This window comes from Chryseobacterium sp. G0162 (assembly GCF_003815715.1).
Lineage (GTDB): Bacteria > Bacteroidota > Bacteroidia > Flavobacteriales > Weeksellaceae > Chryseobacterium.
Genome location: NZ_CP033922.1, coordinates 1,545,686 through 1,603,356, shown reverse-complemented (window position 1 = coordinate 1,603,356; position 57,671 = coordinate 1,545,686). Strand labels below are relative to the sequence as shown.

The following is a 57,671-nucleotide window of genomic DNA, read 5'->3' as shown; positions in this document are numbered from 1 at the left end:
AGTAAATTTACCTGGCTGGAAGGATTGTTTGGCGGAGGAGCTGATGGTAAACAGGAAAGCACCAGTACTAGAAATTTCCGCAGAATATTCTGGGCCGTTATTGTCATTGCAATTGTTTTAAAAATAGCTTTCCCATCCAATCAAGATAAGCCCCGGCAGGAAGGAGATCAGGAATCCTCAGGAACTATTGTAACAGATGCTGTAAAAGCTCCTTCAGATATGATTGCTTTTCATTCAGGAGTCTCTGAAATAGATATGAAGATAGACTCCATGTACTACAAACAAAGGAAAAGCTTGTCCAATGAACTCCTGAACGCTGGGCTGCAGGAAAGTAAAACAAAAAAAGAAAAAGAAGAATACAAAAAGAAAGGGGGAAGAGAGGTCAATGAAATAGGTCATGATATTCAAAAGCTTAGCAATAAAGAGCAGCAAAGCAGGGATTCGCTTAAAATTATTTATACCAAGAGAATAACAAAGCATATAAAAGAAAGAAGTGAAGTACTGAAACGTAAAATTTCAGATTCTTTAAAACAATATACCAAAGGAAAACCGGTAAACGGAGAGGTAGTAAAATACCTTTTAAAGAAAAAGCAGGTTCTGATGCAGGACTCTTTAGGAAAACTCTATGGAACTATTGATATGGCTGATATGCCACCTCCATCTACCATCAAAGATTCCAAAGTCAAAGGGGTAGAATCAGGGGGTAACTCGCTGAAGAAAGACACTCCCATTTCTGATATATTATACATGGTGATTCTGATGATTGCAGCAGTTGGATTGTATTCCTTTCTGTTTAAAAATAAATCATTAAATCTGGGTGGAGATAATGTTCCGGGCTGGGTTAAATTTCTTTTGGTGGCTATCCTGGTAGCGATGCTGGTATATCTTTTTTATCCATTAGTGAAAATGTTTGGCTATAATTGGTTTGTTTGGGTGCTTGCTATTGGGGTGATGCTATTGCTTTACCGTTTGTTCAGAGAGGATAAGACCATTTTAAAAAACGATGATGATGAATAAACAGAAATTTATAGACAAATTCATGGCTGCCTTTGTTCTGCTGGCCATGTTTAAGATCATCGGAATCGTAGCCCAGCTGTTCCATGAGAGTTTTTGGAGTGTAGTAGGAACTCTGGTAATCTTTTTAATTGTAGCATTTATTATCCTTATGGTGATTGCCACTTTAAAGGATAAAGAACAAAGTAAGCAGAATTCAAGAAGAGGAGGTGCAGGCGGAGGAAGTTTCTATCTGGAGAATTCTTTATTTGACAGGATTCGAAGTAAATATGAAGACCTTGCCCAAAAATATCTTGCCGAAAAAGATTACAAGAAAGCAGCAAAAGTATATATGAATCTCCTGCAGGATTATTACAGAGGGGCAAAGACCTTGGAAGATGGCGGATTTTATAACGAGGCAGCTGCAATATATCTTAAAAAACTAAAAAGTAAATCCGATGCTGCGAATTGTTACGAAAAGGCAAAACAATACAAAAAAGCAATTGATCTGTACAAAGAAATGGAGCAGAAAGAAAAAGTAGGGGATCTTTATAAAGAAATCAATGATCTGAAAAATGCCCATACTTATTATCAAATGGTAGCAGATGACTATACAGCCAATAATCAAATGGTAAAAGCGTCACTGGTATATCGGAAGAAAATGGAAAAGCCGGAAGATGCCCAAAAAGTATTATTAAAAGGATGGGAAGAAGATAAAGATGCCTTCAACTGTTTGAATAACTATTTTGCGAATATTTTTGATAGTACAAAACTGGAAACGGAAATACAGGCGATGTATGAAAAAACTCCGGCCTATAAAAAACTCACCTATCTGGAAGCAATGAAGCATGAGTTTAAGAAAGATCCCAAGTTACAGTATGTTACAAGAAAAATAGCTTATGAGATCGTTGCTGAAAAAGTAGAAAGCCGTTCAGAAATTGTTAACGAGTTGAAACATTTCAATCCTAAAGATGAAGTGATCCTTAAAGATATCTCAAGATTTAAGACCGGAAGAAATAAAATGTTTAGAAATTAAAGGGTAAAAATAAAATGGATAATATATTTAAATATATCCAATATAAATATGACAATAAAAAGTCCCTTTGAAATTGTACAGAGAATGATATCAAAAGGAAAATCTCTATGGTATGCCGTAAAAAAGATATTAAGGAAAAATTTCCTGCATTTTCATTAATGGAAGCTAAAGAAGTAGTTATTATTGCAACATCGGAACACAAAAGTCTTTATGATTATCAGGGTGAGCTATTCATGCAACTTGAAAACTCGATGAAGAAATAGAGTAAAACTCTGTGTTTCAAAAGCACATAATTCAGCCGTTAAAAGCAATCATAGAATCCTTTTTTTATTACTCTTCCATGTGAGAATTATAAAAAATAACAAAAAAGATTTATCTTTGCACCAGAAAATTATGACAATACAAAGAGCACATATCAATGCAGAACTATTCGAAAGTCCTTCTAATAAAGGATTATTAGGATATGATGAAGGGGTATGGAATGAGGCGAAATGTGCTGACTTTGGAAATTATTTACTATAAACTTGTAAAAAATTAATCAAAATACAACAGAAACGCCTCGATTTTTCGAGGCGTTTTTTGTTTTTTAGGTCAGAAATTATTTAGAATGAAAAAAAATAACCATAAACATGAAAATTTTTTAATTAACAATGCAACTTTAATACGATAAAATAGAGTGATAAGTAACCCAATGAGAGACAGTCATTTAGGTAATTAAGATATCTGCAAAAGATTGCGGACAGAAATCGCTTATTCTTAATTTTACATGTAATTAATTGATTATCAATAATTTAATTTTAAAATTTATTTGCAGATTCCAAAAAATCATATTTACTTTGCAACCGAAAATTGAAAGCAACAGGTTTTCAGGATTCAACAAAAAATAATTTAGAAACAAACAAAAATAAAATGAAACAATTTCATAACATACTCAATCAATATTCAAGACTATTCGGACAGGAGCCGACAGGGACAGTGTGTGCTTATGATTGTGAATTTGTGGATAAAAGGTGCTTATATACGTGGGTCAGCTAATGATCTTTCACGTTAAAAAATATGAAGCGCCTCCCGAAAAGAGGCGCTTTTTTTTATGGTTTCTTTAGCTTATTTGGTAAAGCGCCGGTCTGTGGAACCGGAGAACAGGGTTCGATCCCCGAAGATACCCAAAATATAAAATCTCATAGCTCAAATGGTTAGAGCACCGGTCTTTTAAACCGGGGGTTGAAAGTTCAAATCTTTCTGGGATTACCAAACGGTTCCGTAGCTCAACCGGATAGAGCATGGGTTTTCTAAACCCAGGGTTAGAGGTTCGAATCCTTTCGGAATCACAAAATGGTCTATTGAGGTAATGGTAACCTGCCCGACTGTCTCTTGGGCACTGCGAGTTCGATTCTCGCATAGACCGCAAAGATTCGTAGAAAGTTTTGCTCCGGCTGTCTCCCGGAAAAGAATTGAAGTGAATCTGTAAAACTGGAAAGATAACGGTGGTTGTTTACCCGTCTTGGACGCGGGAGGTCGCAAGTTCGAATCTTGCTTTCCAGACGAAATGATAAGTAATCAATAATGAGTAATAAGCAATAATGCATAGAAAGTAGTTTTCAATATTACTCATCACCAATTACTCATTATTCATAAAACCGCTGCGGGAATGGTGGAACGGTAGACACACTTGATTTAGGATCAAGGCGCTGAGGGTTCGAATCCCTCTTCCCGTACAAAAGATTTTGTAGCTCAATGGTAGAGCGCTGGTCTGTTAAACCAGAAGTTGGAAGTTCGAATCTTCCCGGAATCGCAGTAACTAAATGTTAATTGTTTCAGGAGAAAAATAAAGTTTGTCAAGAGCAGAAGATCTTTACATCAAAAAAACACAAGAAAATACAGACAAACTTTTTCTTTCTCAATAAAAAAGTTACAAGTGAAAGAAAAATATGATTAATACAATTTTAGGTAAAAATAAAGTCTGTCAAGCGCAGAAGTTCTTATATCAAGCAAAAATATAGACAGACTTTGTTTTTTTGAATAATAAGCATCAAAAATTATTCATTACCTCTTGCTTATTCCTCATGTTAAAATCTGATGGTTCGCCGAAGTGGAAGAGTCGGGGCGGTCTGCAAAACCGTTGCGTAAGCTGAGTGGGTTTGAATCCCATAACCATCTCAATGTAAAGCTGGAAATTGTAATGTTAGAAGATGATCCATCAACTATCATTCATTAATTATAGCTAAAAATATCCTTTATTAAGAAAAGAAAATGTCTGTCAAGCGCAGAAGATCTTTAAGCCAAAACACAAAATACAGACAGGCTTTTTCTTTTTATAAGTAATGGGCAATAAGCAATGAATGATAAATTAGCCATCATCAATTACTCATTACTCATAAAGAAATCCGGAAGTACGCCGAAGTTGGAGAGTCGGGGCAGACTGTAAATCTGTTGCTTCATTGCTGAGTAGGTTCGAATCCTACTACTTCCACCCAACCGCTGATAATGTAATGGCAGCATGCAGGAAATATACTCTTGTTGTTTAGGTTCGATTCCTAGTCAGTAGGTCAAGAAAATATTAAATGCTCAATATAATTTTCGAAAGAAAGGCTTGTCAAGCGTAGAAGATCTTTTTGTTAAGCAAATTTAAAGACAAGCTTATTCTTTTTATAATGGATAATGGGCAATAAGTAATTAATAATATAAAATAGTATCACTTACTCATTGCTTATAAAAACGCTCTATTCGTCTAACGGTAAGGACGCCTGCCTTTCGAGCAGAAAACAAGGGTTCGATTCCCTTATAGAGTACTGGATGTGAATGACTGGTCAATACATAATTGATATAATACCATGAAAGTTCAGATTTAAAAAAATATTGGCCAGTTGCCATTCACACAAAATGAAGAAAAGAGAAAAGGCTTGTCAAGCGTAGAAGATCTTTAGTCAATAAAAACAGACAACCTTTTACTTTTTATAATGAAAAATAAGTAATGAATCATAAGTAATGAATGATAGAAAATTAGTTTTCATCATTACTCATCACTAATTGCTTATTACTCATAAAATAGGGAAGAGTGGTGTACTTGGTGTGCACGTTAGTCTGAAAAACTAAAGGTACAGGTTCAATTCCTGTCTGTTCCGCAAGAACATGAACGATAAGTAATATAATGAGTGATCTTTGATACTTGATTGTTTTTAAACATTCCTCATTATCTATTACTTATTGCTCATGAATTAATCTGATTCATAGTGTAATTGGTCAGCACACAAGATTTTGATTCTTGGAGTTTAGGTTCGAGTCCTAATGAATTAACAACATTTACTCTGATATTGTAATGGTAGCATCTCAGTCTCCAAAACTGATGGTATTGGTTCGAGTCCAGTTCGGAGTGCAGAAAGTGAATAATCAATAATGATTTATGAATTATAAAAAGTATAGAACTTAAATATGTAAAAAAATGGAAACGCAACAACAAACATGGCAGAATATGAAAGGAAAATTTTTCCAACATTCTATCACACAGCTGGTAGAAGAAGCCATTATTCGCGAACAGGCAAACGGACATCGTCTGAAAGTATGTGTGGGATCAGACTCTCACGTATATGGAGAAGCTATTAATTATGCTACGGCAGTAGTATTTATTCGTGAAGGAAAAGGAGCGTTTACCTTTATCAGAAAAGAAAGAGAAATACAGACCATCAGTATTAAAGAGCGAATGCTGAATGAAGTCAACAAATCTGTTGAAATTGCTTACGCAATTTGTTCTGTATTGGATACTTATGGAGTAGAAATGGAGGTACACGCAGACATCAATACCGATCCTGATTTTAAATCCAATGCAGCATTAAAAGATGCAATGGGATACATTCTGGGAATGGGATATGTGTTTAAAGCAAAACCTTTTGCCTTCGCAAGTTCCAACTGTGCTGATATGATGGTGTAATGAGGCTGGAAGTTTTTAACGTTATGATACTAACTTCCGGCCTTTATTTATCGAAGTATTAAATACTAGCTTTTCAAAATATATCACGTGTTAAGAAAATAACACAAAAAAACTAAAAACATGACTCACAATAGAATAGCCGTTATCGGTTTACACGAACAGGAATATGAATATATACGACAACATTATGATGGTCTTATGATCTGGCATCAATCCATCCCAATGATAAAAGTAGTAGACGGAACATTATATGTGGAAAAAGCCCAGGGAGTAGGAATGCTTCCGGTAGATAAAGTTGTTTATCATGGGATTTTTGAAGAGGATCTTGATTTTATCTCAGGATTGGCACTTTGGAACGGCCCATGCTTTCCAAATGCTTATGGAATGCTCGAATGTAGATTGAAAATTCCTTGTCTTGCCAAAGCGATGAAGTATTCAAAATTTAATTCCCAAAGAGGATTTATCTCTGCAGGAGCTTATGTGAATACAGATACCGAGTTGGTGGCAAAGTGGGGAAACTGGCATTGTGGAGAAAACAAACATAAGTTTACAGGAAGTTGGGAAAGTACAGAAAACAGTGTGCTGGAACCTTATTTTGAAGGCGATGCCGTAAGAATTTTAAACATAGGTGAAAAATCCTGGCAGATTAAGCTTGAAGGAGAAACATGGTTAAAATCCATACATCCTGATGATGCCCAATTTATGGAAATGGATGCAGAACTTTTACAGGATACCCTGATGTTAAAAGATAAAATAGGAATGGATGTCATTGCGAATGATTATATCGTTCAGAAAAATGGGGATAAACATTTACTGGAGATTAATCATATTCCCAATATTACAAGGTTTGAAGAAGTAAGATTACATTTTTTGGAGACAGTAGTAAACTGGATTCATGAAGATTAAGTGTTGAATAATAAAGCAATGGAAATAATCAAAAGACTATTATTTCTGGATGATATACGATATCCGATTGAGGCATATCGTTATACCAAACAGGATATTTTTCTCAGAAGAGATTGGCATATCGTTCGAAATTACGATCAGTTTGTCAACAGAATCCTGGAAAAGGGACTTCCGGAAATGATTTCTTTTGACCATGACCTTGCAGATGAACATTATCTGAAAACAGATACCGGTGAATTTGTGGAAAAAACAGGCTACGATTGTGCAAAATGGCTGATAGAATATTGTATGGATCATTATTTAGACCTACCCAAATTCTACTGTCATTCCATGAATCCTGTAGGAAAGGAGAATATTGAAAGACTTTTAAAAAACTTTAAAAAATTGTAATGGACATTTTCAGATATATCCAGGAGATTAGAAATCATCTCAGCCTTAGTTTTAATGAGGTTGACGGATGGTTTGATAAAGATGGTACAACCCTGAACTATCAGCCATCAAATGGAGGCTGGTCAGTTCAACAGATTTTAGAGCATATCTATCTTACAAATTTTTATTTGCTGATCCTTATTGAAAAAGGCTCAAAAAAGGCAATGCGAAATTCTTTAAAACTCGACCTGGAATCTGAAATTAAAACTACAGTTTCAACAAAGAAAATTTTGAAAAAGTAGGGGAATATGGTGCTTTTGATTGGATCAGACCTGAACACATGGAGCCTAAAGGAGAACGAAGTTTAAGAGAGATCAGAAACCTGATTACTCAACAGTATTATCAATGTCAGAATTACCTGGATTTGATGAAAAATGGCGAAGGAGTTCTCTATAAAACGACCATGAGCGTGAATAATCTGGGGAAAATCAATGTCTATGAGTACATTTATTTTCTCTCACTTCATGCACAAAGACACATTACCCAAATGGGAAATAACCAATCAGAAATGATTAAAAACTAAAAAAATGATTTTCAAAACATATAACTCTATAGAAAATGCTTACCAAACCCGCATGATCGATCAGATCAGGTTGCAGGGCTTTGGGGATGAGGTTTTCATCGTGCAGGAAAAAGTTCACGGTGCTAATTTCTCTTTCTTTACCGACGGAAAGGAAATTAAGATCGCAAAACGAACAGCTTTTATTGAAAAAGAAGAAAAATTTTACAATGCACATCAGATTTTGGAACAATACAGAAAAAATGTAATTAATTTGTTTCAAAAAGTGAAAACAATATACCCGAATGTTGAGACAGTAGTCATCTACGGCGAATTATTCGGTGGCAGTTACAATCATAAAGAAGTAGAACCCGTAAAAAATGCGATAAAAGTGCAAAAAGGAATTGAATATGCACCGTATAACGATTTTTATGCATTTGACATTAAGTTGAATGGGGTCACTTATTTGGATACAGATATCATCAACTCAATTTTTGAGAAGACCGGATTTTTCTATGCTAAAACTTTGTTTGAAGGAACTTTAGAAGAAGCTTTAAGATTCCCGAATGTTTTCAATTCTAAAATCCCAACCTGGTTAAGATTACCGGAAATGAACAACATGTGTGAAGGAACCATTATTAAGACCTTAAAAACCAAATATTTCGGAAACGGAGCCAGAGTCATTCTAAAAAATAAAAATGAAAAATGGATTGAAAAATCTAAAATGGTAAAAAAAGAAAGAAAAGCTACTCAAAAACAGGTTGATTTTAGTGAAACTGCTCAAAATATCTGGGGGGAGATTCAACAATATGTAACAGCAAACAGATTGAATAATGTCGTGAGCAAAATTGGTGAATTTGAACCCAAAATCATGGGTAAAGTGATAGGACTTTTTGCACAGGATATTTTAGAAGATTTTGAAAAAGATTTTCCAGCTGTTTTCACAACCATAGAAAAAGATGAGCATAAAAGGATCAACAAAAAGTTGAACTCTTTAGTCATTGATTGTATAAAAGAAGAGTTAATGACTCTTAAAGTCTAGTTTCGGTAATGTATTACCGAAACTTTTTTATGTATAATATAACCACAAGCCCAGAGGAATACTTGGAATTTTCAATTTTTACAAAAATTTAAATTGAAGACATGAAAAATAAAGGCGACGAAAACTCAAAGAATTTTTGATGGACTGGTTTTAAAAAAAGAAAAGAAATGTTACAAGCAGAAATAAAAAGTCTTTTAAAAGAAGACATCAGTATATTAATAAAAATTCCTAATTCAGGAAAGCATTATGTATGTGATTGTGGAGAAGCAAGTTTACTCACAGTAAAGGAAGCGCAGGCGATATCAGCAATATTCATCAGTCATACTCATATCGATCATTTTTCCAACTTTGATGGTATTTTCAGACATCAGATTGGCAGTGGTGAAAAAGTTGTGATCTGTGGACCGAAAAATATCCATCAGCAAATTGAGGCAAGATTAAAATCCTACACCTGGAACTTAATAGATGAAAATGCCATTGAATACGAAATTCATGAAATTATTTCCAAAGAAGAAATCAACATCTATACGCTTCGTCCTCCTTACTGGAATGCTGAATATGTAAAGACACAGAATTTTCTATTTGAAGATAAATATGTAAATGTTGATTTTGCTATTCTGGATCACAAAACAGATTCTATTGCGTATCTGTTTAAAGAAAAAGATTCAGTGACTTTTCATGACAATGCCTCTGATTTTAGGAAAGGAAAATGGATCAGTGAATTGAAAACCGCTTTTGAAAATAATGATCTTGAAAAAGAAATTGAAATAGAAGAAACCTTGTATAAAGCATCGGATCTGTTCCATTTGTTGACAATAAATGAAGGTTACAAATTAGGCGTCATCATGGATCATGCTGTAGATGAAGATAATTATAAAAAGATAAAAGCCGTTTTCAATAATGCAGATAAAGTCTATATTGAAACCTTTTACAAGGATACGGATCAGGAGTTCGCCAAGATCAATTATCACAGTTTTGCCTCTGCATCAGGAAAAATTATGAATGAATGTAAGGTGAAAGAAGCCGTTCCGATCCATTTTTCAAGAAGATATACTGAAAACGACCAACTGGAAATTGAATCTGCTTTTTATAAAGCATTTCAAAATTAAAAGCCTTAGTACCCCTTTACAAAAATCTCAGTTGAAGACGTAAAAATTCCCCTTCTTTGGAGGGTTGGTAAGTGCGCAGATTTAACAGGGTGGTTTTAGGAACAACTAACAAAAAAAATAAAAAAATGAAACCCAATATATTTTTTACAGCAGACCATCACTTTGGTCACGAGAATATTATACGATTCTCAGAAAGACCATTTGAGTCTCTGGACCAGATGAATGAAGAATTAATTAAAAGATGGAATGAGAGAGTCAATCCTGGAGATACAGTGTATCATTTAGGAGATCTCAGTCTTGGAAAACCGGATTTTACAAAGGAAATCTTAGATCAACTGAACGGAAACATCCATTTAATCAAAGGTAATCATGAAGGCGCAGCTTTAACGTATCCTAAAAGATTTTCCTCCATCAGGGATTATCACGAACTGAGAATTGATGAACCGGATAATCAAAACGGGAAACAGAAAATTATTCTCTTCCATTATGCCATGCGTACCTGGAATGGATCACACCGTGGAGTCTGGCAATTATACGGGCACTCACACGGAACATTGCCGGATGATGAGATGGCGTTGAGTTTCGATGTAGGTGTAGATTGCCACGATTTTTACCCGATTTCCTACGAAGAAGTTAAGGAAATCATGAAAAATAAAAAATGGACACCACCGTTTGGGCCTCGAGAGTAGATGAGCAGGAGGGCTTTGGGGTAAAGAGAAAATTTCAGGAACCTCCTTGCCCTCATTAATACATTTTACACAACCATGAAAACAACGAATGAAATAATAATTGTCGATTTGGAAGCAACCTGTTGGGAAAACGACAGGATTCCAATCGGACAGAAAGTAGATATTATCGAAATGGGAATTTGTAAGTTGGATCTGATATCCAATACTATTTCTCAAAAACAAAGCATTTATATCATTCCCGAAAGATCAGAAATCAATAGATTTTGTTCAAAACTAACGGGGATTACACCACAACTGATAGAAGAAAAAGGAATCTATTTCGAAGAAGCCTGTGCGAAGATCAGAGATGAATATGATACTGAATCGCTCACCTGGGCCGGATATGGAAACTTCGATAGGGAACAGATCATCGAACAGAGTGACTGGCTTGGAATAGAAAATCCTTTTTCAGGGCAATACCTGAATGTAATGTACGAATTCAAAAGACATTTCAGACTGCATAAATCTCTAGGACTGAAAAGAGCCCTGGATTACCTAAACATGGATTTCGATGGCAATCATCATAGTGGCGCAGACGATGCTTACAATACAGCCAAAATACTGAATAAGATTTTGGAATAATAATTTGGATGGAAGAAGAAAATTCAAAGACATACGTTACTTCCATCTTTTAATCTTAAATAAAAAACAATGAAAACAACAGAAAATATACTTATTATAGACCTTGAGGCCACGTGTTGGGATAACCGTCCGCCAAGAGGTCAGGAAAGTGAGATCATCGAAATCGGCGTTTGTATTATGAATGCAAAAACCGGAAAGGTCTCCCAGAATGAAGGGATTTTAATAAAACCTCAATATTCAAAAGTGAGCCCGTTCTGTACGGAACTTACCACTCTTACCCAAAATATGCTGGATAATGAGGGAATTATGCTGGATGATGCATTTGACATTTTGAGAGCAGAATACGATTCAGAAGAATTAACCTGGGCAAGCTATGGAAACTATGATCTGAATATGCTTCAGGATCAGGCCAGAAGATTTTATGTGGATTATCCGTTAAGTGATGACCATATCAATGTCAAAACATTATTTGGAGAAATTCATCCTACGGTAAGAAAAAGCGTAGGAATGCAAAGAGCATTGAATGAACTTGGATTTAAATTAGATGGCACCCACCACAGAGGAGTGGATGATGCCAGAAATATCGCCAAGATCTTGCATTGGTGTTTGCAGAATAATTAAAATGCAATACAGATCACATCATTGATACTAAGAGATTGTTCCAGTGCGTTCAGTCTCTTTTTTTATATGTTACTTTATTTTTATAATTTATCTTTGATAAAAATTGTATCCCTTGGAGGAACTCGTCAAATTACTGGAACATACCAACAGAAGCGTATTCTTGACAGGAAAAGCAGGAACAGGAAAAACAACCTTCCTGAATAATTTTGTAAAGATAACCCGTAAAAAACATATTATTGTTGCTCCTACAGGAATTGCAGCAATCAATGCCGGCGGGGTAACCATACATTCGCTGTTTGCTATTCCGTCTCGAACATTTGTTCCTACTACTGAGCCTGTTGATCCTAATCTTGCGATGAATATTAATGAGTTGTTTCCTCACTTTAAGTATAGAAAAGAAAAGCTGGATCTTTTTCGGGAAATTGAACTGATTATCATTGATGAAGTATCTATGCTGAGAGCAGATTTATTAGATATGATGGATCATTCGTTAAGGCGGGTAAGGAGGAATCAATTGCCATTTGGAGGAGTCCAGTTATTGTTAGTTGGGGACCTGTATCAATTACCACCTGTGGTAAGAGATGATTCTGAACGGATTTTATCAAAATTCTATGAAACTCCATTTTTCTTTTCAGCCAAAGCGTTGCAGGATGTACGGTTAATCACAGTAGAACTCACCACAGTTTATCGCCAGCAGGATGAAGAATTTCTGGAAATATTGGATGCTGTCCGGCATGCAGACTTCCACGAATTAGATTTTGAAAAACTGAATTCCAGATACAATCCCAACTTTGAGCCTGAAAATGAAACCTATATTCATTTATGCTCTCATAATCGGATTGCAGATCATATTAATCAGAAAAAACTTGCAGAATTAGAAGAAGAATCACTGTTTTATAAGGCCTCAGTGATTGGTGAATTTAAAGAAACCCAATATCCGATGGATGAAACACTGGAGCTGAAAGTAGGAACTCAGATTATGTTTATCAGGAATGATTCATCACCCGAAAAAAACTTTTACAACGGTAAGTTGGCAGAAATTTCTTATCTCGATGGAGATACCATAAAAGTCGTATTGGATGAAAGTAAGAAAGAGATCATGGTAACCACTGAAGTATGGGAACACAAGCGTTATACTCTGGATGCAGATAAGAACATTAAAACAGAAGTACTGGGAAGTTTTGAACAATATCCCATACGTCTCGCATGGGCAGTTACCATTCATAAAAGTCAGGGTTTGACATTTGATCGTGTCATTATTGATGCCGGAAGATCCTTTGCCAGCGGACAGGTATATGTGGCATTAAGCCGTTGCCGCACTTTAAGCGGAATCGTTCTGAAATCTGAAATTTCTCAGAATGCCATATTCAAAGACCAAAGGATTGAAGACTTTCAAAACATAACCAATGCAAATGATTATTTACCTCAAATCATTGAGCATGAAAAATATGATTACACATTATATAAAGTTCAGATGACGGTAGACGCAGGTTGGTTAAAAGAAGCGGTCATGAGCTGGAAAGAGATAACCTTTACTGCAGGAGTTCCGGATTCAGAAAAGGTCAATACCCTGTCTGATGAGTTTGAAAGAGAAAGTGAGCATCTTTTTAAAGTAGCTGAAAAATTTAAAAAAGTGATCCGTTTGAAATTAGTTGATTTTATAGGAGGAGAAATTCAGTGGAGTGAAGTTGAAGAAAAATGTCAGGGTGCTGTCAACTTTTTCTATAAAAATGTCGCTGAGAAGTTCTTATTGCCTCTGAAAAACCTTTATTCAGATACCATAGGCATCAAAGGCTTAAAAAACTTCAACGAAGAAACGAAAACATTTCTACACGATCTCGAAGAATACCTCGAAAAGCTTAAGTCCTGTTATTTGTTGGATCATCCTTTATTCGATCAGGAAATTGAAATAGATACTTCCGTAAAAGTTGTTAAAAGACCGACTCACATGATTACCTTTGAGCTATTTGATGAAGGAATACCTCCCTTTGAAATCGCAGAAAAGAGAAATCTTACCCTTGCAACAGTATATAGACACCTTGCCAAAATGGGATTAACAGAAGTAGAGCGGACTTTTAAACAGTAATGCAGCCAAAAGCTAGGCACTTATTTTTGAGATCAATGTAGTAATTTGGTTACAGATAAGTTGATACAATTCTTTTGGAACAGAGTGTCCCATCCCTTCAATTAACATCAATTTTGCATTGGGAATAGAATCTGCAATATCTTTTCCACAATCAGAGTGGAAAATAAGATCCTGAGTTCCATGGATAACCAAAGTTGGGGCTTCAATTTTCTTCAGAACTTCCCGGTCATATTCATAGGTAGCCATAGCCAGCAGTTGCCTTATAATTCCATATTTTGTTTTTGAACGGTTGAGCTCTTCCTCAATCATTTTGACTTCTAAGCTCTCATCCCATTCATATAAATTTCCTGAAATTCTCTTAGCAAAAAGTAATTTTTCCTCAATATAATCCTCTTTATTCGAGGCTGGATCGGGAGAAGGTTTCATCATCATAGCCATCACTTCCGGATCAGAAGGAGGTAATGCGGGATTTAGAGATGTTGACATGAGAATAGTTAATGATAAAACTCTTTCAGGAAAGTAAGAACCTAATAATTGTGTAATAATTCCTCCCATGGATCTTCCGGTAAAATGAGCCTTATCAATTTGTAAATAATCCAGTAACCCCGTCACATCTTTTGCCATATCCATCAAAGAATAAGGGATATTTTCCGCTTTGATAGTAGAAAAAAATTCCTGATGATTTCCGTTAAAATTTAGCTCCTTTTCAGTTGGAAAAATTGACATCCCGGAATCTCTGTTGTCCAATCGAATGACTCGGAAGCTTTGTTTTACTAATAATTGGCAAAAAGAGTCGTCCCAGCGAATCATCTGACTTCCTAATCCTGAAATCAGTACAATAGTCTGTTGATGCTCTGCTCCTAAAATTTCATAGCATATATCAACGCCGTTTATTTTGATACGATGATTCATGATGTATAAATTTCGCCATTAATTTCTGACAGGGCAGTTTGCTCAGCCTTTAAGATTTCCTGACGATAATTGATATATTTATTTTCCTGATAGGGGATAGTGACAATAAATTCAAAACTGAAATTGTCACTTCCATATTCATTCCAATCCTTTTGGAGCTGAGTATTAGCGAATAATCCGCTTTTTAATACAAACTTCATTTTATTCACCAACGCTTCGAGATTTAGAGTTCCCTTGAGGTATTGCTTTCCGGTCATATTATTTTTTACGGAAAGTACACCCATTGTTGTGACATGGTTTTTGGCTTTTTCGCGAAGCAGTTGTTTTATAGCATTTTTCATGGTAATTATTTAATATCTCCACCTAATTCAGATAAAAGCCCGGAAGCGGTTTGTAAAGACTTATTCTTTTTTGAAGGAAGAATATCGTTTGAAGCATGTTCTGCAGTTATTTTAGCTTCTTCAAATATCTTTTTACCATTAGGGCTAATCACAACATAGCTTACTCTGGCATCTCTTTCATTTGTTTCCCTGGTTACCAGTCCTACTTTTTCCAGAGGATTCAGTAAACGAGTGATACCGGAAGCTGTAACTCCTATTTTTTCAGCCAGATCAATCCTGCGCATTTTACTTTCAGATGATTGACTGAGGATATAAAGAATTACAAAATCATTGAATCCCAATCCATGAGCGCTCAGAGAATCAAACTTTCTGGCAATAATTGATTGAACTTTATTGAGGTTCATTAAAAATAATAATTCAGGGCTTATCATTGAAAAGTATTTGAGTTGTCAAGTAATTGTGTTTTGCAAATATATAAATATTAATGAATTATAAAACCTTTTTATAAAATAAATGTTTTGAATTATACTTTTTGTTTTAACTAGGATAAAAACCGGGTAAGAAATTTAAAAAATAAAACAGGCAATGATGTAAATGTTAAGTCAGTTATCATTTGATGATTAAACTAACTTCTGTTTGTATTTAAAGTCCGTATCAAAAAAATAGATTGCCATTAAATTTAAATCTTTAAATAGGGAATGAACATATATCATAAAAGTGTTTAATATAAGTGCTTTATTAACTTAAAGTTTTGTTAAAAAATTCACTTTTTAGGGATAATTTACTGCCTGTCAGTCATTTTTTTTTATTTTAGCCGCCAAGAATGAATTTATGCTTATTGATCAGGAGTTTAAGGCGATATATTTGAACTATAAAATCAAGGAAATCATTCCTTTTCTAAAGAAGCTTACACCCAAAGATAAAAAAGAAGTTGCTGCCATTTTAAAGAAGCACATCAATAAAGAATGGGGGCATAATACAATATCTGTGTTGGCTGCTTTGGCATGCTGTAAAACGAAGGAGGAATATGAAAAGATGAGACCAGGTTTTTATTCCATTCCGGTAGAGTTGGTTGATGAACTTTTTGAAACCTATATTCCTGATTGGATTGGAGAAAGTCATTTATTTCTTGATGGATTCGATTATCTGAAAATATTGGAATGGAAGCGTAAAGGCTACCTTACCCTTCAGGATGAAATTTGGGCGTCATTGCTTTCCTCATCATCCAGAACAGAAGAAATATTGTTTACAGATCCGGTAACACTGGACTCCCATATCTGGCTTTTGTTTGAATATGAATGCAGTATTACCTCGGTTTATCGTGACAGAAGTTGGAAAGATGTATTTAAAATCCTTGTTCAGGAAAAGAAAATAGACCGCTTCAGAGTACTTAGAGCAAGCCTTTCTGCTATCAATTTCAATTTTTCAAAAGAACATAATGCTTGGTTCCTAGAGCTTTTTGCGTATCTGGAACCTACTCACAAAGAAACTCTGGAATTACAGGGCGAGCTGTATATGATCTTTCATTCCACACAACATTCGCTGTTTCCGGGAGTTTTAAAAATTATCAATCCCGTAATTGCAGAAAAAGATTTTAAAACAGAAGATTTTTTACAGGCTACAGCATCTTTAATGACGCTTCCAACCAAGAATATTGTCAATGCACTGCTTCAGGCTCTGGAAAAAATAGCGAAAGAGAATAATAAATACCATGAAGCAGTAGGTCTGTTTCTCATACCTGTTTTTCTGAATAAAGACAAAGCACTTCAAACCAAAGGAGCAAAGATCATTGTTAAGTATGGAGATCCGAAATCAGAAAAGATAAGAAGAGAACTGGCATTTTATACTGGATCTCTTCTTTCTGATGCTCAAACTTTACTGCAGAAATTTCTTGTAGAAAATAAAGTCATTGAAATTAAAGAAGAACAAAATTATGAAGCGGCTTCATGGCATGTATCACAGCCTATTCCTCCTATAGGGTCCATAGACGATTTTATTTTTCTGGCTTCTCAGATTTTCAATAATAATGAAACGTATCACATTGATCTGTTTTTGGATGCATTGATAAGATTCAATGGTGATTTTGAGGAAGAGCATTTTAACCAGCTTGAGCCTGCCTTTAATGCTGCCTTCAAAAGGAAAGATACGATAGGGTTTCAACATCTGCTGGCTACCTTTCTTATTAATTACGGCCTGCTGAAGCAAAAAAATAAATCAAAAATATTATCAGATGCTAATTTAGGATTTCCAACATTCGAAAACTGGAACGAAAAAAGAACACCTTTTATTTTTAAAGCCTATCATCAGCTTTTGTTAGGAATTTTTGAGTTTTTAAAAGAACATAAACAACTTCCATTACTTTCAGTTCCTGAGCTTACGCCTTGCTGGATTACTCTTAATACCCTTGTGGATAAATTAAAAATCTATCAGCAGCAAGGTGAAAAACCTATTGCTTTTGATCTGGAAATTGCCCTGCTCAGAGTAGAAAAGCAGAATCTGAAAAAAGGAGAACAGTACGCCAAAGAACAGCTTAATGAAGAATATTTTGATCTTCTTAAGCCGATTTTTGAGAAAAACTATTTTTCAGAACGTTATAAAAAAGAATTTCTTGATGGAAGTTTCGACTGGAAACTTGGATACAAAAAAATATATAAATGGAATACTACCGAAGAAGTTCCAGAGTCATTAATCGCTATTGATAATAACAAGGAATTGCCGGAAAATGCTTCATTCCTGGATTATCTTTTCAATTCTTATCATACGATCTACCAGGATGATCTGATTCGAACTTTATATACTGTACCTTATTTTTCAGGGTCTTTAGCTGCAAGAAAATATAATGGCGATTTATCCTGTTCTACTTATCAGTACGATATAAAAGGGAATATAGAATTTTTGGATTCGTGGATGAAACTGAATCTTCCTTTTCAGTCTGTGCATTATTTAATCCTGTCTGCAGGGTTATTTCATAAAGATAAAACATTCTCTGGTATAGCTTTTGAAGTGCTTATTAATAGGGCTGTTTCAGAAGATTTTAATATGCTGGAGCTGGGAATTGTAATCGGTAAAAAGATCAATTTTGAATGGGCTCCCGTAAAAAGATTTACAGATGGATTATCCGGATTTATTAATCTGAGTACCAGTCATAACCAAGCCTTTGAAAAACTGCTGATATCCATTCTTTCAGCAGTTGAAAAACCGGTTTTTAATCTTAAAAAGCTGTTAGAGCTTTATTATGAATTACTGAATCAAAACAGAACCAAGGTAGACGAAAAAGTTGCTGAAGTTCTTAAAGAATGGGAAAACGAGAATAACCTGAAAAAAATTATACATCAAATTAAAACACATGAAAGAAAGACTTTATGAGATCCTTAATGAGGAAAAAATACATGAGATTGTCCCCTTTTTGAAACAGCTTACTGTAGAAGAAAAGCAGACATTAGTACCTACGATAAAAAAAATGGATCGTGAGATCAATAAGATCATCATGACCAAAAATTCTTACCATACAGCAGGCTCTGTGAATCAGCATTCTATTATTGATATTGCATCATTTGTCTGTATGGATCAAAAGAGTTTTGGTAAAAATTACTGGAGTCTTTTCCGTAATATAGAACAGACAGAACAGATACTGGAATGGGGATGCCCCGACTGGTTTTCTGACTTTATCAACGATTCTATTGATGCGGAGTTTACTGCTTTTAATTATCAGCATCTTTTAGGATGGACAGAAAAGGGCTATATTCAGCCAAAACCGGAATTACTGGGACATCATCTGAGCAATTATCCTGCTAACCTTGACCAGCACCCTGAAACACTCAGTACCCATTTTTGGTACTTGTGCGAATATCCATCCAAATCATTACCCTTCCAGAAAGAATGGTTTCCATTAGTACAAAAGCTTGTCACAGAGCAAAAAATTGAAAGAAAAAGATTTTTAAGAGAATGCCTTCTGGCTGCCAACAGAAATTTTAATAAGAATGTGACAGGATGGTTTATGGATGCTTTTACTGCTTTAAAACCTACAGAAGAGGAGTTAATAGGACTTCAGGATGAATTATTGGCCGGGTTAACATCTGCACAGTCAAAAGCAGTAAATACCATTCTTATCCATTTGAAGAAAATGGTAGGAAGTCCCGCCTTTAAACATGAAGAATTTGCCCATTACCTTCCTAATCTGCTGAGCTTAGAAGTTAAAACAGTCGTGATCGGCAGTCTTGCTTTAACAGAAAAAATCTTTCAACATAAGAAAATTGATCCGGAAATATTAGGACTAGCTCTAACCTCTGCATTTGTAAGCAAAGATGATGGAATACAGTCAAAAGCAGCCAAAATTATCCTGAAATACATTCCGCCATCCAAAACGGTAAAGGAATCTATTTCCCATTATTCAGACAATATACTGACAAATGTACGTTCTCTTTTAGAAACTTATATAGAAGAGAAACCACAGGAATTGGAAGCTATCGTTTCGGAAAAAATATACCTCACTACCGAAGATAATAAAGTTAAAGTACTTGAAAGCTTTGAAGATTTGATGTTCTTTCTGCCTTTGGCTATAGAAGATCCATACAGTCATCACTGTGATACTGCTTTGTCCGGATTTGCCCGTTTTGCCAATGATGTAAATGAAGAATCTGTGAAACTGATAGAGCCGGTATTCCTGAAAGCCTGTAAAACCATTGCAAAATGGGAAGTTCCATATCTGAATGTCCTGTTGTGTAATCTCATTATTAATTATGGATTGAATTTATTGGAAAAGTATCCGGTACAGCTTAAAAATCTGGACAAGATATATGAAAAGACCAGTAATGAGGAAACTGCAAGGGAAACCTATTCAAACTATCAAAAAAAATTAGGTCCCATAACGAAAGTGGGAGCAGGAAGCCCTGTGATGAAAGCTTTTAAAGAGCTTGCAATATATACTTATGAAAAAATAAAAGCAGGAGATAGTGTTCCTTTACTTTTTGCTATTACTCATGCTCCTTGCTGGATTTCTCCCGTCACTTTAGTAGAAAGACTGGAAATATATCAGAAGAAAAATATTGAGCCCCATCACCTTGATATGCAGCTGGCTTTACAGAGATGCGCTCTGGATAACACATCGGAAGCATTACAATTGGCTGAAAAAAGACTAGAAGGTGAGTACAAAGATTTATTACTTTTCTTCTTTGGTAAAAATGCTGAGCCCAAAGGAAAAATTGAACATCCTGCATGGTGGATGACTGCAGGAATTACGCGCTCTCCGGAAACTGTTTTCAAAGAATTCAGTGGTTTTGGGTATGATACGATTCCAGCGGAATTCTTTTCAGGAGTTTATCAATGGAAAACTATTGACAGTAAGAAGAATTCATACTATCCGGCTGAGCTGAATATTATGATTCCAAAATATCATTTTGAAAAAAGAAAAGATCCGCTGCTCCTGGAATATTTTATTGCTGAACCAAGAGAACTTTCAGAAACCATCGGTATGATGTGGTGCTTTCCGAATACCTTGGGAAATGCTTTGGCAAAAGTGATTAAAAGCTGTCTTTTCTATTCCGGTATTGCTGAAGTTTATGAAAGAAGCATGGTTTTGAATACAGCACAGGCCCTTTACCAGGTTAAAAAACCTTTGGATGAAATGGGCTATCTGTTTTTGGGAACTATTTTCCTGGATGGGGATAAAACGATCCGTGGAACGGCTGCTGAAATCTGGCTGGAACAGGTTTCTCATAAGATGATAGATAATGCCCGATTAGGAAAAGTAATCGGTACCCATGAAAAACTGGAGTGGGCTCCTATAAAGAGATTTACAGATCTTATCCAACATCAGATGCTGAATGTGAGTAAAAATCATAATATTGCACTGGAAGAATTAATTTCCAGCATCCTGCTTCAGATGGATAAACCTGTTACCAATCTGAAGAAATTGTTGGAGGTGTATCATGAAGTATTGGCTTTAAACCAGTCGGAAGCCGATAAAAAAGTAATTGAAAAACTTAGCGACTGGAAAGAAAACTCGAGCCTGAAGAAAATCTGCAATCATCTTCTAAAAAAATAAATTATGGAAGATATGCTTACTTATAACTATTCAAGGTCATCCTCATTCGTAAAGAAAGATGCTCTTGAAGAACTGTTTCTTGCCCAATACAGCGAGATCCAGAAAAAGACTGATGTTCCCTGTTTCTTCTGGGGAAATGTAGGTCAGCCTTTTATATTAGCCCGTTGTCTGATTACACTTTCCAATATTGTAAAATCAAGTTTCAGTTTGTCACCATTTCAGATGGCACTTTTGAAAGACCCTATTGTGACTGCTGGAAATGAAAGGCTTCGTTTTGAGGGCTTTTCTCACTGTGCCGGAGTATATGCCCGTGTAGATGTTCTCCCTGATGGATTGGATGGAGAGTTTCTGGAAAACGGAACAACCAATGTAGACTTTAATCAACCTATGATAACTGCTTTGGGAAGTATTCGACCTAATGAAAAAGTCATGCTTTCCGTAGGGGAAAAAGAAGTAGGATTGTATAAGGAAGAGAAGAAAGTGGTAGAAAGAAAAGTCCCTTTACCGGTAAAATGGATCAAAGGTCTTGGGACCGTTCAGATTTACCTTTCCGAATCAGAAAAACAGCATACTTTTAATAAGATTCAGACCCAGCAATTGTTTAGGGGAATGCCGAAAGGAGTGGTAAAGTCGGATTACTACCTTATTGTAAGAGGAAATAAACCTATGTTTTCTCCTGTGAAATCTGCTGATACTGTTTGTGTTGGAGGACTTCACAGGCTTCGTTTACTGGAACCTTTGTTACCCTATATTGATTGTATGCAGGTCTTCTCACATCCCAATATGCAGTCTACAACCTGGCAGCTTAATATGGGGAATATAAGATTCAGTTTTTCCTTATCAAGAGAAAGCTGGCGTGGGTTTTCCGGAGAAGGAGCGGTATTGAACAGCCTGGCTGCTGAGGTTTCGGATGAATGGATTGATGCATTGGATAAATATGCTTATGCCAACCAGTCGTTCAACGCAACCGTTTTGGCGCTGGAACAGAATCTTAGCTTGAGTACAACCGAAAACCTGACAGGAAGATTGGCCGCAATGGGATTATTAGGATATGACCTGGATGAAAATGAGTTTTTCTACCGTAGATTACCTTTTAAACTGAACCGTATTTTAGGACTGAATCCCCGCATGAAAAATGCTGAAAAGCTGATTGAAGATGGAAAAGTAGAGATTTTAAATAACACTAAAGAAAGAACAGAAGCCAGGGTAGAAGGTACAGGAGTACATCATACCGTAATTCTTGAAGAAGATAAAGAACGTTGTACCTGTGAATGGTTCAGTAAATATCAGGGCGAAAGAGGCCCTTGTAAACATGTCCTGGCAGTGAAGAAACTTGTTAACAGCCACTAAGAAATAATATTGAACATACTATAATGCTGATATTTTTACCACGAATGCGCGAATGAATAAAATATTCGTGCATTCGTGGCTATATAGATGATCAACTTTGTGTTTGCTTTATCCACTCTTCATAAGAAAGAACCCCCAATTCAGGTTTTCCGTCACCTTCAAGAATAGAAATAAACTCCAGCTGATTACCGTCCGGATCATTAAAATAGATAGCCAACGCAGGCATCCATGCAAATACCATAGGTTCTATACTTCCGTTTTTTAGAAAATTGTAAGGTTTTAAACTCTTGTTTTCTAAGAACTTTACAGAATAATTTAAGATATCTTCTTTTGTACTTGTAAATGCGAAATGTCTGGTCTGAAGATTTTCTTTCTGCTCCCACAATCCAAGCATAAATTCCTTCTCTTCCCCAATCCATAAAAATGCGATAGGCCTTGTTTCATCTCTGTGAGCCAATCTCAAACCTAATACTTCGGTATAAAACTGAATGGCACTTTCCAAATCACTTACCTGAACATGGGTTTCATATAATCCTTTAATCATAGCTTTAATTTTAATACGGACAAAGCTAGGAAACACATGCTGAAAAGCCTGATAATAACGATTTCTTTCATGAAAACGAATGATAGAAGGAAGTTATTGATGAGTAAGTAAAACGTATTGCCATTAAACATTTATTATCCATACGGATATCAACATCAATAGAGTCGGGCTTTAGCCCGGCCAATAAAAAAAATAAATCCATGGGCTTTAGCCAAAACCTAAGCATCAACACAAACCTAAAAGATTTGCGTCATCCGCAAAATCTGTGAAAGCTTTAAAAATTTTTCTACCCATCAATTTGAAAAAAAACAAAAATTTTTCGAAAGAAATAATCTACGCAAAAAGACTGCGTAATACTGTTTTTACTTTGCATCAGAAATCAGAGAGGAAGCAATAGCCTTTCCAATGTTTACCAATAAAAACAGTAACTCATGAAATTTAACTTTCTAAAAAAAGAAAAAATAGTGGTAACCAACCACGAAGGTGCAAAAGCTTATGTGATGACACCTGCAGAAGAATTGTATAGTGCTGTGGTTACAACAGGACTGTCAGATATTACTTATGAAAAAGGAAATGACAGACTAGAGAGAATACAATCTCTGATTCAGAAAAATGATCCTGAATTTGTAGCGAAACTGGCTGTTTATGCAAGAAAAGATATGCATTTGCGTTCCATTCCTTTGGTTTTGGCTACAGAATTGGCGAAGGAGGCTACGGGTACCGATCTGGTGAGCAGAACCGTAGAGGGTATTGTTCAGAGAGCTGATGAGATCACGGAAATGTTAGCGTATTATCAGCTTGCTAATGAAAGAACGGAAACCAAGAAATTGAACAGGTTATCCAAACAGGTTCAGAAAGGTCTGGCGAAATCCTTCAATAAATTTGATGAATATCAATTCGCCAAATACAATAGAAAAGGAGCCGTAACCTTGAAAGATGCCCTCTTTCTGGTTCACCCAAAAGCAAAAGATGAGAACCAGCAGACCATTTTCAACAAGATTGTATATGACATTCTGGATACTCCTTATACATGGGAAGTTGAACTTTCAGTATTGGGACAGAAAAAATTTACAGATGAGGTAGAAAGAAAACAGGCTTTCAAAAATAAATGGGAAGAACTGATCTTCAGTAATAAACTGGGATATATGGCCACCTTACGAAACCTGAGAAATATCCTTGAAGCCGGCGTATCTCCTGAAGCCATGAGTAAAGTGTGCAGTTATCTGTCAGATGAAAGAGCAGTGGGCAACTCAAAACAATTGCCTTTCCGTTTCCTGGCAGCATACAGAGAATTGAAAAAGGTAGATTCTCCTTATCTGTCTTCTGTTTGGAGTGCACTGGAAGAAGCTTTAGTGGCAAGTGCCCAAAATATCAAAGGTTTCGGTTTCAATACCTCGGTAGTGATTGCAGCGGATGTTTCTGGTTCTATGCAGAAATCAGTTTCTCCTAAGAGTAAAATTTTACTGTATGATATCGGTTTATTGATGTCTATGATTTTGCAGTCGAAGTGTCAAAATGTGACTACAGGAATCTTCGGTGATCGATGGCTGCGCATTGCGATGCCAAAACAAGGTATTCTTAACAATGTAGAAGCCTTCTACAAACGAGAAGGTGAAGTAGGATATTCAACCAATGGTTATCTGGTTATCGAAGATCTGATCAAAAGAAAAGAAATCGTGGATAAAGTAATGCTGTTCACTGATACTCAAATGTGGGATAGCAGTGGAAGAGGAAACTCTTTTGAAGATACATGGAACAAGTATAAGACGATAGCTCCTGAGGCTAAACTTTATATTTTTGATTTGGCAGGATATGGAAGACCACCCATTGATGTCAAAAGAAATGATGTATACCTTATTGCAGGCTGGTCAGACAAGATTTTCGATGTATTGAATGCCTTGGAAGATCAAAAATCTGCTCTTGAAATGATTGAAAAAGTAGTGTTGTAAAAGGCACTGCTTTTCGTTGAAATGTAAGAAGGGAGTGCACTTTAGAAAAAATGAGTAATGATAAGTTTATTATTAACAGGAGGATGTTATAAATCATTAGTATATTTAGGAGCTTATTCCCGCTTTCCGCTATATCTTTTTCGCCTTTCTTAGGTCAATTCAGAAAAAGGATGCCGCTGCAATCGGGGCTAGTAAATGAAGAGATAGATTATGATAAAGCTTATTAACACCATAGAAATTAATCCGTTAAAATATTCCAAAGAAGATTTTGAATTACTCCAAATTGCTGATTATCCTGACTCAGAAGAATTGTTTTTGAAATGGACAGAAACAGCTTCCCGGCTTACCTTCAATTTTAATGAAATTCAAAAAGGTTCCAACCTGGTAGATATTAAAACTATTGATGATGAAAGTTTACACATCATTGTAGCTGCAAAACTAAGTGAAGTAGAATTTGATGACCCTGATGAAAACGGCTTTGTCTTATCTTTTGATGGCGGAATCGTATTAAAAAAAGATGATGAGATTCTTATTCATCCAAGTTGTTGTGGCGATATTGAGAATGTAGAAAATTGGCAGAAAGTGGTAGATAATAGATCTTTCGGATGGGCAGAAATGTGGATTGGTCATCCCTGGGTTCTGTATAAAAGAGAAAACGGAGTCATTAGTTTTTCAGACTATACAGAAATCAATATTAATGAGGTGAAAAATGTAAAAGTAAGATTTGAAGTGGAAGAATCAGAATTTCAAACCGAGTTGGGAAAAGTGATTCAACATCAAGTTCGTTTTAAAAATAGAATTTTAAATATTTTGAAAAAAATGAAAATTAACCATGCTGAGAAAATTTCAAAACATATGTCCGGTATTGAATAAAAAAATTACTGAGTAAAAAGAATGCGTACTTAGATGATAATTTTGCAATGTTAATATTACCGGTGTCGTAAAAAAGACTTACTTCGATTCCAAACTGACCGTGTCTTTTGTCAAATTACCCGGTAAAAACAAACCAATGCCGTTAGTAAGAGTTTCATCGCCAACTTCCAATTGAAACATTAATTACTCTTATGATTTGTTGCTTGGTTTTTATAAAAAAAATGGACTGCGTAAAAAGAATGCGCAGTAACCCTATAAATTTGTAACATAAACTAATAACCATGAATTGATAACTACCAGCAAGTGCCGTAAAACAGAATTACTTCGTGGGGTAACAGAGGTACAGGTGCAAGTCCTGTTCTGCGGAAGCAGATAGTGTAAAGAGAGTACGCTGTTAATATGAGTCTGTTTAACTGATTGCCTTGCTGTTTATCACTAGAAGAGTGCCGTAGAAAAGACTTACTTCGGTTTAATTTGGTTCGATTCCAGAACAGATTGTGAAAATGATCTGGAAGTCTTTTTATCTTTTTGCCTCTTTTTCAAAAAAACAAGTGTCGTAGAATAGTGCTACTTCATTCATCACGACGGTGTCACGGGTTCGAATCCCGTCTCTTCCACTCCAAAACATAGGAAGAGTAGCTCAGCTGGTAGAGCACGACATCACTATTTGCCTGTTGCCTTGTTTTATGATAAAAAAGAGAAGCCGATAAGTTATTTATCGGCTTTTTTCATGGCATGATTCAGCTCTTCTTCAAACATCAGTTTCCATTTTGAGAGAGTCGTTCTGCTGATCTTATATTTTTTAGACATATAACTGGTAGAATGCCCATGCTTCTTTTGATATTCAAGAAGTTTAAGCATTGTTTTTTTGTCATAAGTCTTAAGTTTCTGATTGTTTTTCTGGCTTTCCCTGGAAGGCTTGAAAAGCCTGTCATTGAATTTCAATACATCTTCACTCGTGTCCAGTTTTCCGAGAAGCTCTTTTATTTTGGGATCCTTTAGCTTTTCAGGATATTCCATCTTAAGCATGTCCTGGTATATCTTTTTATAATTGGGACGCATCTTTTATCAGTTTATCCATTAATATCACTTTTCTGAAGCCATCTGTGAAGTGTACTTTTTGGAATAGAATACTCCTTAATCACCTCACTCTGGGTCATATCTCCTGAAAGAATTCTTTTCATAATGAATTCCTTAATTTCCTGAGTATAAATATTTTTTCTGAAATAAGGAATCTTGTCAGATTTTTGTTGATTTTTATTGGCAGCTGCCGGAGGAGCGTATAAAATTAAGTGCGAACTGTACAGTCTGAAAAAATCATATTCCAATAATTTGCTCCATCTTAGGAGAAGATCCGCGTCTATTGATTTGCTATTGTACATCCCTTCTATAGCATCTTCATCTCTGTCCAGGAATTTACATATCCTCTCCATTGTTATTTCATTTTCATCAACCCTCTCTTTAATAAACTTTCCAATATGGATCTCTTTATATAACATTTTTATTTAATATTATCTATTTATTAAACTTATGCATTAGAAAACATAAAATAGGTTATATATATTATAATGTATTACATGATGTAATGCACTTCGTTTCGAAATCAGAGGATAACGGATATCATTCAAAAAACTTTGAATCTTTTATAAAATCTTTGGAAATAGATCAGGACAGCTTAATCTTAAAAGGTATTTTACTTTTAGGTATATGCATTATTTCCAATGGGTAACCGCTCATCTTATTTTTCAAACTTCTTTTTTCTACCATTTGCGTAAATAATATATGACCTATTAAAGTTGTTTCATGCAATTTTATTTACGTTAAGCTTGTGTGTTGAAAGGTTGTATGTGTTGACAACCAGTTTTTTATGTTTAGAATATCTTGTTTAGTACCAAATAATCTGCTTAATTGCTTTCAAATTTAAACAAAAATTGAAAGCGAAGACACTTATAAACATAAAAAAGTATGTTTATGAAGAAATTTTAATTAAAATTAACATATTATTTGAACATATGTGTGAATTATTTGAAGAATAAAAAAATGAGTAAAATTTGAATACAAAAATTGTATACCCTTAAGCAAGTATATACCTTTGCACTTCAATGAAGAATACTATCAGTTTATTCGATTTTTCGAAAAAAATAAATTATAAAAATGAATTGCTGGCTGGCTTTACCGTAGCCATGACCATGATTCCTGAATCACTTTCATTTGCTATTCTGGCAGGACTTTCACCACTTACAGGATTGTATGCGGCATGTCTTATGGGAATCGTAACAGCTGTTTTGGGAGGCCGTCCGGGAATGGTTTCAGGAGGAGCAGGAGCCACGATTGTTGTTTTAATTGCCCTCATAAAATCCCATGGAATAGAATATCTTTTTGCTACTGTAGCTCTTGCCGGAATTCTTCAGATGCTTGTCGGAATCTTTAAACTGGGAAAATTTGTCAGGCTTATTCCACAGCCCGTTATGTATGGATTTCTGAACGGGTTGGCCATTATTATTTTTATGGCCCAGATTGAACAGTTTAAAATTACAGATACCAATGGAGTGGTAAACTGGCTTCAGGGAACACCTTTATACATCATGGGAGGTTTAACGGCACTCACCATTGCCGTTGTCTATTTCTTTCCTAAGATTACAAAAGCTGTTCCTGCATCGTTGGTAGCCATTATTGTTGTATTTGCTATAGTTCTTGGATTTAATATCCCAACGAAAACAGTAGCAGATATTGCCCATATCAGCGGAAGTCTTCCAGGTTTCCATATTCCACAAATTCCATTTTCTTTGGAAACGTTACAGATCATTTTTCCTTATGCATTAATTATGGCTGGGGTTGGGCTTATTGAATCATTGCTGACTTTATCTATGGTGGATGAGATTACCAATTCCAAGGGAAATGCCAATAAAGAATCGGTAGCGCAGGGATTAGCTAATATTACCAACGGATTTTTCGGTGGAATGGGAGGCTGTGCTATGGTTGCCCAGACATTAGTGAATCTTAATGCAGGATCCAGAGCACGACTGTCAGGAATTATTGCTTCCATCATGATCTTATTGATTATTCTATTTGGAGCACCTATCATTGAAAAAATTCCAATGGCAGCGTTAGTAGGTGTAATGATGATGGTGGCTATCAGTACTTTTCAATGGGTTTCTATCCGGATTGTAAATAAAATGCCGAAGTCAGATATATTGGTAGGAATTACAGTGGCTTTCATTACTGTAGTATTGCATAATCTTGCATTGGCGGTTTTAGTAGGAGTGATTATTGCGGCTTTAGTATTTGCCTGGGACAATGCCAAAAGAATCCGTGCAAGAAAATATACCGACGAGAATGGGATCAGGCATTATGAAATATTTGGTCCGTTGTTTTTCGGTTCAGTGACTGCATTTGCCGATAAGTTTGATCCGATGAATGATCCCGATGAAGTGGTAGTAGACTTTAAAGAAAGCCGTATTGTAGATATGAGTGCAATAGATGCTGTAGATAAATTGTCAAAACGCTACAAACAACAAGGGAAAACAGTATTCCTTCGCCATCTTAGTGAAGATTGCCGCAAAATGCTGAAAAATGCTGAAGCTGTAGTAGAAGTTAATATTCAGGAAGATCCGACTTATAAGGTAATGCCGGAAAAATAATAGGGATGTCATTGTGAGTTTTGTTTCGCAAGTGAATAGTGAATCCTGAAATAGTTGACAATTCAAGAAAGTAAATAAATATTCATAACCAGACAAGGACTGTAAGAAAAATCTACAGTCCTTATTTTTTACCCTTTCTTCGTTAAAATCATAAAATATCTTAAAACAGAGAGGGAAAGTAATGCATTTCTGATAAAAATTTTATCTTTGGGAAGAATAGAAAATGAAACACTTTTTGATGATTAATAAATTTTAAATCTTTTTCAAGAAGCTAAATAAAACTTTTAACTTAAAACATATTGAAAACAGATATCGACATTCATAACCACTGTCATTTTTCCTTTGACCTGTGGCTCACCCTAATCAAATCTCATCCTGAATTTAAAACAAAAAGAGTTGAGTTGTTCTCCTCATTTTTTAATCTGGATGAACCGATTGAAGTGGTTGCAAGAACTGTAAAATATTACGATGATCTTTGCAATAACATTAATGAGGTTACAGGGGGGAATATAGACACTTTTGAGATCTATCTGATGATTTTGGGAGCTTTAAATAATGTAGATATAAAGCTTTTTGATAAGGAAAAGCTTAATGAGTTTTATCAAAAAAGTGAAGAATTGTTTTTAGAATATAAACCTGTTGTCATTTTTGAAAATATTCATGGTTTTTTTGATGAAATTAAAAATCAGGGAAAAACCATCAATATTCTGAGTAATACAGGATTTATCAAAGGAAAAACAATGAGAAAGTTTCTGATTCATGAAAATCTGGATCAGTATATTGATTTTCATATTTATTCTGATGAAATCAACTGTTCTAAACCGAACCCGCTTATTTTTCAGGAAGTAAAGAATAAGATTAAAAATCAGGATCTTCCATTAAGCCAGATTCTGCATATCGGAGACAATCCTGTTGCCGACTATAAAGGAGCAATTGACTTCGGGTTCAGCGCACATTTACTAAAACACTAACCATAAACATGAACACAAGATACAGCTTACACCACATTCATTCAGCGGATGAGTTCACTTTCTCACCCGCAGAATACAGCTATTTCAAGTATGGCGATAAGTCGTATGCTGAAAAATTTGCAAAAGAATTATTCGACGGATTTATTTCCGAAAATAAACACCTTTTAAATACAGATAAAGAAATTGTAGTGCTTCCAAGTCCTTATATGGCCATTCCTACAGCTTCCAATTTTTTATGCTTTTACTTTAAAAAACATTTGGACTATTATCTGTTTCAAAAGGAAAAAAAATCAAGTATTTTATCTAAAATCAACAGAAATCATACGTATATTACAGATTATGGGAACCTTAATTTCGAGGATCGTAAAAATCTGATAGCCAATGATACTTATTACATTGATAAAGATTTTTTAAGAGGAAAACTTTGTATTTTTATAGACGATATAAAAATTACAGGAAGTCACGAATATACTGTGAACAGAATCCTGAATGAATATGAGGTGGAGGCAGATTTCATGTTCCTGTATTATGCTGAACTAATGAATTTTGATCTCGATCCTAAAATTGAGAACTTTTTTAATTATTATGCAGTGAAAAATGTAAAACATGTTGCAGAAGTGATGAACAAGTCCAGTTTTCAGTTCAATACAAGGATTGTAAAATATATTTTAGGGTTAGATTCAAGTAATTTTGACTATCTTACGTCTAAAGTAAAAAAAGAGCAGATGGATCTCCTGGTAGAACTTGCTATCAGTAACAATTATCATTTAATAAAAGAATATAAAAATAACATCAATACTTTAACACAAACGGAATTATATTATGGCTATTAACTTACAAAAAGGACAAAGAGAAAATATTAACGCCCCTAAATTCACTGTAGGTTTAGGATGGGATCTCAATAATACTTCTACAGGAACAGCATTTGACCTTGACGCTTCTTTATTTTTGCTGGGAGATGATAAAAAACTAGTTTCAGATAATCACTTTATTTTCTATAACAACCTGGAATCTCCGGATAAAGCTGTAGTCCACACTGGAGATAATCTTACAGGAGAAGGTGCTGGTGATGATGAACAGATCAAGATTGATCTTACGAAAATTGATAATGCAGTAAAGGAAATTACGGTTGTAGTAACCATCCACGATGCAGATTCAAGAAGACAAAACTTTGGGCAGGTAAGAAATTCTTTCATCAGAATTTTCAATACAGATACGAATGAAGAAATCTTAAAATATGAATTGGACGAAGATTTCTCAATCGAAACAGCAGTAGAGTTCGGAAGAATCTACAACAGAAACGGAGAATGGAAATTTGAGGCAGTAGGAGCAGGACAGAGAGACGGCCTTGAAAAATTTGTATCAATTTATCAGAAGTAATTATGGACAATCAAGAAAATCAACCGATAGATCCACTAGGATCAATTGAACCTCTTAGAACATTTGAACCTACTCCAATGGTTCCTCCAACACCAGCTCAGCCTGTTCAAAATGCAGCGCCAGCAGTATTGGTAGACAGAGAAGGAAATGTAAATTTGACTCAGTTACAGTCAGAAGAACGCCAAAAATATGAAGTTTTAGCGAACTCTATTGATGAAGCTAATCCGGGATCTATTGTAAATTTCGGAGCTGAACTTCAAAAAACATTAACCAATCAGAGTGATAGTTTCTTAGGGAATGTAAGAAGATCTAACTCAGGAGAAGTTGGTGGATTGATCAATGACCTTTTGGTAGAGCTGAACTATGTAGATGTAGAGGAACTGAACGGAAATAAAGTAAAAAGTTTCCTGAGCAAATTGCCATTCATGAAGAAGGTAATCACTCAGGTAGAAAATTTGTTTACAAAATATGACAAGATCATCAATAATATTGAGCAGATCTCTTATAAAGTAAATGCAGGAATCATCACTTCTACAAAGGATAATGCAGTGCTTCAGACTATTTTTGAAAGCAATGTAAATTCTATCAAGCAAATTGAGGACCTTGTGATTGCAGGAAATATCAGAATGGAAAGAGCTGCTGTAGAATTAGCTCAGATGGAAACAAGCCCTGAGAGTTTCCAGGATTATCAGATTGCCGATAAGAGAGACTTTATTGCAAGATTAGACCGCAGAATGGCTGATCTTAAGGTGGTACGTGTAATTATGATGCAGTCACTTCCACAGATCAGACTGGTTCAGAATAACAACGTTTCTATTGCAGAAAAAGCGCAGACTATTCTTACCACTACACTTCCTGTATGGAAAAACCAGCTTTCACTTGCCGTTGCGATGTACAGACAGCAGCAGAATATTGAAATCCAGCAGAAAGTATCTTCTACTACAGAAGAGATTTTAAGAAAGAATGCAGAGCGTCTTGGTCAGAACTCAATTAACGTGGCAAGAGCCAATGAACAAACTATTGTCTCTGTAGAAACATTGAAAGAAACAACTTCAATGCTGATTAACACTTTAAATGAGGTGAAACAGATTCAGAAACAGGGAGCTGATAACAGAAGAAAACTGGATCAGGATCTTCAGACATTAGAGCACGAATTAAAAGCGAATGTCAGAGGTTAATTTATAGGGTACTACGGTGGGGGAAGATGCAGCAACCATATTGTCACAGAGCAAAAGAAGGTTAACAAGACTTAAACTTCTGGCTAATTTTTTTGAACATATTGATATAATATCCATTTACATCAAAACCGATATTATCCACAATCTGTTCCAGGAAAATATGGCCCTTGATTACAATAAACTTGAGCTTTTCCACTTACAGTATACCGACAGTCTCATTGAGCTTTTGACCAAAATAAAAAGACAGAAGGAAAATGATATGCTGGCGGTCCTTAATGAAATTGACATCAACAAAAAATATATTTCAGGTTTTGAAGAAAGACAGGCAGATAGTTTTCAGACCGATAGGAAAATGTACAGCGGTATATTTTCACAACATATGAAAGCTCTGTATAAAGACCTTACGGAAGATATCTTTACAGCCAATTGGGAGAATGTTCTCTACTTTCATAAAAAATATGCAAAGGAATTTTACAGGTTAGAGGCAGATGAATCTCTGCTGAAAGCCGAATCTTTTCCGGCCTATCAGTATAAAGATTATTCTATTGAAAGAAAACTGTTGGGAAGGTTGAACATACAAGGATTTAAAGTCCGTTTTGTCTGTGGCTATGTGATCGGAACTCATGAATATGAACTTTTCAAGATCTTTCAGTCTGATGATTATTTTATTTTCAGTGTAGATGATAAAAAGCTTTATCTTTTCGATAAGGATTTGGATAAGCTTGACACTTCTGAAAACCAGTCTAATCAGAGTACCATTATAGATCAGCTTAAGAATAAAAACGAACAGCTGGAAAATACAATGAATGAAAGAAAACGCAATTTACCTCCAGAGGTAGAAGGAGTTTTGAAAGATTATATCAAAAATTTAGAAAATATAGACATTATGAGCAAGATATTTGATTTCGATGAAGAAACAAATATTCTGCGGGCGATGCTTAATCTAAACCTGAATAATCAATAATACGAAATTTGAAACAAGCGGTTAAGCGTATTGGCTTTTCGCAAAAAATGTAAATAACAACTAAACATAAAAAGATGGCTATCAACTTACAAAAAGGTCAGAGAATCAACCTTAAAAAAGAAAACGGAGCTGAACTTTCCCAGGCTTGTGTAGGAATCAACTGGGGAGCAATTGAAAAAAAAGGATTTTTCGGAACTAAAAAAGAGGCAGTAGACTTAGACGGAAGCTGTATTTTATATGATTCCAATAAAAATGTAACGGAAGTGATCTATTTCGGAAACCTGAAATCTAAAAATGGATCTGTAAGACACAGTGGGGACGACCTTACTGGTGACGTAGATGGAGACGACGGTTTAGATAACGAAGTAATTACTGTTGATTTCAATAACCTTGATTCTAATGTAGATCACGTAGCAATGGTATTAAACAGCTACAGAGGCCAGGATTTTGGAACTATTCCTTTTGCTTCTATCCGTATTTATGAAGGAACTCCAACGAACGTAAAGGAGGTTTTTGCTAAATATGATATTGCGAATGATGCTTCTTTCAAAGGACATGTTGCTATGGTAATGGGTGTTTTCTACAGAAGAAATGGAGAGTGGAAATTCAATGCGATTGGAGATCCTACAGCAGATAGAAAACTGGAGCAGACGATCCAAACCGTACAGATGAATTATTTATAATCGTTTATACATAAAAGTGAAATAAAATAGCAATATTTGTACTCTGTACATCTATTGCTTTTATCATATAATAACATAACTCAAGTGGAACATCAAAGTATTTTAGATCTGCACCCTGGCTTGGTGTGGGGATTTGCGGTAACAGTCGTTATCATGTTACTCCTGGATTTAGGAGTTTTCAACAAAAAAAGCCATGAAGTTTCTTCCAAAGAAGCTACCATCTGGTCTATTGTATGGATCTCACTGTCTATGATATTCTCGGGCGTTGTGTATTGGGTTTTCAATACAGACGGTACCCCTGAAAGTCATGCCCTGGCAGTAGAAAAGTTTACCCAGTATCAGGCGGCTTATTGGATTGAAAAAGCCCTATCTGTAGATAACTTATTTGTATTTATCCTTGTTTTCGGCTTCTTTAAAGTTCCGAAATTCCTTCACCATAAAGTGCTTTTCTGGGGAATTATCGGAGCATTGATCTTCAGAGCGATATTTATCTTTGCGGGAGTTGGGCTGATTAACCTTACATATCTTCCTGAAATGAACATTTTCGGAGAAGCAGTAAAAATTAATGTTGTAATGACCTTATTCGGTTTATTCCTTGTATATGCGGGAATCAAATCATGGGGTGACGGAGGAGATGACGATGATGAAGACTACAGTAATACAGCAGGGGCAAGACTAATCAAAAGCTTTTGGAAAGTTTCTGATAATTATGATGGGGATAAGTTCTTCACGATTCAGAATGGGATTAAAATGGCTACACCACTATTAGTGGTTGTAGGTGTAATTGAATTTACGGACGTTCTTTTCGCAGTAGATTCCATTCCGGCGATCTTTGCCATTTCAAATGACCCATTTATCCTGTACACATCAAATATCTTTGCTATTTTAGGTCTTAGATCACTATATTTCCTATTGGCCAACTTTATCCACATGTTCAGCAAGCTTCCGTACGGATTGGCAATTATTCTTTCATTCATCGGAGTTAAGATGCTTATTGCACCATGGATTCATATCCCTTCCCCAATTTCATTAGGAATTGTAGGAGGAGTATTGGTGATCTCTGTTCTTCTATCTGTTATCTTCCCTGAAAAAGAGGAGGATAAAAAAGAAGAATTAGAAAAAAAATAACATGCAAAAAAATATATAAGAAACCTCTGGAATTAAATTCCGGAGGTTTTTTTATTGGAAAATACAAGATGTAAAGATATTCTTGATGATGTTTTTCAAAACATTTTTTATGATATTAAATTTTACCATAGATAAAGTCCTTGCGCCTTAAAGCATAATGTAAGCAGATAACTTTGTGTCTTTCGTGTTTCAACATTCTTTAAACATTTTTTTTTAAAATAAAATAGACAGATCTGTCTGTCTATTATTTTTTTTCATACATTTGTTCTATAAAAGTAAGCAATATGAAATCTCCAAGGGAAAGAATTATCGCAACAACATTCAATTTGTTTGCAAAGCAAGGATATAATTCAACAGGAATCAATCAGATTATTTCAGAATCTGAGGTGGCTAAAGCAAGCTTTTATCTTCATTTTAAATCAAAGGAAGACTTATGTGTAGAATTCCTCAATGTAAGACACGAATATTGGTTCCATGAGCTTCATACTTTTTCTGCCCAGTCAGAAAATCTTTATTCAAAGATTATGAATGCTTTTGATTTTCTGATCTATATGAACAAAAAAGAAAATTTCAGAGGTTGTAGCTTTCTGAACATTTTATCAGAAATCCCCGCAGATAATATTAAAATTCTAAACGTGATCCAGTCCCATAAAGCTGATCTTAGAAATTACTTTCTGGAATTATTGAAAGACGATGATCTTTCTGATCATATTTATATGCTTTTTGAAAGCAGCATTATAGAAAGCCAGCTTTATAAATCGAATGAGCTGATAGAGAAATCAAAAAAAATAGTCACCCAATTAATCCCTTAAACAATGGAACAAAAACATCCGCTTCCGCCTTTCACTCTTGAAACGGCAAAGCAAAAAATTCAAATGGCAGAAGATGCCTGGAACAGTCAGGATCCTGAAAAAGTTTCCAAAGCTTATACAATAGACAGCGAATGGAGAAACAGAGATGCATTTGTCAATGGAAGAGAAGAGATTGTTGTATTTCTTCAGAAGAAATGGGAAAAAGAACTCAATTATAAACTTAAGAAAGAATATTGGGCACACACTGAAAACCGTATTGCGGTTCGTTTTGAATATGAATATCAGACTAAGGAAGGAAATTGGTTTAGAGCTTATGGAAATGAGAACTGGGAGTTTGATGAGAATGGCTTGATGGCTAAAAGATATGCCAGCATCAATGATCTTGCTATAAAAGAAGAGGAACGTAAATTTAGATAAAAGAATAAAACCGAGAGTAAAGATTCAAAGGTTTTTCCTTGCCACGAATGCACAAATTATAAGTGTATTCGTGGCATTTTTAATTTAATAGGAGTAATACAGCTAAAAATAAATAGTCGTAGAACTACTACACTTTTAGATATTTATGAAAAAAACATCTTCTAATAAAATAATATTTCTAAATTTAGAGAGTTATTGATTTAAAAAACACACTTTATGAAAAAACACATCTTAAATTCAGAGCTGTTCAGGCTCCTCATTGCTTATGATACTATAGGAAGAAACAATAACCTCTAATTTCTATACCATGAGCAGAACGAGAATTGTAAAAGGGAGCTATACCAAGATTTCTCAGGAAGGACACAGCATGTATTCCAATGAAAACATTATCACTACTGCAGGGAATTCAATTACAGAAATAGGAGTAAAAAATGGGGTTAGTTACGGAATACCCAAATATGCACCAGCTATAGATTTAACTGCAAAATGTTTTGTACAGTTCAGGCCAAAAAACAATTGGAAAGGTGAGGATTACGGATTTGATTGGATGAGGCTTGGGGAAACTACTAATTTTGGGGATAAACATTATAAAGACTTGGTAGCCGACCAGTATAAGAAAAAGAAGAATAAAAAAGAAAAAGCTTTGACGATATTGGAAACTGATATTAATGAATATGAGGGGGATTTTAAAGTATCTTCCTCTATGTTTGCCAGGCTCAGGAATGAATATGGGGTATACAGTATCCCCTGGAGGAAAAAAGCAGATGGCAATGCAGAGGATTATTTCTGCTCATGGCTTTCATTGTATCCCACCCGTATCAAGGATGAATCTGGGAATCTTAAAGCTTCTGGTTTTAACAATACGAAAGCTTTGTTAAGTCTTATTGTGGAAGTGGACCAAGAGCCACAGATCTTAAGATTTAAGGGGAATCCCCACTTTAAGATATATCCAATGGAAATCGCTACAAAATCTATAGGAAAGCATGATCTGAAGGACTATGTAACCATAGAATGTCTGGAGGAATTCAACACTGACCAGAGTATAGAAGCGTATGCTGTTTCTAAGAATGAAGAAGGAAAAGAAGTAAAACAGCTGGCTGGGAAATTAAAAGTCTGGGCGAATGATGCATCGAAGAGGAAGAAAGCTAAAGTTTTATTAGTTGATGTTGATACTAATATTAATGGAAAACTGTCTGGAAGTTCCTCAGGTCAAAAACAATTATTTGAAAAATATCTTCGACATGCATTAATTGAAATGGAAGTAGAAACTTATTCGTTAGATTTATCCTCTGATTCAAATTTGCAACACGGAGGAAAATATGTAGATAGAAACAGAATATTGGCCTATTATGATGATGAAAGTCAAATTCCTCTTAGTCATGCTGATGGATATTTAAATCTGGTTTTCTATCTTAACGGAAAGTTAAAAGAAGATCTTAAAAGCAAAAAAGAAAATGAGTATAAATACAGTAAGTATTTTGTGGCTTTCTATCTGGGAGAAAGTGGTGGCTGTAAAGATAAGTCAAATATTTATAAAGGTCTGAATGGGTATGCGCATAATGATTTTGTTATTCTTTTTCCAAGAAAAAGCGATGAAACTGCGGTTCATGAATTTTTGCATACCAAAGGTGTCCCGCATAGTTTTACCAATAGTGTAGCAGATCCCAATGCAGAATACACCTATGTGTATGGTGAAACAGAAAATATCATGGATTATTCTCATATCAACAGCAATCCTAGATATAGCCTCTGGAAATGGCAGTGGGAAAAAACAAATTCTAAAATAAATAATTTATGAAAAAGTATATTTTTTTATTGATTTTAATGATGACTTCCTGTAAAGCACAAAATAACGCACTTATGATTCCAGAAATAGACAATAAATTTGAAAAATTTGATACCATTAAATATAATAGCTTAAAAAAAAATATATCAAATGCTGTTTTTACAACTTTAAAAAATGGTACATATATAGAAATGGTCAAGGTGAAAGCAGGTGCAGCATATTATGAGACTCCACATGACTCATACTTTAAAATATTCAAGGATTATTATCCATCCGGTAATATAAAATATAAAGGAATAGCTTTAAATGTTTGGGGTAATTTTAAAAAAGGTATCTGGTACGAGTTTGATGAAAATGGAAACTTGATTAAAGAAATAGATCATGATAGGCCATATAAATTCACATTTGAAGATATTCTGAAATTTTGTGAAATACAGGGAATAAAAATAGATAAAGGTCCCATATTACAAAGTACAGGCTGGCACAATGAGATTTCAAGAAAAATAGAGAATGATAAGCCGGTATGGGAAATTGAGCATTTAAAAAAATCAAATCTTGTTGAAATCATCAAATTAGATGGTATTACTGGAAAGGTTTTAGGAACGAGTACTTATAATTATATCAACAATTAAAAATAGCTATTAGAATATTTTGTGTGTGTTTTATCTGAATGAAGTTATTCTTCTTTATTGAAATTTATGGTTTATTTCCAAAAGAATGGACCATCAATTGAGAGAAGCAAAGCCCGGAAAGTAAAATGAAAGCATCTGGATTTTAAAGCATCTAAGTAATAGAAATAATAAAAAAAGACTGTAATGATAGTCTTTTTTTATTGATGAACATGTTGATAGTTTAAATAGTGATGTTAAAATATTTATATACATTTCTGAATAATTACAACTCACTTTTCTTCCCATGCAAAAGGGTATTGATCTTTCTTCTGGTCTGAACAGATACTTTATAAGCACCATCCCTTAATTTTTGAATTTTTCCTACGGGTTGAAAGATCATCTTACTTTCAAACGGATTAAATGAAAGAAGTTCATTACTACAATCTCGGGGATCCAATAAAGAATTCTTTTCTATTTTAACTTCACCAATCTTGATGTAGGGCGAATTTTTCCATTCTACATTCAATTTGTTGATGGGTTGGTCTTTCAGGTCATAGCACAGCTGAATCAAAACATCGGCGGTAAAATCATTCCTCTGAAAATAATTCTTTAAAGCCTTTTTCATGTTTTGTTTCTTGTCCATATTCTTATTAACAGACTTAGGACTGAGCTTTATTTTTATCATATAATCTCCCAGGCGGTAAGCCCCTACAGAATGATAATCAAAAGAGAGAATAAAATCATTTCTCTTGCTGAATAGTTTTAATGAATTTCTAATAAATGAACCTGTAAAAACAGATGGAATAACTTTAATGGCTTGTGTTATAATTGAAAATAAACTGCTCCACTTTTTGATATAAGAAAGATTGACGGCAGTAAATAGTTTTAGAAATGTTGAAACTGAATTAACTGGGAACAATGGAAAGTTTACCAATGGATAATTGGAAAGCAGATTATTATTCTCATCCCTGATTTGCACCGCAAAGCCATAGGCTGGAATATCCCTTTTAGAATTTGTAATTTTCAATTGTGCATTGGAAAGCCTTACAAACAAATTAAATTTCTCTTTATCAAAAAAAGGTTTGAGAAATTCAGGAATATTGGGATCCACCCAAAAAATTCCCTTAGCAACAGCATATGTTTTCGCATGGGCATTTCTGGTAGCATAATTGACGTCACTTATAGAAGAGGACTGCTCAACAAAATCAGCAATCGATTTTTTATTGATTTCAAGAAGTTTTTTTTCCTCTTCATTAAGCTCATCAAACTTCTTATTATATAATATCGGATTTGGCATTTAGTTTTTAAATCCAATTATAACGCCAAGTTTCGGAATTTGTGTTAAGGAATTATTACAATTATTTGAATTTTATGAATGAGAAAGGGCGAATGCTGGAGGAGGGCGGCAACGAAACTATATAATTTTATAGATATGCTTTTAAGTGACTGAATATCAATTGGTAAAATATTTTTTTGAATGCTTGCTTATTGAAGCTGATAAGACGAATTGATGCCTGTTCATATAATTAAAGTTTGAACTTCCATCTCTCAGCTTCCATCTTTCAACTCCAAAAAGCCTTATCTTTGTAAAAAATTATAATATGGGAGTAGCAGATTTGTTATTTAAACGTAAAAAAGAATTAGCCGAAAAGAATCTTAATGACGGTAAAGAATATATGGAAGAGTATGGTAAGAGAGAGAGCGTTGTTCAATTACCAAGCGGCTTACAATACGAAATTATTACAGAAGGAGATGGGGCAAAACCAGGACCAAAATCTACTGTAAAATGCCACTATCATGGAACTACCATTTCCGGTAAAGTTTTCGATAGTTCTGTAAAAAGAGGAACTCCAGCATCTTTTCCTTTGAATAGAGTGATTTCCGGATGGACAGAAGCGCTTCAGCTAATGCCGGTAGGAAGTAAGTGGAGGCTGATTATTCCACCACATTTAGCGTACGGAGATCAGGAGATCAGTAAAGAAATCGGACCAAACAGTACCCTTGTTTTTGAAGTGGAATTATTGGGGATTAAATAATCCGGCTTAAAAATAAATTAAAAGATTACCTGATTTCAGGTAATTTTTTTTATTTGTACTATATTCGTATTGATGAATTATATTGAAACTGATTGATGATTTCTCACAATGATTCAGCTATTGCACAAAAATTGGTTTGAATGAAAAAGCTACTTTCGCTCTTTATCGTTTTCGGTCTGCTGACTTCTTGTGTTTCCAGGAAGAATCAGACTATTCAACAGAATATACTTACTCTGAAGGATAGTTATTGTAAAGCTCCTTTTAAATACAACTATAGTAATAAAGTCCCTTCCCACAATTCGGATTCTATTTTAGAAGCCAATAAAGAGCTGAAAGAAATGTTTTCTGACCAGAGTATTTTAATTTTAAATGCTTTGGATAATCTGCATGAAGTTCATCAGATTATGGATCTTAAAAAAGATTCCTCTTTGGCTTCTCAGGTTAAAGTTTTACAGTTAAAGACAAAAATCAATAGTAAAATCACCATTGCCCTTACTGAATTGGATGCGGTAGCTGCAGAATTCGATTGCGAAGGCGAAAGAGTAGCACAGATAGGCAATTATGTGGATAATCTTAATTCTTCCAGAAATAATAAATTGATTCTATATTCTATCATTACAGGTGCAGCTGCCTCTATTGCCGGAGGAATTGTTGGAGATCAAGGCTGGAGCAATGCTATTGATATTGGAGGAGGGGTGCTGGGAGCAGGTTTTGGTTTAGCAACGCTTAATCCGAAAGGGAAAAAGGTAGAATTTATTCATCAGAGAAATCTTTTGAGAGATATTTGGAAAGGTAAATTGGAATCCCCAAACTTTCCACCATTTATCTGGTATATGTATACCGAAAAGAAATTTTCCAATAGAGAAGAACGTTCCATTATCGGAAACATGAAAGAAAGATGGCTTCATTATCAGTTCGATGATAATAAAGCGGCCGCAGATCAATCCGTTATTTTCAGTGATGGTGGATACTATAGAGCAGATGACCTTCATAACCGGGCTGCGATGCTGAATCAGATGCAATCGGCTACCCGAACAATCAATCAAAACATTAATTATTTACTGCTGGATCTGGATAAATTAATCCTTTAAGAAAAATTTAACTGTAATATATTTTGTTACAATTAAAATTTGTCTATCTTTGCAATGTAATTACAATGAACAATACAAGATTTGCTACGGCAATACATATAATGACCTTATTGGCGAAAAGTCCTCAGGAGTGGCTCACTTCTGATTGGATTGCGGGTAGTATCAATGTAAACCCGGTTATTGTACGTAAAGAAATCAGCGTTTTGAGAGAAGCAGGTTTAATTATCAGCAGACAAGGAAAAGAAGGAGGAAGCCATTTGGCTAAAGATGCTGAAAATATTACGATTTCTGAGATTTACAGATCAGTAAAGAATACAGAAGTACTAGGAAAGAAAAATCAGAACCCTAATCCTGCCTGTAGTGTTGGAAAAGAAATTAACAGTCATTTAAATACACTGTTTGAAGAAACAGATCAGTTGGTAAGTCAATTTTTAGGAGATAAATCTTTGCAGGAGTTCGCAAATCAGTTCGAATAAAAATTTTTTACCTATAAATGTAACAAAATTTATTACAATTTAATTAAAAATAAAACATTATGAAAAAAGTAGCAGTAATTGGTGCAACCGGATTTGTAGGAGCACACATCGTAACAGAATTATCAGACAGAGGATATGCAGTAGAAGCTTTAGTAAGAGATGCATCTAAAGTAAAAACACAGGAAAATGTAACGGCAAAAAGTGTTGATGTAAACAATGTATCAGAATTAGCAGAAGCTTTAAAAGGAAGTGATGCTGTAATCAGTGCTTTTAATGCAGGATGGACCAACCCAAATCTTTACAATGACTTTTTGAATGGTTCTGAAAATATTGAAAAAGCAGTAGAAGAATCAGGAGTAAAAAGACTGATTGTAGTAGGTGGAGCAGGAAGCCTTTACACACCGGATAATGTTCAGATCGTAGATACACCGGATTTTCCGGATGCTTACAAACCGGGAGCAACTGCTGCAAGAGATTATTTAAACAAGATCAAAGGAAATAATACCTTAGATTGGACATTCTTCAGTCCTGCAGTGGAAATGAATCAGGCTAATGTAGGATCAAGAACGGGGCAATACAGAACATCTTTGGAAACACCTGTTTTTGATGCAGAAGGAAGAAGCCGTCTTTCTGTAGAAGATGTAGCCGTAGCTTTAGTGGATGAACTGGAACAGAACAACCACATCCGTGAACGCTTCACAGCAGCCTATTAATCTAAAAAGAACAAAATGTTAAAAAGAAAGCTATTATCATTAGTGACTATTTTAGGTTTCATCAGCATATTTGCAGGGAATCTGAAAGTTAAAGTCTATAATCCCGGAACCAAGGCAATATTTCCAATTACTTCTACCATTATTTATGGTGATAAAGATGCTATGCTTATTGACGCTCAGTTTCAAAAGCAATATGCAGAACAGTTAGTAAAAGAAATAAAAGCAACGGGAAAAAACCTGAAAACCGTTTTTATTTCTCATAGTGACCCGGATTTTTATTTTGGATTAGATGTCATTAAAAAAGCTTTTCCCAACGCAAGAATTATTTCTACAGCACAGACGGCTTATCTTATTTCCGCTTCAAAGGAGGATAAACTAGCAGTTTGGAAACCGCAATTAAAAGCAGATGCTCCCTCAGAAATTATTGTTCCGGAAGCAGTGACTTCCATTCCAGATCTTGAAGGAAATACAATTGAAATCAGACAGAATCCTGAAGATCCGGCTCACAGCTTTCTTTGGATTCCATCTATTAAAACTGTTGCAGGAGGAATTTCGGTTTCTGTAGATTCACATCTTTGGATGGCAGATACTCAGAATGTAAAAGCTATTGACCAGTGGATTGAGCAGATTGATGCTATGAAATCTTTGAAACCTGAGCAGGTAATTCCATCACATTTTGCCAAACAGTCTCTATCGCCTGTATCTTTGGATTTCGTTAAAACTTACCTTGAAAATTATAAGAAAGCGGTTACGGAAAATAAAACTACAGCGGCTATCGTAGACTTTATGGTAAAGAAATATCCAAATCTTCCAGGAAAAGATGAATTGGAAATGGGGGTGAAAGTTTTCTTAGGTCAAATGGATTGGGATTTAAAATCACCTTATCCGGCTATCGGTAAGAAAGTAGAAGTTGATTTTGGAGCTGTAAAATTCCTTCTGGATTTTAAAGACAACAAAACAATGACATTCACCGGAACTGCCGGAAGCTCAAAAAACAGTACAGATACTGTAGAGTATACAGCAGTAGAAGTAGCAAAGAATATTTTTATGGTATACTGGCATGAGCCTCATTTGGGATTCAATGTAACGCATATTCAGGATTACAATAAAAATATAGTGTATTCCAATATTGCAGGACCAGATGGTACCTTTACTCATCCAAAAGGAACGCTTAAGATTCTAAAATAGAAAACAGCTGCTATGGGCAGCTGTTTTTGTTTATAGTGTAACCTTAAAACCTTGCGATAAAATAAATTCTCGCAGATTTCACAGATTTATAAGGGAAAAACTAATGTAATCCTTGAAAAACCTGTGAAGCCTGCAAGATCAGCAATACTACTACACATTATCTATCTTTTAGAGCCAAAAAAAGCTGCCTCATTAGAGACAGCTTTCTTTTATAGATTCATAAACAACTTTGGATTTACCGGAGTATTGTTTTTATGTACTTCATAATGAAGATGAGGTCCTGTAGAACGCCCGGAGTTCCCTGATTTAGCAATCACCTGACCTACTTTTACTTTATCATTCACTCTAGAAACAAGCTGTGATAAATGTCCATAAAGAGTAGCCAGTCCGTTTCCATGAGAAACAATGACACAATTCCCATAACCACCTTTCTGCCCGGAGAAAATAACGGTTCCCGCGGCGGCGGCTCTTACATCAGAACCGAATGCAACGGCAATATCCAGTCCTTTATGGAATTGCATCTGGTCCGCTTCAGCTGGAGGATTATTTCTTTCCATAGGAGCCGCTTTAGAAGTAGTTGTTCCTGCAACAGCTTTTGTAGCAGGAGCTGAAGCTGCCGGTGCAGAAGCTACAGGAGCTGCTTTTGGAGTGACCATCACTTTAACTTCTCTTTTATTTCCATAACTGTCTGTTAATTCAACGATTTTTTCTACAGGTTCGGCTTTAGCTTCCGGCTTTGGTGCCGCTGCTGCAACAGGTTTAGCTTCTGTAGTAGCACTCGATTTTACCGAAGCAAAAACAGTTCTAAATGGAATAGGATTTTTTCTGATCCCGAAATTAGATGAAATATATCCATCTGTAGGCATTCCTAATGGAACCTCCATCAGTTTTTTCTGTAGGTTCATCAGGTATTGGCTGTATCGGTTGGCTTGTTTGGAAAGATAAATAGAATTGGCAATACTGTCCTGATTAAGCATCATTAGCTTTTCATTTGAAATGTCTTTAGACTTCAGGAAAGAGTTCAGTTGGGCAACGGTCTGATCTACCAGCGTAAGATCAGTTTTCATTTTCAGATAATCTACACTGTCTTTTTCAGTGTTTATTTTTACAAGATTCACTGCGTAGGTTTTGTCATCCTTCTCTGAGAAAAGTTTGGCAATGAAGATACCTTGTGCAAAAACTACTAGTAAAAGTCCTCCCAGGAGAATGTTTACGTTCTTCTTGCTGTTTAGAAATTTTTTCATATTTCCTCTCTTAGAATATTTAAAACGGTTTTCAGCTGCAAATTTAATTAAAAATAAGTTTTGTTGGTTATTGTTAATTAAAATTCAGTTTTTTCTGTATCTAACGCTTAATTGTATATTTAATTGTGTTGAAGCATTATTTTTTTCAGAAAATGGTTTTTTATCATGCCTTAAAGTATTCTGTTAAATCTTTGTTTAATATATTTGCAGTTCACATTCCAATTATGGCTAAAAAGAAAATTATTTCAGAATCTTCGAATCCAAAAAAGACTAAAAAGGATGTTTCTGTAGGAGTAGTAGGAAGCGGAAGTTTTGCAACTGCTATCGTAAAAATGCTTGTTGAAAATTGTAAAGTTGTGCACTGGTGTGTAAGAAGTGAGTTTGTAAAAGGAGCTATTGAGCTTCGAGGACATAACCCGACTTATCTTACGGCGGCTCATTTTAATCTGAAGAGTTTAAAACTGACCACAGATATTAATGAACTGGTTTCTGCGTGTGATGTCGTTGTATTGGCAACACCTTCCATTTACCTGTCAGATACTTTGGATAAGATGACCTGTGATTATTCAGATAAAATCTTTGTTTCTGCAATCAAGGGAATTATTCCTAAAGTAAATGATGTGGTAGCCCATTACCTGCGTGATGAATTTAAGATCGGTTTCAGAAACCAGGCGGTCATTGCAGGGCCTTGTCATGCAGAAGAGGTTGCGATGGAAAGACTTTCTTACCTCACCATTGCTACCGTAGAAGATGAAACAGCAGAAAAGCTGGAAGGAATTTTCAGTTCAGATTTTATTAAGGTACAAACCAGTAAAGATATTCTGGGAAATGAGTACAGTGCCATTCTTAAAAACATTTTTGCTATCGGAGCAGGAATTGCAAGCGGATTAGGATATGGAGATAACTTTACTGCCGTTTTTGTATCTAATGCGATCCGTGAAATGGAAATCTTCCTGGAAGCTATCTATGAAGCACCGAGAGATGTAAATGAAAGTGCTTACCTTGGAGACCTTTTGGTAACCGCTTATTCACTTTTTTCAAGAAACAGAAACCTTGGAAACCTTATCGGAAAAGGATATACTGTAAAATCAGCAATCCAGTCCATGAACATGGTCGCGGAAGGGTATTATGCCGCACAATCCATTTACAAGACTTCAAAACAGAAAAACCTGAAATTGCCTATTATTGATACGGTATATGGCATTCTTTATGAAGGTAAAAATGCTGAAAAACAGTTTAAAAAACTGACCGCAAAACTAAATTAAAAAACAAGGTTCCACATTCCAGAACCTTGTTTTAATACCTATATTGAAGACTTAAGTAGTAGTTTACTTAAGTCTTTTTTATTGACTCATTTTAGTAATAACAAGTGCCAGTGACGAACGAACATTCAGATTGCTGGCCGTAAATCCGTTGCCTGTATCAAATTCAAATTTTTGACGGATAGTGGTAGGGGCAGCTAAAGTCAAAAAATAACTTCCCTGAAAAAAAGTAAAAGAGCTTGATAACTGACACATTCTGTTAATTTCCGTAATATTAGTACCAGTTACTGCATTGATAATATATGATCGTGTGCAGGTGAAGTTTTGAGACAGGTATTGTGTATTGGCTGTTCCATTATTGTTATTTGCATTGCTGGAATCTACAGAATACCGAAGGATGTATGTTCCAGCCGGTAAAGTAATAGTAGAAGTATCAGATCCTAGTGAGGCAGCTGTAATTTTATTGGCAGCTACGGTGAAGTTGGTAAGTGTATTATTTGTACTTCCGGTAGGAATTAAAATACCTGAATTGATAATTAAGGACATAGACTGAGGTTCCGTTCCGGCAAGTATAAAACGTTGCCATTGATCTCTGATCCATACATAATATCCTTTAGGAAAAACAGAGGTTCCTCCTTTATTATAAATCATCAGACCATCGGCAGGATTAGCAATGGGGGTTGATGTACTATTCAGTACCGTAAGATCATATTGAGGAAAAAGCACTCCTTTATCGGATGAATTAATGTCTAGGACACTGCTTGCGTTAGGATTTGTTGTATTAATACCAACTTGTGCGTTAACGCGCGTGCTCAACAGTATTATAGTTATACAAGCAAGATAAATATAGTTTTTCATTGTAATAGTAATTATTGATTAAGGGCTGATCTTTGAATATCAATTTTAGCATTGGTAATAATAATTTCTCCGTTATTGGGAGTTGTTCCTCCTGCTCCCTGTTGATAAGTACCTCCTGCATCATGTGCAATGGAAGGAACTAATGTAATAGGGGTAACTGATGTGGAAACAAAAGAAAAGCTCATATTTAAAGTATGTGTTTTATTAGTCGCTATCGATTGTGCATTGATGCTTATTGTTTTTCCATATTGAGTTCCTGAAACAGGATCAATAAGTTTTACAAGATATTGATGCAATTGTATAGGAGTACCTCCAATTCCGGCAGTAGTACTTTCCAATGCCGTTCTTATATTCAGGCATACATTGACCAGGTAACCACTATTTCCGGGAAGTGTAATGACTCCTGACGTGGTGTTGTAAGATGCTCCAATATCATTTGAAACAACCGTAAAAGAAGCATCATTAAAATTTTTAAAAGTACCGTTGGCGAGGTTTCCCAATATTGTATAATCTGTAGTACGTTGAAGCATCATATAGCTTACGAGATTGTAAGTATCAGCGAGCTGAGTCCATCGGTTGTTTTTCCATATATAAAGACCGGGGCTGATAGAATTTCCTTTATTGTATACAATAAGCCCTTCTGCAGGATTAGGAACAGGGGTGATATTGTTCAATATGTCTACGATATCTACTCTGGGAAGAAGAACACCTTTATTTGTAGATTCGGATACTTCCAATACAGCTGAGCTATTAACAGTAGATTTCCCAATTCCTACTTGCGCGTATATTGTTTGTGCTATAATAAATAATAGGAGAATATAACCTTTTTTCATGTGTTTTTGTTTTTAAAGTTGTGATATTTTAATGTAAGACCCAGTTGGTATCACGTTGACAAGATCATAAAACGTACTGTTCTGCATTCTTCCCAATCGTAATCTTAGTCCTCCAATGATGTTGGCATTGGCATTAGTAGGAACACTGTAATAGTAGGACCAAGTTGCTAAATGATTGGTATTTACTTTAGAGACAATGGGAACTTCCTTTCTTGTATTAGCTCCTGATACAAACGTATTACTGGTGTTATTGTATTGATCGTTGGTAAAATCTATAAAATATCCCATCAGATAATAAGTACTTCCTGAAAGAGGAGCGGTTCCCCCTTGTCCTGAAGGACTTTCCTGAGGCGAATTTAAATTAAGATTCACTTCTACCAGATAATTTCCTTGAGGAAGAACCAGAGAATATCCTCCAGAACTTGGATTCTGAACTACTTTGAAACCATTAATGTTGGATACACCGGAGACCGCCGGAGGGTTCACTAACAATTGAGTGTTAGCTCCGGCAACAGCATTATCCAATGCAGAGAGATTTCCTGTGAAATCGAGATAAGCAACCTTGGGAGTATTTTCGGCATCAATAGTACTTTGCCATTGTTTGGTAGTTCCGTTAAAAACATGTATGGCTTTATTATTAGTATTATTTCCTCCATTAAAACCAATAAGAGCATTAGCCGGTGAAGAGACAGGAGTAGTTATGCTGCTGAGATTGGTAATGTTCAGGTTAGGGAATAGCAATCCTTTACTTCCTCCTGAAATGACTAATGTGGGAGCACTCGTATAACCGCTTCCTCCGTTATTAATAGTGATACTGGTTATGGTTCCATTAGAGATATTAGCCGTAGCCCGTGCTTTAGTACCCCCGTTTACAATGGGGCCGCCGCCATAAAAATTAATGGTAGGTGCTGTAATATACCCACTTCCACCGTTGGTTATGGTAATTCCGTTTACAGCCCCACCTGATACCGTGGCTGTAGCTGTTGCAGAAACTCCATTGAAATTTTCGATATGCAAAATTGCACTGGGGTCCGGTTTGGACGTGTTGATTCCTACACTTCCGCTTTGGGCTAATGCCATTGTAGCGAAAAATGTACTTAAGAAGTTAACAATTTTCATCTTTTATATGTTTACGAAATAATTTTAACTAAATACACATGGAATATGGTATTAAATCAATTGAAAGGTACGTATAAAAAATGATTAATTTGTGATTTTTTTACATGATTAATGCTTTTAAATTATTATTTTATCAATTAAAAGTGAGTTTTATTTGTTTATTTTTAATTTGTATTCACTTATTTTTGAAAAATTATATGTACATAAACTATTATGATTAAGGTATTTTGTATTGCAAACTTTAATGAACTTAAATTAATATAAAATAGATAAGAGACTGAAATGTGATAATTACTTACTTTTTGGTGAATTATATGAGTCAAAATTTAATGTTAATTTAATAAAAAACATGATTTATAATTCATCATTTCAATGTTACTTTATTGATACTTTCCATCATATCGCCTTGCATAATTCAGAAGTGCTTTCAGAACAAAAAATAACGTGTTAAAATCGTTAAACGCGTTTCTCTTTTTAAAAGTTTTCCCGAAATTTGAACTAAAATTTAAAATTATGTCACAATCGCTTACAAGCAGAACACCGAAACCTAAATACGACGTTGTACTGATAGGGGGCGGAATCATGAGCGCCACTTTAGCAACACTGCTTCATGAATTTGATCCAACACTTGAAATTGCCATCTTCGAGAGATTAGGAAGGTTTGCCAAAGAAAGTACAGCAGCTTGGAACAACGCCGGAACAGGGCACTCCGCATTTTGTGAGCTAAATTATACACCGGAAAATCCGGATGGTAGTATTGATATCAAGAAAGCTGAAAGTATCGCAGAACAATTTGAAATTTCAAAACAGTTCTGGGCTTATTTATTAGCGAAAGGATATATTCAGGACCCGAAAGACTTCATCAATTCATGTCCACATATGAGTCTGGTATTTGGAGAAAAAGATGCTGAATATCTTAAAAAGCGTCATGATAAAATGTCCGAATCAGTTCTTTTCTCAGGGATGGAATTTTCTACAGATCATGATAAACTGAGAGAATGGATCCCATTGGTAATGAGCAAAAGAAACAAATCTGAAATAATGGCTGCCACCAAAATGGATATGGGTACTGACGTTAACTTTGGAACATTAACCAGAAAAATGGGCAGACACCTGTTGGAAGATTCTAATGTAGAAGTATTTTTATACCATGAGGTAAAAGATATCAGCCCTAAGGAAGATGGAAAGTGGGAAATGAAGGTGAAAGACAGAATTCATAACCATAAACAGGAGGTGAATGCTGATTTTGTATTCATTGGTGCCGGAGGATACGCCCTTCCGCTTTTGGATAGCTCAGATATTAAAGAAAGCGAAGGCTATGGAGGATTTCCGGTTTCCGGACAATGGTTGGTAACTCATAATCAGGAATTGGTAGAGAAACACCAGGCTAAAGTATATACACAGGCAACCGTAGATGCACCGCCAATGTCTGTTCCTCACCTTGATCTTAGAATTATTGATGGCCAAAAAGCCCTTCTTTTCGGACCTTTCGCAGGATTTTCAACAAAATTTCTGAAAGAAGGAAGCTATCTTGATTTACCGGAAAGTGTTAATACTAAAAACTTAAGATCTTTATTTGGTGCATGGTGGCATAATCTTCCTCTTACCAAATACCTTATTCAGCAGGTAGCGATGACCAAGTCTCAAAGAATGCAGCACTTAAGAGAATTTATCAAGGACGCTAAAGAAGAGGATTGGGAATTGAAAGTAGCAGGCCAAAGAGTTCAGATCATCAAAAAAGATGATAAGTTAGGAGGTAAATTAGAGTTCGGAACAGAGGTAGTAGTAAATAAAAACGGTACAATTGCTTCTTTATTGGGGGCTTCACCGGGCGCATCTACAGCAGTACAGGCAATGCTTAATGTTCTTGAGAAATGTTTCCCAGAGAAACTTCATGGAGAATGGAGAGACAAATTGCTTGAAATGGTTCCATCATACGGACAAAAGCTGGCAGAGCATCCTGAACTTACTGAAAAAGTAAGGAAGTATACCAAAGAAAAGCTTGAATTAGAATACTAAATATTAATAATGAGCAATGAATAATAAGCATTACCAACAGCATTATTCATTGCTCATCCCTTATTACTCATAAAAAGGTGGAAGAAATCGTTATAAAACCGGTTATTGCAAAAGAGCTCCTGGAATCTCTTCAGACAAAGATAGAAGAAGAGAAACAGGTGATTGTACACTGTTGCTTTCCCGCATCACCATTTTTAGGGAATCTAATCAGGATCTGGCATTCGACTTATCTTTTTGATAACCAATCTGAGCATAGAAGCAAGATGATTCATGCGGAGAATATTTCAATTTCTCCTTATTGGACACCTGTTCCCTTTATGCAGGACTTTTGGTTTACTTTAATCTTTTCAGGGTTACCAAAAGACTGTAAAAGTTTTGATCTTAAAGAAGTTATTCCTGAAGAAGGTGGCTTCTTTGTAGAATCTATTAAAAGGAATTCTTCCGATGTCTATCGGGTAAAAATATCCGAATCTTATTAGCATGAAGATAAGGGACGAAAAGCTGGAGCAAATCATTCACTGGGCAGAAAATAATCAGGATATCCGTGCTGTCCTGTTAACCAGTTCATTGGTCAATCCCTATGCTCCGGTAGATGATTTTAGTGATCTTGATGTGGAGCTGGTTTTTCAAAGCAGAAAAGCTTATGAAGACAATAATGAATGGATCAGCCTTTTCGGAGAGCCAATTTCCATGATTGAAGAAGATGATACAGTCTTTGATGGAAAACATGCTATGAAGATGGTTTTGTATAAAGACCATGTGAAAGTAGATTTTAAACTATACCAGGTATCAGAATTTTCCGAAGAAGTGAAGGAAGAAAAACTTCCTGATGATTGGGATGTAGGATATAAGGTTTTGATTGATAAAGATGGTCTTACAAAGGATCTGAAGGCTCCAACCCATCAATCCATAATGATTCATCAGCCCACGGAAAAGAAATTTAAGCAGCTACTGAATGATTTCTGGTGGGATACCACTTATGTGGCGAAATGCCTTAAGCGTGGTGATATTTTCTATGCTAAATTCATGTCTGAAGATGTATTGAGAACAGACTATCTGGTTCCTTTAATCGAATGGTATATTGCAAGTTCCCATGAATGGAATAATATAACTACGAATAAACACGGAAGGCTCTTTAAAAAACACCTTTCTGCAGAGCTATGGAGTAGAGTAGAAGCTACTTTTTCAGGATATGATATTGAAGAAAACTGGACAGCATTGTTTGCTTTTGCTGATCTTGTTCATGAGTTGGGAACTGCCTTAGCAGAAAAACTGAATTTTGAATATCCTTTCCAGCATGAAACAGATATTCGTCATTATCTCAGAGAAGTAAAAGAGCTGCTTTAAGCAAACTCATTCTGTCGGATCAGATTTTCAATACAATATTCTGCAATAGCAGTAATCGTTACAAACGGATTAACTCCAATAGTTCCGGGAATTAAAGATCCATCCAATACATAAAGGTTTTCATGGTCCTTTAATTTTCCAAATTCATTGGTTGCTTCTCCTAATACACATCCGCCAAGGGGATGATAACAAATATCTGCTCCAAAACCATTATTGAAAAGGAAATGACTTCTGGTTCCTCCATTCGCTTTATTCATTTTCCGGATAAAATACTTGGCATTTTCTTTCATTTTGGATGTATGGCTTTCATCCCAGTTCAATCTGATTTTTTGAGTGATTTTATCATAACCAACTTCTCCTTTTTTATCCACTCTGTTGATGAGCAGATACAATGCCGTGGCAACATCCATTCCCATTGGTAAGGGGGCAATTTCTGTAAAGAAAGGATGTTCTTTATCTTCCCAGTTATCAATGCCACCCACCGGAATTGTTGATTGTTTTGATCCTGTTCCGCCTGATAATGGTTTTACCCAGTTTCTTCCGGTCATAAAATTCCCGTTATTTCCCCAATTCTTACCGATTTGTTCATGAATAGGAAGGTTATTAACTGCATTAGAATGCAGCAGCAGTTGTAAAGTTCCCATAGTTCCAGCCGAAAGGATCAGTTTTTTACAATTAAAAACCTTGTCTGCAACTATATTTCCGGAGGTATCAATTTGCTGTACAGTGAGTGTATAACTTTTATCATCATTGAGGTTAATATGATCCACACAATGAAGATCCAGAATTTCAAGATTTCCGGTTTCCATTGCTTTTTTCAGATAGGTTTTATCTAAACTGTTTTTACCATGGTTATTTCCATAGATCACTTCGGTATTGAGTGCTGAGCGGGGAACTTCATTCCTGAATTCCTTTTCCATATATTTAAAGTCATATACATTGGGAACCCGCATCGTTTTGAAGCCGGCTTTATGAGCTTCTTCTTCACCTACCCTCGTAAATTTATAATAGGGACATTCTTTTAGAAACTGTTCATCAATAACATTTACTTTAAGTTCTTCCTGTACCAACGGAAAGTAATGACTGTAAAATTTTTCAGCATCCAGATTGGGAAAAACTTCTCTGAAATAGCTTTCTTTGGGAGTCACGGCCATTCCGCCATTAACAAGTGAGCCTCCGCCTACCCCTCTTCCTACCCAAATATTAAGGTGTTCAAAATCCAGGCGGTCCAATGTTCCGGTAAAAGGAGTCAGAGAGAATAAATTCATAAAGGGAGCAATACTTTTCTTTTTCAGCCATGCGGCACTTTTCCCTGGTTTCAGAAGATTAGAGAATGGAATCCCTGATTTTTCCCAATTAAGACCCATCTCCAGCAGAACAACTTTCTTGCCGGCTTCACACAGTCGTAAAGCAGAAACAGCGCCCCCATATCCACTCCCAATGATAATAACAGGAGCATCTACAGTTTCTTTTATCCTATTGGCCCTTCGTTCAGCTGCCTGAAAAAGATCCGATTGTAGAAAATAAAAACCTGAGATAGCTAGTACGCTCGTTTTGATGAATTTCTTTCTGTCCATGGGCTTTTATAGTCAAAAAGTATGCTAGAACAACGATAACTTATTTTGTTTAAAACAGATTATGCTTTTTTAGTACAGTTTTAACTTTTCATACGGCGAAAAAATTCATAGTTTTACTTATAATTTTAAGTTCATGAGAAGATATATACTCCTATTTTTGCTTTTACCTTTGTTATTTTTTTCTCAAAAAAAAGTTTCTAAAGAGGTAATAGAGATTAAAAAATTTCAAAAAGATCTTGATAAAGAATATCTGGATCCAAAGGAGACTCCCTTACGTGGGGACAATTTTAAGAATTTTAAAAAGCATCCGTTTTTCCCGATAGATATGAAATACCGGGTAACGGCAAAATTTGTTACCACTAAAGATGCACAGCCTTTTGAGCTGCCAACATCTTCAGGCAAAACAAAGTCTTATAAAGAATATGGAAAGGCAACATTTGAACTGGACGGAAAGCCCTATACACTAACGCTATATCAGAGTCTGGATCTGATTAAACAGGACAAGTACAAAGACTACCTTTTCCTGCCATTTCGTGATGCTACCAATGAAAAAGAAACGTATGGTGGCGGAAAATATATGGATCTGAAAATTCCTAAGGGAAATACCATCATTCTGGATTTTAACCAGTCTTATCATCCGTTTTGTGCTTATAATGCCTATGATTATAACTGTCCTATTGTTCCTGAAGAAAATAAACTTCCGGTGGAAATACGGGCGGGGGTAATGTATGAAGATATTTATCATCATTAAAGTATGGTAAAACTAGAATTTTTTAAATCAGAAGAGCATCTTTCAGGAGTTAGCTATAGTTTAGACGAAAGTCAGTTACGTTTCACCGCTTCAGCCGATCAGGCTTTACAAAGAATTAGAGAAAGAGACGATAATCATGCGTTTCCCATTATCATCCTGGAAGATAATATTCCGGCAGGATTTTTTGTCCTTGATTTTGGAAATGATAAATTCGAACTTACAGATAATGAGAATGCTGTATTGGTAAGATCCCTATCTGTAAATCCTGTAATGCAGGGTAAGGGAATCGGGAAAATTGCCATGATGCAGGTAGACGATTTTATAAGGGAAAACTTTAAACAGTGTGATGAAATTGTTTTGGCTGTTAACCAGGAAAATGATTCTGCATATCACATTTATCTTAAAGCCGGATATATTTATGATGGTAAAACCAGAATGGGAAGAAACGGTCCGCAATATCTGATGTATAAAAAACTTTAATAAAATTTTAAAATCATAATTTTTTTCTTGCTGATTTCTTTCCATAACTTTGAGTAACATCAATTTACAAATATGGAAATATCACTTCATAATCAGGTAGCAGTGGTTACCGGAGCCTCCAGTGGAATAGGATCCGGAATTGCAAAATCATTGGCTTCCGCAGGAGCAATTGTTATTGTCAATCATTCTTCACCAAGGTCTCAGGACGAGGCAAAATCAGTATTAAAAGAGATTACGGATGCTGGAGGAAAAGGAATTACCTATCAATGTGATGTCTCACAGGAAGATCAGGTAATTCGGATGTTTCAGGATGTTGTTTCAGAATTTGGAACGGTAGATATTCTAGTAAATAATGCCGGAATACAGAAAGATGCCAAGTTTACGGAAATGACTTTAGATCAATGGAATGCAGTAATAGGGGTAAACCTCACTGGTCAGTTTCTTTGTGCAAGGGAAGCCATTAAGGAGTTTCTTCGCCGGGGAATAGATCCTTCCCGTTCCATAGCTTGTGGAAAGATTATCCATATCAGTTCTGTACATGAGATTATTCCCTGGGCAGGACATGCTAATTATGCGGCCAGTAAAGGAGCTATCAGAATGCTGATGCAGACATTAGCTCAGGAATATGGTGCGGATAAGATCCGTGTCAATTCTATTTGTCCGGGCGCCATTCAGACACCTATTAACCAAAATGCATGGAATACCCCGGAGGCTCTCAGTTCACTCCTCACCCTTATTCCTTATAACAGAATCGGACAACCGCAGGATATAGGAAATTTGGCTGTATTTCTTGCCAGTGATCTCGCTGACTATATTACCGGAACCAGTATTTTCGTTGATGGCGGAATGACTACGTTCGAGAGTTTCTCTACAGGCGGGTAGAGTTTCTCATTCAAGATTTAAAGTTAGGAATTGTTATCATGAGTACGTGATAGTTTTACCATTATATTATGTATTACTCTTAATTAACGCTTATGTCAGAAAAACAGAGAGTTTCAGATATCTCATGGAAAAAATGGGGACCCTATGTAAGTAACCGTGAATGGGGACTTGTTCGTGAAGATTACAGTGAAAATGGAGATGCCTGGAATTATACTAATCATGACACGGCAGAAGCCAAGACCTACCGATGGGGTGA

At 35.4% G+C, this 57,671-nt stretch carries 57 protein-coding genes and 13 tRNA genes (2 of these 70 running past the window's edge); 58 read left to right on the top strand and 12 right to left on the bottom strand.

Features of this window, described 5'->3' with window-relative positions; all coding sequences use genetic code 11:
• From EG344_RS07440 to EG344_RS07330, 28 genes are all read left to right on the top strand, one after another.
• Positions 1-1,017, top strand: the 3' portion of a protein-coding gene (locus EG344_RS07440; protein ID WP_123908927.1) for an APC family permease. It extends 684 nt beyond the left edge of the window; the window shows 1,017 of its 1,701 coding nt (coding positions 685-1,701); its start codon lies off the left edge, out of view; its stop codon occupies positions 1,015-1,017.
• Positions 1,010-2,029, top strand: coding sequence for a tetratricopeptide repeat protein (locus tag EG344_RS07435; RefSeq protein ID WP_123908926.1), 1,020 nt, complete (start codon positions 1,010-1,012; stop codon positions 2,027-2,029). Before EG344_RS07440 ends, EG344_RS07435 begins: the two co-directional genes overlap by 8 nt.
• Before the next feature lie 107 nt (positions 2,030-2,136).
• The gene (locus EG344_RS23830) at positions 2,137-2,292 is read left to right on the top strand and encodes a hypothetical protein (protein WP_164464400.1); all 156 of its coding nucleotides are present in this window, start codon (positions 2,137-2,139) and stop codon (positions 2,290-2,292) included.
• 130 nt (positions 2,293-2,422) lie between these two features.
• On the top strand, positions 2,423-2,551 hold the full coding sequence (locus tag EG344_RS07430; RefSeq protein ID WP_164464399.1) for a penicillin-binding protein: 129 nt from the start codon (positions 2,423-2,425) through the stop codon (positions 2,549-2,551).
• Positions 2,552-3,121: 570 nt separating this feature from the next.
• A tRNA-His gene (locus EG344_RS07425) sits at positions 3,122-3,194 on the top strand.
• Positions 3,195-3,203: 9 nt separating this feature from the next.
• A tRNA-Lys gene (locus tag EG344_RS07420) sits at positions 3,204-3,280 on the top strand.
• Positions 3,281-3,283: 3 nt separating this feature from the next.
• Positions 3,284-3,357 (top strand) — tRNA-Arg (locus EG344_RS07415).
• Positions 3,358-3,363: 6 nt separating this feature from the next.
• Positions 3,364-3,434 (top strand) — tRNA-Asp (locus EG344_RS23825).
• Between the two features lie 65 nt (positions 3,435-3,499).
• Positions 3,500-3,571, top strand: a tRNA-Pro gene (locus tag EG344_RS23820).
• Between the two features lie 100 nt (positions 3,572-3,671).
• Positions 3,672-3,744 (top strand) — tRNA-Leu (locus EG344_RS07410).
• A gap of 5 nt (positions 3,745-3,749) precedes the next feature.
• Positions 3,750-3,821, top strand: a tRNA-Asn gene (locus tag EG344_RS07405).
• 283 nt (positions 3,822-4,104) lie between these two features.
• A tRNA-Cys gene (locus tag EG344_RS23815) sits at positions 4,105-4,186 on the top strand.
• A 229-nt stretch (positions 4,187-4,415) separates the two neighbouring features.
• A tRNA-Tyr gene (locus tag EG344_RS23810) sits at positions 4,416-4,499 on the top strand.
• A 247-nt stretch (positions 4,500-4,746) separates the two neighbouring features.
• Positions 4,747-4,818: transfer RNA gene (locus EG344_RS07400), tRNA-Glu, on the top strand.
• Positions 4,819-5,078: 260 nt separating this feature from the next.
• Positions 5,079-5,151: transfer RNA gene (locus EG344_RS07395), tRNA-Phe, on the top strand.
• A gap of 99 nt (positions 5,152-5,250) precedes the next feature.
• Positions 5,251-5,323: transfer RNA gene (locus tag EG344_RS07390), tRNA-Gln, on the top strand.
• Between the two features lie 8 nt (positions 5,324-5,331).
• Positions 5,332-5,402 (top strand) — tRNA-Trp (locus EG344_RS07385).
• Positions 5,403-5,468: 66 nt separating this feature from the next.
• Entirely contained in the window at positions 5,469-5,954 is a 486-nt protein-coding gene (locus EG344_RS07380) for a ribonuclease H-like YkuK family protein (RefSeq protein WP_123859100.1), read from the top strand.
• Positions 5,955-6,074: 120 nt separating this feature from the next.
• Positions 6,075-6,860 carry a hypothetical protein gene (locus EG344_RS07375; RefSeq protein ID WP_123908925.1) on the top strand — a complete coding sequence of 262 codons (786 nt, stop codon included), beginning with the start codon at positions 6,075-6,077 and terminating at the stop codon, positions 6,858-6,860.
• An 18-nt stretch (positions 6,861-6,878) separates the two neighbouring features.
• Positions 6,879-7,250 (top strand): cyclic-phosphate processing receiver domain-containing protein, encoded by a 372-nt coding sequence (locus EG344_RS07370; protein WP_123908924.1) that lies wholly within the window; start codon positions 6,879-6,881, stop codon positions 7,248-7,250.
• Positions 7,250-7,531, top strand: a complete 282-nt coding sequence (locus EG344_RS24380) for a DinB family protein (protein ID WP_123908923.1) — start codon at positions 7,250-7,252, stop codon at positions 7,529-7,531. Before EG344_RS07370 ends, EG344_RS24380 begins: the two co-directional genes overlap by 1 nt.
• A 38-nt stretch (positions 7,532-7,569) precedes the next feature.
• Positions 7,570-7,812 (top strand): DinB family protein, encoded by a 243-nt coding sequence (locus tag EG344_RS24375; protein ID WP_123908922.1) that lies wholly within the window; start codon positions 7,570-7,572, stop codon positions 7,810-7,812.
• Between the two features lie 4 nt (positions 7,813-7,816).
• A complete protein-coding gene (locus tag EG344_RS07355) occupies positions 7,817-8,830 on the top strand; it encodes an RNA ligase, Rnl2 family (RefSeq protein ID WP_123908921.1) in 1,014 nt (337 codons plus the stop codon).
• Between the two features lie 167 nt (positions 8,831-8,997).
• Positions 8,998-9,939 (top strand): peptidase, encoded by a 942-nt coding sequence (locus EG344_RS07350; protein WP_123908920.1) that lies wholly within the window; start codon positions 8,998-9,000, stop codon positions 9,937-9,939.
• A gap of 125 nt (positions 9,940-10,064) precedes the next feature.
• Complete coding sequence (locus EG344_RS07345; RefSeq protein WP_123908919.1) at positions 10,065-10,628, top strand: metallophosphoesterase; 564 nt, start codon at positions 10,065-10,067, stop codon at positions 10,626-10,628.
• A 75-nt stretch (positions 10,629-10,703) separates the two neighbouring features.
• Complete coding sequence (locus EG344_RS07340; protein WP_123908918.1) at positions 10,704-11,249, top strand: 3'-5' exonuclease; 546 nt, start codon at positions 10,704-10,706, stop codon at positions 11,247-11,249.
• Between the two features lie 69 nt (positions 11,250-11,318).
• On the top strand, positions 11,319-11,870 hold the full coding sequence (locus EG344_RS07335) for a 3'-5' exonuclease (protein WP_123908917.1): 552 nt from the start codon (positions 11,319-11,321) through the stop codon (positions 11,868-11,870).
• A gap of 112 nt (positions 11,871-11,982) precedes the next feature.
• Entirely contained in the window at positions 11,983-13,956 is a 1,974-nt protein-coding gene (locus EG344_RS07330; RefSeq protein ID WP_228412878.1) for an AAA family ATPase, read from the top strand.
• Between the two features lie 12 nt (positions 13,957-13,968).
• Here the strand turns inward: EG344_RS07330 and EG344_RS07325 are convergent, their stop codons facing one another.
• From EG344_RS07325 to EG344_RS07315, 3 genes are read right to left on the bottom strand one after another with little or no spacing between them, the layout of a single operon-like run.
• Positions 13,969-14,868 carry an alpha/beta fold hydrolase gene (locus tag EG344_RS07325; protein ID WP_123908915.1) on the bottom strand — a complete coding sequence of 300 codons (900 nt, stop codon included), beginning with the start codon at positions 14,866-14,868 and terminating at the stop codon, positions 13,969-13,971.
• On the bottom strand, positions 14,865-15,209 hold the full coding sequence (locus EG344_RS07320) for a GIY-YIG nuclease family protein (RefSeq protein ID WP_123908914.1): 345 nt from the start codon (positions 15,207-15,209) through the stop codon (positions 14,865-14,867). The genes EG344_RS07325 and EG344_RS07320 overlap by 4 nt, the downstream gene beginning before the upstream one ends.
• A gap of 5 nt (positions 15,210-15,214) precedes the next feature.
• On the bottom strand, positions 15,215-15,613 hold the full coding sequence (locus tag EG344_RS07315; RefSeq protein WP_228412877.1) for a MarR family winged helix-turn-helix transcriptional regulator: 399 nt from the start codon (positions 15,611-15,613) through the stop codon (positions 15,215-15,217).
• A gap of 427 nt (positions 15,614-16,040) precedes the next feature.
• Here EG344_RS07315 and EG344_RS07310 point away from each other — a divergent pair, with 427 nt between their 5' ends.
• From EG344_RS07310 to EG344_RS07300, 3 genes are read left to right on the top strand one after another with little or no spacing between them, the layout of a single operon-like run.
• On the top strand, positions 16,041-18,575 hold the full coding sequence (locus tag EG344_RS07310) for a DUF6493 family protein (protein ID WP_123908912.1): 2,535 nt from the start codon (positions 16,041-16,043) through the stop codon (positions 18,573-18,575).
• The gene (locus tag EG344_RS07305) at positions 18,556-21,252 is read left to right on the top strand and encodes a DUF6493 family protein (RefSeq protein ID WP_123908911.1); all 2,697 of its coding nucleotides are present in this window, start codon (positions 18,556-18,558) and stop codon (positions 21,250-21,252) included. Before EG344_RS07310 ends, EG344_RS07305 begins: the two co-directional genes overlap by 20 nt.
• A gap of 3 nt (positions 21,253-21,255) precedes the next feature.
• Complete coding sequence (locus tag EG344_RS07300) at positions 21,256-22,602, top strand: SWIM zinc finger family protein (RefSeq protein ID WP_123908910.1); 1,347 nt, start codon at positions 21,256-21,258, stop codon at positions 22,600-22,602.
• Positions 22,603-22,693: 91 nt separating this feature from the next.
• On the opposite strand, the gene EG344_RS07295 is transcribed toward EG344_RS07300, so the two are convergent.
• Entirely contained in the window at positions 22,694-23,146 is a 453-nt protein-coding gene (locus EG344_RS07295; protein ID WP_123908909.1) for a VOC family protein, read from the bottom strand.
• A gap of 431 nt (positions 23,147-23,577) precedes the next feature.
• Here EG344_RS07295 and EG344_RS07290 point away from each other — a divergent pair, with 431 nt between their 5' ends.
• Both EG344_RS07290 and EG344_RS07285 read left to right on the top strand, forming a co-directional pair.
• Positions 23,578-25,095 carry a TROVE domain-containing protein gene (locus EG344_RS07290; protein ID WP_123908908.1) on the top strand — a complete coding sequence of 506 codons (1,518 nt, stop codon included), beginning with the start codon at positions 23,578-23,580 and terminating at the stop codon, positions 25,093-25,095.
• Between the two features lie 210 nt (positions 25,096-25,305).
• Complete coding sequence (locus EG344_RS07285; protein ID WP_123908907.1) at positions 25,306-25,968, top strand: hypothetical protein; 663 nt, start codon at positions 25,306-25,308, stop codon at positions 25,966-25,968.
• A gap of 711 nt (positions 25,969-26,679) precedes the next feature.
• Here the strand turns inward: EG344_RS07285 and EG344_RS07280 are convergent.
• A complete protein-coding gene (locus EG344_RS07280; protein WP_228412876.1) occupies positions 26,680-26,997 on the bottom strand; it encodes a helix-turn-helix domain-containing protein in 318 nt (105 codons plus the stop codon).
• Positions 26,998-27,041: 44 nt separating this feature from the next.
• Positions 27,042-27,467: a transposase gene (locus tag EG344_RS07275; RefSeq protein WP_123908905.1), complete on the bottom strand. Its 426-nt coding sequence runs from the start codon at positions 27,465-27,467 to the stop codon at positions 27,042-27,044.
• 603 nt (positions 27,468-28,070) lie between these two features.
• Here EG344_RS07275 and EG344_RS07270 point away from each other — a divergent pair.
• The 12 genes from EG344_RS07270 (at position 28,071) to EG344_RS07215 (ending at position 39,560) form a co-directional block, all read left to right on the top strand.
• Positions 28,071-29,609 carry a SulP family inorganic anion transporter gene (locus EG344_RS07270; protein ID WP_123908904.1) on the top strand — a complete coding sequence of 513 codons (1,539 nt, stop codon included), beginning with the start codon at positions 28,071-28,073 and terminating at the stop codon, positions 29,607-29,609.
• 299 nt (positions 29,610-29,908) lie between these two features.
• Positions 29,909-30,580, top strand: coding sequence for an HAD family hydrolase (locus tag EG344_RS07265; RefSeq protein ID WP_123908903.1), 672 nt, complete (start codon positions 29,909-29,911; stop codon positions 30,578-30,580).
• A gap of 8 nt (positions 30,581-30,588) precedes the next feature.
• On the top strand, positions 30,589-31,413 hold the full coding sequence (locus EG344_RS07260) for a phosphoribosyltransferase family protein (RefSeq protein WP_123908902.1): 825 nt from the start codon (positions 30,589-30,591) through the stop codon (positions 31,411-31,413).
• The gene (locus tag EG344_RS07255) at positions 31,403-31,960 is read left to right on the top strand and encodes a TerD family protein (RefSeq protein WP_123859125.1); all 558 of its coding nucleotides are present in this window, start codon (positions 31,403-31,405) and stop codon (positions 31,958-31,960) included. Before EG344_RS07260 ends, EG344_RS07255 begins: the two co-directional genes overlap by 11 nt.
• 2 nt (positions 31,961-31,962) lie before the next feature.
• Positions 31,963-33,138: a toxic anion resistance protein gene (locus EG344_RS07250; RefSeq protein WP_185145597.1), complete on the top strand. Its 1,176-nt coding sequence runs from the start codon at positions 31,963-31,965 to the stop codon at positions 33,136-33,138.
• Positions 33,139-33,154: 16 nt separating this feature from the next.
• Positions 33,155-34,102 (top strand): hypothetical protein, encoded by a 948-nt coding sequence (locus EG344_RS07245; protein WP_123908901.1) that lies wholly within the window; start codon positions 33,155-33,157, stop codon positions 34,100-34,102.
• A gap of 74 nt (positions 34,103-34,176) precedes the next feature.
• Positions 34,177-34,785, top strand: a complete 609-nt coding sequence (locus tag EG344_RS07240; RefSeq protein ID WP_123908900.1) for a TerD family protein — start codon at positions 34,177-34,179, stop codon at positions 34,783-34,785.
• 84 nt (positions 34,786-34,869) lie between these two features.
• On the top strand, positions 34,870-35,913 hold the full coding sequence (locus tag EG344_RS07235) for a TerC/Alx family metal homeostasis membrane protein (RefSeq protein WP_123859128.1): 1,044 nt from the start codon (positions 34,870-34,872) through the stop codon (positions 35,911-35,913).
• 284 nt (positions 35,914-36,197) lie between these two features.
• Complete coding sequence (locus EG344_RS07230; RefSeq protein ID WP_123908899.1) at positions 36,198-36,725, top strand: TetR/AcrR family transcriptional regulator; 528 nt, start codon at positions 36,198-36,200, stop codon at positions 36,723-36,725.
• A 3-nt stretch (positions 36,726-36,728) separates the two neighbouring features.
• Entirely contained in the window at positions 36,729-37,142 is a 414-nt protein-coding gene (locus EG344_RS07225) for a DUF1348 family protein (protein WP_123908898.1), read from the top strand.
• A gap of 307 nt (positions 37,143-37,449) precedes the next feature.
• Entirely contained in the window at positions 37,450-38,940 is a 1,491-nt protein-coding gene (locus tag EG344_RS07220; RefSeq protein WP_123908897.1) for a hypothetical protein, read from the top strand.
• Positions 38,937-39,560, top strand: a complete 624-nt coding sequence (locus EG344_RS07215; RefSeq protein WP_123908896.1) for a hypothetical protein — start codon at positions 38,937-38,939, stop codon at positions 39,558-39,560. Before EG344_RS07220 ends, EG344_RS07215 begins: the two co-directional genes overlap by 4 nt.
• A 262-nt stretch (positions 39,561-39,822) precedes the next feature.
• Here EG344_RS07215 and EG344_RS07210 read toward each other — a convergent pair whose 3' ends face one another.
• Positions 39,823-40,836 carry a catalase gene (locus EG344_RS07210; protein ID WP_123908895.1) on the bottom strand — a complete coding sequence of 338 codons (1,014 nt, stop codon included), beginning with the start codon at positions 40,834-40,836 and terminating at the stop codon, positions 39,823-39,825.
• Between the two features lie 304 nt (positions 40,837-41,140).
• Here EG344_RS07210 and EG344_RS07205 point away from each other — a divergent pair, with 304 nt between their 5' ends.
• The 5 genes from EG344_RS07205 to EG344_RS07185 all read left to right on the top strand — a co-directional run bounded on the left by EG344_RS07205 (position 41,141) and on the right by EG344_RS07185 (position 45,043).
• Complete coding sequence (locus EG344_RS07205) at positions 41,141-41,575, top strand: FKBP-type peptidyl-prolyl cis-trans isomerase (RefSeq protein WP_123859134.1); 435 nt, start codon at positions 41,141-41,143, stop codon at positions 41,573-41,575.
• Positions 41,576-41,715: 140 nt separating this feature from the next.
• Positions 41,716-42,666, top strand: coding sequence for a hypothetical protein (locus tag EG344_RS07200; protein WP_123908894.1), 951 nt, complete (start codon positions 41,716-41,718; stop codon positions 42,664-42,666).
• 65 nt (positions 42,667-42,731) lie between these two features.
• Positions 42,732-43,142 carry an Rrf2 family transcriptional regulator gene (locus EG344_RS07195; protein WP_123908893.1) on the top strand — a complete coding sequence of 137 codons (411 nt, stop codon included), beginning with the start codon at positions 42,732-42,734 and terminating at the stop codon, positions 43,140-43,142.
• A 59-nt stretch (positions 43,143-43,201) separates the two neighbouring features.
• On the top strand, positions 43,202-43,855 hold the full coding sequence (locus EG344_RS07190; protein WP_123859137.1) for an NAD(P)-dependent oxidoreductase: 654 nt from the start codon (positions 43,202-43,204) through the stop codon (positions 43,853-43,855).
• A gap of 15 nt (positions 43,856-43,870) precedes the next feature.
• Positions 43,871-45,043, top strand: coding sequence for an MBL fold metallo-hydrolase (locus EG344_RS07185; protein WP_123908892.1), 1,173 nt, complete (start codon positions 43,871-43,873; stop codon positions 45,041-45,043).
• Between the two features lie 209 nt (positions 45,044-45,252).
• Here EG344_RS07185 and EG344_RS07180 read toward each other — a convergent pair whose 3' ends face one another.
• The gene (locus EG344_RS07180; RefSeq protein ID WP_123908891.1) at positions 45,253-46,287 is read right to left on the bottom strand and encodes a M23 family metallopeptidase; all 1,035 of its coding nucleotides are present in this window, start codon (positions 46,285-46,287) and stop codon (positions 45,253-45,255) included.
• A 224-nt stretch (positions 46,288-46,511) separates the two neighbouring features.
• Between EG344_RS07180 and EG344_RS07175 the strand changes: the two genes are divergently transcribed.
• The gene (locus EG344_RS07175; protein WP_123908890.1) at positions 46,512-47,552 is read left to right on the top strand and encodes an NAD(P)H-dependent glycerol-3-phosphate dehydrogenase; all 1,041 of its coding nucleotides are present in this window, start codon (positions 46,512-46,514) and stop codon (positions 47,550-47,552) included.
• 78 nt (positions 47,553-47,630) lie between these two features.
• Here the strand turns inward: EG344_RS07175 and EG344_RS07170 are convergent, their stop codons facing one another.
• The 3 genes from EG344_RS07170 to EG344_RS07160 are packed head-to-tail and all read right to left on the bottom strand — an operon-like array spanning position 47,631 to position 50,359.
• Entirely contained in the window at positions 47,631-48,407 is a 777-nt protein-coding gene (locus EG344_RS07170) for a hypothetical protein (protein ID WP_123908889.1), read from the bottom strand.
• Between the two features lie 11 nt (positions 48,408-48,418).
• Complete coding sequence (locus EG344_RS07165; protein WP_123908888.1) at positions 48,419-49,240, bottom strand: hypothetical protein; 822 nt, start codon at positions 49,238-49,240, stop codon at positions 48,419-48,421.
• A 12-nt stretch (positions 49,241-49,252) separates the two neighbouring features.
• Complete coding sequence (locus EG344_RS07160; protein WP_123908887.1) at positions 49,253-50,359, bottom strand: hypothetical protein; 1,107 nt, start codon at positions 50,357-50,359, stop codon at positions 49,253-49,255.
• Between the two features lie 513 nt (positions 50,360-50,872).
• On the opposite strand from EG344_RS07160, the gene mqo reads away from it, so the two are divergent.
• The 3 genes from mqo (at position 50,873) to EG344_RS07145 (ending at position 53,725) form a co-directional block, all read left to right on the top strand.
• Positions 50,873-52,378: a malate dehydrogenase (quinone) gene (gene mqo / locus EG344_RS07155; protein WP_123908886.1), complete on the top strand. Its 1,506-nt coding sequence runs from the start codon at positions 50,873-50,875 to the stop codon at positions 52,376-52,378.
• Between the two features lie 77 nt (positions 52,379-52,455).
• Positions 52,456-52,857 carry a hypothetical protein gene (locus tag EG344_RS07150; RefSeq protein WP_045493119.1) on the top strand — a complete coding sequence of 134 codons (402 nt, stop codon included), beginning with the start codon at positions 52,456-52,458 and terminating at the stop codon, positions 52,855-52,857.
• A gap of 1 nt (position 52,858) precedes the next feature.
• Positions 52,859-53,725, top strand: a complete 867-nt coding sequence (locus EG344_RS07145; RefSeq protein WP_123908885.1) for an AadS family aminoglycoside 6-adenylyltransferase — start codon at positions 52,859-52,861, stop codon at positions 53,723-53,725.
• Here EG344_RS07145 and EG344_RS07140 read toward each other — a convergent pair.
• The gene (locus EG344_RS07140; protein ID WP_123908884.1) at positions 53,722-55,302 is read right to left on the bottom strand and encodes a GMC family oxidoreductase N-terminal domain-containing protein; all 1,581 of its coding nucleotides are present in this window, start codon (positions 55,300-55,302) and stop codon (positions 53,722-53,724) included. The genes EG344_RS07145 and EG344_RS07140 overlap by 4 nt on opposite strands.
• A 133-nt stretch (positions 55,303-55,435) precedes the next feature.
• Between EG344_RS07140 and EG344_RS07135 the strand changes: the two genes are divergently transcribed.
• From EG344_RS07135 to EG344_RS07120, 4 genes are all read left to right on the top strand, one after another.
• Positions 55,436-56,053, top strand: a complete 618-nt coding sequence (locus tag EG344_RS07135; protein WP_123908883.1) for a DUF1684 domain-containing protein — start codon at positions 55,436-55,438, stop codon at positions 56,051-56,053.
• A gap of 3 nt (positions 56,054-56,056) precedes the next feature.
• Positions 56,057-56,533, top strand: coding sequence for a GNAT family N-acetyltransferase (locus EG344_RS07130; protein WP_123908882.1), 477 nt, complete (start codon positions 56,057-56,059; stop codon positions 56,531-56,533).
• A gap of 72 nt (positions 56,534-56,605) precedes the next feature.
• Positions 56,606-57,415 carry a glucose 1-dehydrogenase gene (locus tag EG344_RS07125; protein WP_123908881.1) on the top strand — a complete coding sequence of 270 codons (810 nt, stop codon included), beginning with the start codon at positions 56,606-56,608 and terminating at the stop codon, positions 57,413-57,415.
• 92 nt (positions 57,416-57,507) lie between these two features.
• A protein-coding gene (locus tag EG344_RS07120) for an MGH1-like glycoside hydrolase domain-containing protein (RefSeq protein WP_123908880.1) crosses the window boundary here: on the top strand, positions 57,508-57,671 show its 5' portion. Its footprint extends 2,509 nt past the window's final position; the window shows 164 of its 2,673 coding nt (coding positions 1-164); its start codon is at positions 57,508-57,510; the stop codon falls past the right edge of the window.

Bases quoted from the DNA above. Each gene is read 5' to 3' on its own strand.
- EG344_RS07345 (WP_123908919.1), top strand. From the start codon at position 10,065: ATGAAACCCAATATATTTTTTACAGCAGACCATCACTTTGGTCACGAG.
- EG344_RS07380 (WP_123859100.1), top strand. From the start codon at position 5,469: ATGGAAACGCAACAACAAACATGGCAGAATATGAAAGGAAAATTTTTC.
- EG344_RS07375 (WP_123908925.1), top strand. From the start codon at position 6,075: ATGACTCACAATAGAATAGCCGTTATCGGTTTACACGAACAGGAATAT.
- EG344_RS07200 (WP_123908894.1), top strand. From the start codon at position 41,716: ATGAAAAAGCTACTTTCGCTCTTTATCGTTTTCGGTCTGCTGACTTCT.
- EG344_RS07210 (WP_123908895.1), bottom strand. From the start codon at position 40,836: ATGCCAAATCCGATATTATATAATAAGAAGTTTGATGAGCTTAATGAA.
- EG344_RS07165 (WP_123908888.1), bottom strand. From the start codon at position 49,240: ATGAAAAAAGGTTATATTCTCCTATTATTTATTATAGCACAAACAATA.
- EG344_RS07205 (WP_123859134.1), top strand. From the start codon at position 41,141: ATGGGAGTAGCAGATTTGTTATTTAAACGTAAAAAAGAATTAGCCGAA.
- EG344_RS07170 (WP_123908889.1), bottom strand. From the start codon at position 48,407: ATGAAAAACTATATTTATCTTGCTTGTATAACTATAATACTGTTGAGC.
- EG344_RS07310 (WP_123908912.1), top strand. From the start codon at position 16,041: ATGCTTATTGATCAGGAGTTTAAGGCGATATATTTGAACTATAAAATC.
- EG344_RS07300 (WP_123908910.1), top strand. From the start codon at position 21,256: ATGGAAGATATGCTTACTTATAACTATTCAAGGTCATCCTCATTCGTA.
- EG344_RS07370 (WP_123908924.1), top strand. From the start codon at position 6,879: ATGGAAATAATCAAAAGACTATTATTTCTGGATGATATACGATATCCG.
- EG344_RS07430 (WP_164464399.1), top strand. From the start codon at position 2,423: ATGACAATACAAAGAGCACATATCAATGCAGAACTATTCGAAAGTCCT.
- EG344_RS07180 (WP_123908891.1), bottom strand. From the start codon at position 46,287: ATGAAAAAATTTCTAAACAGCAAGAAGAACGTAAACATTCTCCTGGGA.
- EG344_RS07305 (WP_123908911.1), top strand. From the start codon at position 18,556: ATGAAAGAAAGACTTTATGAGATCCTTAATGAGGAAAAAATACATGAG.
- EG344_RS07185 (WP_123908892.1), top strand. From the start codon at position 43,871: ATGTTAAAAAGAAAGCTATTATCATTAGTGACTATTTTAGGTTTCATC.
- EG344_RS07350 (WP_123908920.1), top strand. From the start codon at position 8,998: ATGTTACAAGCAGAAATAAAAAGTCTTTTAAAAGAAGACATCAGTATA.
- EG344_RS07320 (WP_123908914.1), bottom strand. From the start codon at position 15,209: ATGAAAAATGCTATAAAACAACTGCTTCGCGAAAAAGCCAAAAACCAT.
- EG344_RS07140 (WP_123908884.1), bottom strand. From the start codon at position 55,302: ATGGACAGAAAGAAATTCATCAAAACGAGCGTACTAGCTATCTCAGGT.
- EG344_RS07230 (WP_123908899.1), top strand. From the start codon at position 36,198: ATGAAATCTCCAAGGGAAAGAATTATCGCAACAACATTCAATTTGTTT.
- EG344_RS07125 (WP_123908881.1), top strand. From the start codon at position 56,606: ATGGAAATATCACTTCATAATCAGGTAGCAGTGGTTACCGGAGCCTCC.
- EG344_RS07225 (WP_123908898.1), top strand. From the start codon at position 36,729: ATGGAACAAAAACATCCGCTTCCGCCTTTCACTCTTGAAACGGCAAAG.
- EG344_RS07295 (WP_123908909.1), bottom strand. From the start codon at position 23,146: ATGATTAAAGGATTATATGAAACCCATGTTCAGGTAAGTGATTTGGAA.
- EG344_RS07195 (WP_123908893.1), top strand. From the start codon at position 42,732: ATGAACAATACAAGATTTGCTACGGCAATACATATAATGACCTTATTG.
- EG344_RS07255 (WP_123859125.1), top strand. From the start codon at position 31,403: ATGGCTATTAACTTACAAAAAGGACAAAGAGAAAATATTAACGCCCCT.
- EG344_RS07315 (WP_228412877.1), bottom strand. From the start codon at position 15,613: ATGAACCTCAATAAAGTTCAATCAATTATTGCCAGAAAGTTTGATTCT.
- EG344_RS07145 (WP_123908885.1), top strand. From the start codon at position 52,859: ATGAAGATAAGGGACGAAAAGCTGGAGCAAATCATTCACTGGGCAGAA.
- EG344_RS07190 (WP_123859137.1), top strand. From the start codon at position 43,202: ATGAAAAAAGTAGCAGTAATTGGTGCAACCGGATTTGTAGGAGCACAC.
- EG344_RS07160 (WP_123908887.1), bottom strand. From the start codon at position 50,359: ATGAAAATTGTTAACTTCTTAAGTACATTTTTCGCTACAATGGCATTA.
- EG344_RS23830 (WP_164464400.1), top strand. From the start codon at position 2,137: ATGGTATGCCGTAAAAAAGATATTAAGGAAAAATTTCCTGCATTTTCA.
- EG344_RS07220 (WP_123908897.1), top strand. From the start codon at position 37,450: ATGAGCAGAACGAGAATTGTAAAAGGGAGCTATACCAAGATTTCTCAG.
- EG344_RS07260 (WP_123908902.1), top strand. From the start codon at position 30,589: ATGAACACAAGATACAGCTTACACCACATTCATTCAGCGGATGAGTTC.
- EG344_RS07340 (WP_123908918.1), top strand. From the start codon at position 10,704: ATGAAAACAACGAATGAAATAATAATTGTCGATTTGGAAGCAACCTGT.
- EG344_RS07335 (WP_123908917.1), top strand. From the start codon at position 11,319: ATGAAAACAACAGAAAATATACTTATTATAGACCTTGAGGCCACGTGT.
- EG344_RS07135 (WP_123908883.1), top strand. From the start codon at position 55,436: ATGAGAAGATATATACTCCTATTTTTGCTTTTACCTTTGTTATTTTTT.
- EG344_RS07290 (WP_123908908.1), top strand. From the start codon at position 23,578: ATGAAATTTAACTTTCTAAAAAAAGAAAAAATAGTGGTAACCAACCAC.
- EG344_RS07130 (WP_123908882.1), top strand. From the start codon at position 56,057: ATGGTAAAACTAGAATTTTTTAAATCAGAAGAGCATCTTTCAGGAGTT.
- EG344_RS07325 (WP_123908915.1), bottom strand. From the start codon at position 14,868: ATGAATCATCGTATCAAAATAAACGGCGTTGATATATGCTATGAAATT.
- EG344_RS07285 (WP_123908907.1), top strand. From the start codon at position 25,306: ATGATAAAGCTTATTAACACCATAGAAATTAATCCGTTAAAATATTCC.
- EG344_RS07280 (WP_228412876.1), bottom strand. From the start codon at position 26,997: ATGCTTAAGATGGAATATCCTGAAAAGCTAAAGGATCCCAAAATAAAA.
- EG344_RS07215 (WP_123908896.1), top strand. From the start codon at position 38,937: ATGAAAAAGTATATTTTTTTATTGATTTTAATGATGACTTCCTGTAAA.
- EG344_RS07275 (WP_123908905.1), bottom strand. From the start codon at position 27,467: ATGTTATATAAAGAGATCCATATTGGAAAGTTTATTAAAGAGAGGGTT.
- EG344_RS07250 (WP_185145597.1), top strand. From the start codon at position 31,963: ATGGACAATCAAGAAAATCAACCGATAGATCCACTAGGATCAATTGAA.
- mqo (WP_123908886.1), top strand. From the start codon at position 50,873: ATGTCACAATCGCTTACAAGCAGAACACCGAAACCTAAATACGACGTT.
- EG344_RS07175 (WP_123908890.1), top strand. From the start codon at position 46,512: ATGGCTAAAAAGAAAATTATTTCAGAATCTTCGAATCCAAAAAAGACT.
- EG344_RS24380 (WP_123908923.1), top strand. From the start codon at position 7,250: ATGGACATTTTCAGATATATCCAGGAGATTAGAAATCATCTCAGCCTT.
- EG344_RS07270 (WP_123908904.1), top strand. From the start codon at position 28,071: ATGAAGAATACTATCAGTTTATTCGATTTTTCGAAAAAAATAAATTAT.
- EG344_RS24375 (WP_123908922.1), top strand. From the start codon at position 7,570: ATGGAGCCTAAAGGAGAACGAAGTTTAAGAGAGATCAGAAACCTGATT.
- EG344_RS07435 (WP_123908926.1), top strand. From the start codon at position 1,010: ATGAATAAACAGAAATTTATAGACAAATTCATGGCTGCCTTTGTTCTG.
- EG344_RS07240 (WP_123908900.1), top strand. From the start codon at position 34,177: ATGGCTATCAACTTACAAAAAGGTCAGAGAATCAACCTTAAAAAAGAA.
- EG344_RS07355 (WP_123908921.1), top strand. From the start codon at position 7,817: ATGATTTTCAAAACATATAACTCTATAGAAAATGCTTACCAAACCCGC.